Consider the following 56,293-nt stretch of genomic DNA (forward strand, 5'->3'; position numbering starts at 1 on the left):
GCGCCTGGTGCACGTGTTGGACGGTACCGGCGAGCGTGAGCGCCTGGAGATTCTGGACGGCCAGCCTCGCGAATACCTGCGCCATAACGAAGACGTTCAGTGCCTGATCCCCGAGCGCAAGACCGTGCTGATCGAGCGTCGCCGCGGCGACCGCTTCCCCGGCTTGCTGCTGGGTGATCCGGCCAATCTTTCCGAGCACTACAAGATCCGCACCGAACCCGCGCTACATCGTGTGGCAGGCCGCGAATGCCGCTTGATCACGATCGAGCCGCTGGATAAGCTGCGTTACGGTTATCGCCTGTGTGCGGATGTTGAAACCAATCTCTTGCTGAAAGCGCAGACGCTGAACGCCGCGCGTGGCGTGGTTGAACAGGTGTCGTTCACGTCGCTGCGTCTGGGTTCGGAAGTTGATCCGCAATCGTTGACGTCGCGCTGGAGCACGCGCGACTGGAAGGTGCTTGAGCCCTCCATGACGCCGGTCGACTTGATGGCGCAAGGCTGGCGCATTCCCGCGCCCAAGGGCTTCAAGGTGATCATGCAGGTGGCGCGTTCGATGGGGCGCGGCGCAACGGTCAGCCAGATGGTCTTGTCCGACGGGTTGGCGGCAATCTCGGTGTTCATTGAGCCTTACGACAGCCAGCGCGGCCATCATCCGCCGCACGGCGCCGCCCAACGCGGCTCTATTACGGTCTATGGCACGCGCATCGCAGACTTCTGGTTGACGGCCGTGGGCGAAGTGCCCGTGGCGACGCTGGAACAGTTGGCGGAAGCGACAGAATATGTGCCCGCCGCACCTGCGGCAGCAGCGCCACCGGCTGGGGCAGCAGGGTCCAAGTGACCCCAAAGCCCGGCCGGCAAGCAGCAATTTCGGAGTAATTTATGAAAGCAATGACGGTGTCGAACGCTTTTTTCCGGCGCTTTCTGGCGGCTGTGGCGGCTGGGGTTTTCCTGTCCACCGCCTACGTGCCCGCTTCGGTCGCGCAGACGCCGACCGTGGCGTTGCCCGACTTCACGGGCATTGTTGAAAAGGCCGATCCGGCGGTCGTGAACATCCGCACGACGGCCACGGTGCCCGTGCGGGGTCCAGGTCCTGGCGGCAACGGCACCGACCCGTATGAATTGTTCCGCTGGTTCTTCGGCCCCGACATGCAGCCCCCGGGCCAGTCGCCCACCCCGCGCCAGCGCCCGCAGCCGTCGCAGCCGGAAGAGCGCACCGTGCCGCGCGGCGTCGGTTCGGGCTTCTTCGTGTCCGAAGACGGCTACATCCTGACGAACAACCACGTGGTGGTCGACGCCACGGATATTTATGTCACGCTGACCGACGGCCGCGAATTCAAGGCCAAAGTCATCGGCACGGACGAGCGCACGGATGTGGCGCTGATCAAGATTGAAGCCAAGGACATGATCCCGCTGGTCATTGGCGACCCCAAGAAGCTGAAAAAGGGCCAATGGGTGCTGGCCATCGGTTCGCCGTTTGGCCTGGATTCCACGGTAACGTCCGGCATCGTCAGCGCCATCGGCCGCGACACCGGCGAATACCTGCCGTTCATTCAGACGGACGTGGCGGTCAACCCCGGTAACTCCGGCGGCCCGCTGATCAACCTGGATGGCGAAGTCGTGGGCATCAATTCCCAGATCATTTCGCGCAGCGGCGGCTTCATGGGCATTTCGCTGGCTATCCCGATCGACGAAGCCATGCGTGTGGTGGACCAACTGCGCGCCACGGGCAAGGTGACGCGCGGCCGTGTGGGCGTGCAGATCGGTGAAGTGGGCAAGGATGTGGCCGAAGCCATTGGCCTGCCCAAGGCCGAAGGCGCGCTGGTCAGCAGCGTGGAAGCCGACGGCCCCGCCGAGCAAGCGGGCGTGCAGCCGGGCGACGTCATCCTTAAGTTCAACAATGAACCGATCAAGCGCTGGTCTGACCTGCCGCGCATTGTGGGCGAAACCAAGCCGGGCACGAAAGCCGACATGGAAGTGTGGCGCAAGGGCAAGAGCATGACGCTGTCGGTCAAGGTCGGCGAAATCCCGACCGAGAAGACTGCCGCCGCAGGCAAGAAGCCCGCTCCGGCGCCTGAAGTGACCAATGCCTTGGGCCTGGGCGTGATCGACGTGCCGGCCGATGTGCAGAAGAAGCTGCGTATCAAGGGCGGCGTTCAGGTCAAGGTGGCCGAAGGCGCGGCAGGCAAGGCCGGTTTGCAGGAAGGCGACATTGTGTTGGCTCTGAACGACACTGACGTCACCGGCGCCAAACAGTTCGCCGAACTCGTGGGCAAGCTGGATAAGACGCGCGCCGCGGGGTTGCTGGTCCGCCGAGGCGATCAGACGCAGTGGGTCGCCGTACCCGCCTCGAAGTAACAGGGCGATAGGGCCCCCCGAGGGGGCCTTTTTGCCAGGGGCCGGCCCCTTGGCAAAAAAAATTGCCCAAGACCAGCTAAAATGGCTGGTTGCCGCAAGAGGGGGCGCTTGGCGCCCCCTCGTTTTGCCCGGGCTTTGCCCGCCAGCGCCCCTCTCGTCAGCCGTGCGTACTCCGGCGGCGGTGTCTTCCGGCTTAGTGCCGAGTGTTCCGTCCCTTATAATTTCAAGCATGCAGCATATTCGCAACTTCTCCATCATTGCCCACATCGATCATGGCAAATCGACCTTGGCCGATCGCTTGATCCAGCGCTGCGGCGGATTGGCGGATCGCGAAATGTCGGCGCAGGTGCTCGATTCCATGGAAATCGAGCGCGAGCGCGGCATTACCATCAAGGCCCAGACGGCCGCTTTGCACTACAAGGCGCAAGACGGCAAGGTCTACAACCTGAACCTGATCGACACCCCGGGGCACGTTGACTTCTCGTATGAAGTCAGCCGCTCGCTGTCGGCGTGCGAAGGCGCGCTGCTGGTGGTGGACGCGTCCCAAGGCGTGGAAGCGCAAACCGTGGCCAACTGCTACACCGCCATCGAGCTGGGTGTGGAAGTGGTGCCCGTGTTGAACAAGATGGATCTGCCGCAGGCTGATCCCGAAGGCGCGCGCCAAGAAGTGGAAGACGTCATCGGCATTGATGCCTCTGAAGCCGTGCTGGCCAGCGCCAAGACGGGCATGGGCATCGACGAAATCCTGGAAACCATTGTGGCCCGCGTGCCGGCGCCCAAGGGCGACCCCGAAGCGCCGCTGCAAGCGCTGATCATCGACTCGTGGTTCGACAACTACGTGGGCGTGGTGATGCTGGTGCGCATCATCAATGGCGTGCTCAAGCCCAAGGACAAGATCCTGCTGATGGCTTCCGGCGCCACCCACCTGTGCGAGCAGACCGGTGTGTTCACGCCGAAGTCGCAGCAGCGTCCGCATCTGTCGGCGGGCGAGGTCGGCTTCATCATCGCCGGCATCAAGCAGCTGGAAGACGCCAAGGTGGGCGACACGGTCACGCTCGCCAACAAGCCGGCGCCCGCCGCGCTGCCGGGCTTCAAGGAAGTGAAGCCGCAGGTGTTCGCCGGCCTGTACCCGGTGGAAAGCTCCGAATACGACCAGCTGCGTGACTCGCTCGACAAGCTCAAGCTGAACGACGCCGCACTCATGTTCGAACCGGAAGTCTCGCAAGCGCTGGGCTTCGGTTTCCGTTGCGGCTTCCTGGGCCTGTTGCACATGGAAATCGTGCAAGAGCGCCTGGAGCGCGAATTCGATATGGACATCATCACCACCGCGCCGTCGGTGGTGTATGAAGTCGAGCAGCGCGATGGCTCCGTCATCACGGTGGAAAGCCCGTCGCGCATGCCGGAAGTGGGCAAGATTCAGGACATTCGCGAGCCCATCGTGAAGGTCACGCTGTTCATGCCGCAAGACTATGTTGGCCCCGTGATGACGCTGTGCAATAACAAGCGCGGCTCGCAGGTCAACATGAGCTATCACGGCCGCCAGGTTCACCTGGTGTACGAAATCCCGCTGGCGGAAATCGTGCTGGACTTCTTCGACAAGCTGAAGTCGGTGTCGCGCGGCTATGCGTCGATGGACTACGAGTTCCTTGAATACCGCTCGGCTGACGTGGTGCGCGTGGACTTGCTGATCAACAACGACCGCGTTGATGCGCTGGCCGTGATTGTCCACCGCAGCAATGCGCGCCATCGCGCCCGTGATGTCGTGACCCGCATGCGTGGCCTGATCCCGCGCCAGATGTTTGACGTGGTGATCCAGGCGGCCATCGGCGCCGAAATCATTGCGCGTGAAAACGTGAAGGCGCTGCGCAAGAACGTGTTGGCCAAGTGCTATGGCGGCGACATCTCGCGCAAGAAGAAGCTGCTTGAAAAGCAGAAGGCCGGCAAGAAGCGCATGAAACAGGTGGGTAGCGTTGAGATCCCGCAGGAGGCGTTCCTGGCCATCCTGCAAGTGGAAGACAAGTAGAACCAAAAGAAGGCGGTTAGCTGATGAGTTGGAACTTTGCCCTGATCCTGTTTGTTCTGCTGGTCTTGACCGGCATTATCTGGGTGCTTGATCTGGCAGTGCTACGGCGTGGCCGTGAAGCACGGGCGCAAGCGGCAATGGCGCAGTACGACGCGGCCCTGATCGGTGACGCGCACGAAGCCGAGCGGCTGCGCCGCGAAGCCGGTGACGCCGCCCGCCGCGTGCCGTGGTGGATCGAATACGCCGTCAGCTTCTTTCCCGTCATTCTGTTCGTGTTCATGCTGCGTTCGTTCGTGGTGGAGCCGTTCCGGATTCCGTCGGGCTCGATGCTGCCGACCTTGCAGTCTGGCGATCTGATCCTGGTGAACAAGTTCAGCTATGGCTTGCGCCTGCCCGTCATCGACAAGAAGGTCGTCGACATCGGCAAGCCCCAACGCGGCGACGTGTTTGTGTTTCGCTACCCGGTTGATCCGGACGTGGATTACATCAAGCGCGTGGTCGGCCTGCCGGGCGACGAGATCGCTTATCTGGACAAAAAACTGTACGTAAACGGCGAATTGGTGCCGCATGTGCGCGACGGCGACTACTTTGAGCCGGATCGTGTGTCGTATATCGCACAATATAAAGAGAAGTTGGGCGACGTTGAGCACAAAATCCTGCTAGATGAAGGCAAGCCGCAGGATTATTCGCCGATGTGGCAATTTCCTCACCGTGAGAACTGCCAATACAGCCGCAATGGGGTACGCTGCAAAGTACCCGAAGGCAGTTATTTCGCCATGGGCGATAATCGGGATAACAGCGCAGACAGCCGATACTGGGGCTTCGTTCCAGAATCCAATATCGTCGGACGCGCTTTCTTCATCTGGATGAATTTCAGCGATCTCAGCCGCATTGGCCGGTTCAACTGATTATGTCGCTAGCCACGCTAGAAAACCGCCTGGATCACCACTTCGGTGATCCAGCCTTGCTTGAACAGGCACTGACGCATCGCAGTCATGGTGCGCGTCATAACGAGCGTTTGGAATTCCTTGGGGATTCCGTGCTGAACTTCGTTGTGGCCGCCATGCTGTTTGAACGCTATTCCAAAATCGACGAAGGCGACTTGTCGCGGCTGCGGGCCAATCTGGTCAAGCAGGCCTCGCTGGCCGACATCGCCCAACGCCTGGAGCTGTCGCAGTATTTGCGCCTGGGCGAAGGCGAATTGAAAAGCGGCGGGTTCCGCCGCCCATCGATTCTGGCCGATACCGTTGAAGCGCTGTTTGGCGCCGTCTTCCTGGATGCGGGCTTTGATGCCGCGCGTCGCGTGATCGTGCGCCAGTACCAGCCGGTACTGGCCTCGGTCGACCCCAAAACGCTGGGCAAGGACGCCAAGACCTTGCTGCAAGAATTCTTGCAAGGCCGCAAGCTGGCGCTGCCGTTGTACACGGTGGTGGCCACGCATGGCGCGGCTCACAGCCAGCAGTTCGAAGTCGAGTGCGCCATTCCGGCGCTCGAGATCAAGGTTACGGCGCCCGGCGCCAGCCGCCGTGCCGCCGAGCAATCGGCGGCCAAGCTGGCTTTGGAGGCCGCGCTGGCCATCAGCCCGGCCACCAAGGCTGCCCGCAAGTCGGGCAAGGCGCGCAAAACCGCGCAATTGTCGCTGCCTGTGGCAGTGGCTCAAGAGACTAAATGAGCGATACCCCTTTTCGTACCGGCTTTGTTGCCATCGTTGGCCGTCCCAATGTGGGCAAGTCCACGCTGACGAACGCCCTGATCGGTTCCAAGATTTCCATCGTGTCGCGCAAGGCGCAGACGACGCGCCACCGCATTCATGGCGTGCTGACGCGCGAGCACGAGCAGTTCGTTTTCGTTGACACCCCGGGCTTCCAGACGCGCCATGGCGGCGCCATGAACCGCATGATGAACCGCGTGGTGACGCAGGCCTTGGCCGACGTTGACGTGGTGGTGCATGTGGTTGAAGCCGGCAAGTGGTCGGAAGGCGACGCGAAGCTTTTGCCGCTGCTGCCCAACCCCGAGCGCACGATTCTGGTGGTCTCGAAGATCGACCAGATGAAGAACCGCGATGATCTTTTCGCCTTCGTGTCCAAGATCATGGCGCTGCATCCGTTCGGCGCCGTGGTGCCCGTCAGCGCCACGAAGAACCAGCAGCTGGATCAGCTGCTGGAAGAAATCGCCGCCCGCCTGCCGGAAGGCGAGGCGATGTTCGAAGAAGACACCCTGACTGACCGCCCCATGCGCTTCATCGCCGCCGAACTGGTGCGCGAGAAGATCTTCCGCCTGGTGGGCGACGAACTGCCGTATGGCTGCACCGTCGTTATCGAGCAATGGGAAGAAACCGCCAAGGGCGCCAGCATCAACGCTTGCGTGGTGGTCGAGCGCGACAGCCACAAGCCCATTTTGCTGGGCGCGGGCGGCATGCACATGAAGCGTATCGCCACGGAGGCGCGGCAAGACATCGCCAAGCTGCTGGACAAGCCCGTGCACCTGGAGGTCTATATCAAGGTGCGCAAGGGCTGGTCCGACCGCGAGGGTGCGCTCCGCGATCTGGGCTATGAGTAGACGGGCGCCTCGCGTCCAGGACCGCCCGGGCTTTATGTTGCACGCCACTGCGTGGCGTGAAACTTCCCTTATTGTTCAAACGTTCTCCCGCGATCATGGCTGTGTAGCCATGGTCGCCAAGGGCGCCAAGCGCCCGTACTCCGTGCTGCGCCCCGTCTTGTCGGCCTTTCAGCCCTTGCTGCTGTCCTGGACCGGCAATGGCGAGGTCAAGACGCTGACGCGCGCCGAGATCGCCGGCATCCGTCCGCTGACGGGTACTGCCCTGATGTCCGCCTGGTACATGAACGAGCTGCTGCTGCGTTTGCTGCCACGCGAAGATGCCCACCCCTTGCTGTTCGATGCCTACGACATGGCCTTGCAGCAGTTGTCCAACGGCACCCGCGCCGCTGGCGCATTGCGCCGCTTTGAATGGACGCTGCTGCGCGAAACCGGCTATGGCGTGGATGAAGCCGCGCCTGATTTCGAAGACACGACGATCGAGCCCGCATTGCGGCGCGATCTGCGTGAGCGATTGTCCGAGATTCTCGCCGGCCGTCCGCTGTCTACGCGGCGCGTGCTGATGGATCTGCAACGCATCTGAGCGCGCCGCGCCCCGCTTATGACCTTCACGCTAAAACAGGTCGAGACGTTTCGCACCGTCTATGAAACGGAAAGCGTGACGGCGGCCGCGCGCCGGCTGGACGTGTCGCCCGCGACGGTCAGCGCCACGTTGGCGGCGCTGGAAGCCAGTATTGAATTGCGCCTGTTTGAGCGCGTGCGCCAGCGCATGCAGCGCACCCCCGAAGCCACGCTGCTGTACGAGGAAATCCGCCGCCTGAATGTGGGCCTGGAAACCCTGGGCCGCAAAATCCGCGCGATCCGTGGCGCGGCCCAGCCGCGGTTGCGCATCGGCTGCATTCACGCCTATGGCGGGGCCATCGTCAGCGACGCCATCTCGCGTTTCCGGGAGCGCTATCCCGACACGCCGCTATACCTGCAAATTCGCGACTCCAATACCTTGCGCGACATGGTGGTGTCGGGCGAGCTGGACCTGGCCATGGTGGCCGATGAGTCCGAGCTGGAAGGGTTGCGGGGACACCGGCTGGCCAGCTTGCGCGCTGTGGCCGTCTTTCCGGCGGGGCACGCGTTATCGCGCGTGGAGCGTGTCGATTTTGCCCACCTTGCCGAAGAAGACGTGATTGCGTTGAACGCCGAGGATGGCTCGCGCAAACGATTGGATGCGCTGTTGCGCCAAGCCGGCCAGAGCCTGCACGTGGCGATCGAGACTCCGTATTCCAGCACCGTCTGCCAACTGGCGCTGGCCGGGCACGGCGTGGGCATCGCCAACCCGGCGACGGCGGTCGGCATGGAGGCGGCAGGGCTGTGCTACCGCCCGCTGACGGCCTTGGTGCATTTTGAATGCCACATGATTCTGCATGGCAGCCGGCCCTTGTCCGAGGCGGGAAAATTCTGGGCCACATGCCTGCGCGGCGTGCTGGCCCCGCTGGTGGATCGCTTCGGCGTCTAGCGCCGATTCCTGCCCGTGTGCAGGAACCGGCGGCGCATACGGGATCAGCCGCGACGCCCGTCGGACGTCACCATCAATACGACTGAAGACTCGGCATCCAGCATGCCCACACGGCGCAACTGGGCCACGGCCGCCAGCGCGGCGGCGGAAGACAGCTCGGCGCTGATCCCTCTGCGCGCCAGACGCTGTTGCGCCTGGGTGGCTGCTGCGTCAGACACGTCTACCGGCGTTCCCCCCGACCGTTCCAACGCGGCCAGCGATTGCAGCGTGCAGGTGCCGCCTGCAATCGAATACTGCTCGGTCGCACCGTCCCACAGGCCGCGCGCATCGCCCGTAGCAAGGGCCTGCGACAAGCGAGCGTACGGCTCGACGGCGTGCAGGCGGGGCAGGCGCGCGATGCGCCCCGTTTCGTACAAGTGCTGCCACCCCAGAAAGATTCCCCAGAGCAGATCGCCGCGCGCCGTGGGAACGATGATGTCCGTCGGTACGCCGCATTGATCGAAGATTTCCTGGGCGATGGGCTTGTAGCCTTCGACGCCATAGGGATGCGTGCCGACCGGCGGATTCAAATAGTTGGTGCCGGCAAACGCCCCCTGGTTGCGGCACAGGTCTTCCACATAGGGCCAGCGCGCCAGGCTGTCGTCAAAGGCGCTGAGCGTGGCGCCGAAGCGTTCCATGGCCTCCCGTTGCAGGGGCGGGCAGTTGCGGGTGATGGCGATATCGGCGTGCAAACCGGCGGCGGCGCAATACGCGGCAATCGAAACACCAGCGTTTCCGCTGGACGCGGCCGCCACGCGGGCCGCGCCGATCAAGGCCGCACGCGACACCAACTGCGCGGCCATCCGGTCCTTGTGGCTGCCGGTGGGGTTGGCGCCTTCGCACTTGAGCCAAAGCTGGCCAAGGCCTTCGGCTTGTGCAAGGTCCGCGGCGTTCAGGCACGGCGTGGCGCCTTCGCCCAGCGTCACCGGCGCCAGCACCGGCAGGGGCATTGCGTCGTCCGCGTCCGTGGACGTGTAGCGGCATTCCAAGGTGGCGGCGTGGCCTGCCGCCAGACAAGTGGGGCAGCCTTCGGGATAGTCACCGGGGGGCCACAGGCTGGCGCAACGGATACAACGCAGGCCGGACAATCTAGGGTTCATCTGCATGGGTCAGTATTGTGAAGCAAGGGAGTCCAGGGGACGGGCAGGCGCGACTTGAATCAGGCAATCGCCCGGGTCGCTTCGAGCGATGGCGCGCAGGCAGACCACCGTGCCCGTCTGCGGGCTAAGCAAGCTTTGCATGGGCTTATCGGGCCGGGCTGGCTCAATCAAACGGCCAATGCGTTGGCCCGCCGTGATGATCTGCCCCAGCTCGACGCTAGGCACGAAGACCCCGGCGTCGCTCGCGCGCAGCGTGGCGGCAGGCACGTCCAGGTCGTAAATCTGCACGGCGGGATACGTCGGGCGCGGGGCGTTCGGCAACAGGCCCAGTTCGCTCAGGCAGCCCAGCAGGCCATCGCGGCAAGCGTCGGCAAGGCTGCTGCGGGTTTCCCGGCCGCCGCCTATTTCCGCGCTCAGGCGCAACACGCCGTGGCGGCTGGCGGCGGCGGGCATGGAACCGGTTTCATTGCCGCGAAAGAACATGCACTGCGGCAAGCCGAAGGCGCGCGCCAGGGCGGGCAGGCGTTCGTCGAAGGCGTCATTGCCGTATCGCGTGATGACGGACGACGGCAGATAGCGCAACGACGCACCGCCGCTATGCACGTCCACCATGGCCTGGATGTGCGGCAACAGCTTCGCTTCCAACGCGGCCGCCACGCTTTCGGTATAGCCGCGCGCGGGCGCGCCCAGGAAGGCGCGGTTCAAATTGCCGCCGTCATTAGGGGATAGCCGGGTGCCAGCCAGCGAGGCTTCGGCATTGACGGCGGGCAGCAGATAGACCGTGCCGCGTTGCAGAACCGCGGGCAGGTGGTGCCACAAGTCCAGGATGGCCGCCTGGCCTTCCCATTCATCGCCATGCACGCCGGCAATCAAGGCAACCGCCGGGCCGGGGCCCGCCTCAACGCGCAGCATGGGGATGGTGACGCGGCGGTAGGCCGACTCGTTGGTGGCGGCGGCTACGGAAAAATCCTCGCGGCTTACGCGGACCATGCGGCGCCTCCGGCAGGCGCATGCGGCTGGCTCAATCCAGCGTAGCGGCCTTGATGATGCTTTCCCATTTGGGCAGCTCCTTGCGAATCTGGGTTTGTACGTCCTGCGGGGTGCCGCCCAGGGGCTCTTGCGAACGGCTGCGCAGTTCTTTTTCCACGCTCTCTGATCGCAACGCCTGGTTCATGGCGGCATTCAATTTGGCGACGACGGCGGGCGGCGTGCCGGCCGGCGCAATCAGTGCGCTCCAGGCTGATTGCTCGTAGTTGGGATAGCCCTGTTCGGCCACCGTCGGCACATCCGGGTTGGACGCGGCGCGCGACTTGGTCGTTACCGCCAGCGCACGCAGCCGGCCGTCCTTCAGATTGCCGATCAGGGGCGGCAGGTTTTCCATCATGGAATCGACGTGTCCGCCAAGCAGGTCGGACAGTTGCGCCGCTGTCGCCTTGTAGGGAATCTGGCGCACGGCCGCGCCGGTTTGTGCGATGAAAAGCTTCACGCCGACCTCGCTGGTCGTGCCCGGATCAGCCGACGTCATGGTCAGGCGGTCGGGCTGGGCGCGGCTGGCTTCGATGAAGCTTTTCAAGTCGCGGTACGGCGACGCGGCGTTCACGACAATGACGTTCGGCGTTTCTGCCACCAGGCCGATCGGCGTGATATCGCGGTCCAGGTCATAGAGCTGCTGCTTGAACAAGAAGCGATGCAGCACCAGCGTGCCAACGTGGGCGTAGCCGATGGTGTAGCCATCGGCGGCGGCTCGCACGACGGCCTGCGTGCCGATGCGGCCGCCCGCGCCCACGCGATTTTCCACAACGACGGGCTGACCCAGCTGCCGGCTCATTTCCTGGCCGATCAGCCGGGCGGTGATGTCCGCATTACCGCCTGCGGCGGCGGGCACGATCAGCGTGATCGCGCGGATCGGATAGTCGGCTTGCGCGGCCGTTCCGGCAAGGCAAAGCAACACAGCGGCAAGACAGGCAGTGCGTTTCATGACGATTCCCGAGGCGTTGAGAGCTGCGCCATTGTGCGGTCGTCGCCCGGGTATGTCGTTTGCTTGGGTCAGATGGATAGTCAGAAAAATCTAACGGTTTTATTTCTTTTTTGCGTCGGCCTTGGCCCCCAAGCCGTAACCCACCGCTGCGGCGGCCAGGGCAACCGCTGCGCCCAGCAGCGCGATCAGCGCGGCGCCATAGCCCAGCATGTCCACGCCGGCTTTGACCCATCCACTGGCCGCATCCCCGCCCCGGTACACCACGGTGTCGATCACGCTCTTGGTTTTGTATTTATCTTCCGCCGGCACCGCGGTGAACAGCATCTCGCGCCCCGGACGGATCAGGGCGTATTCCCCCGCGCGGCGCAGGATCATCGCGGCAGCCAGGACGCCAAAGACAGGAAAGGCGGCCAGCGCCAGAAATGACACGCCTACGGCGAGCGGCACCGCCGTCAATAGAAAGCGCAGCCCCAGGCGCGCGGCAATCCGGCCAGACAGAAAGAGCTGGGACAGCAGCGCCAGGGTTTGCACGGTGAAGTCCAGCGCGCTGAACACGCGCAGGCGCTCGGCGGTGGTGGGAAACGCGTCAGCAACGAGCCGCGCCTGCTCCATGTACAGAAAGGTATTCAGCGTGGCCAGCAAAATCACCAACAGCGAAATGCCCAGCAGGAAGCGCGATTGGAAGATGCGGGAAATGCCAGCCAGGATGGCGCCCTGGATGGGTTGCTGCATGTCCTCTGGGGCGACCTCCATGCGCGTTTCGGTGCGCCAGCGCAGCAGCCACTGCTTCAGGGGCAACGTGGCCGTCAGCAATAGTGCCGATAACAGCAGCAGGCCAGCCGGGCCTAGCGCGCCCGCCAACAGCGCGCCGAGTAATGGCCCGCACAGTCCACCCGCGCTCGCTCCCGCCGCGATCAGCGCAAACAGGCGCTTGGCCGATTCCATTCGGAACACGTCGGCCATCAGGCTCCACGCGATAGAGACCACGAACAGGTTGAACTCCGACAGCCACACGTAGAACGCACGCGCGGCCCAGACACTGTCGGGCCGGAGATGGAGCAAGGCCGCAAACCCCGCCATGGTCAGCGCGAACAGGCTGTAGACCCAGGTCAACAGCGTGGCGCGCGGCACCCGGGCGGACAGCCAGCCAAACAACGGCACCACCGCCAGCGTCGCCACGAAGGTTGCCGTGAACAGCCATTGCAATTGATTCACGCCGGCTTGGATGCCCATCGTCTCGCGGATGGGGCGCAGCATGAAATAGCCGCAGAACAGAAAGAAGAAGAACGCAAAGCCGCACGCGGCGGGCGCGAGTTCGTCTTCTCGGATGCCCAATGCCCGCGCCGCGCGTTGGCGCAGGGAGTGGAGGGCGTCAGCCATCGCTTAAGCCAGCAGGGCGGCGATGCGTTCGCGCATGGCGGCGTCGGGCTGCCGGCCAAACCCGGCGAGCACGTTGTCGGCCATGTTGGACGGCTTGGACGTGGCGGGGATGACGGCGGTGACGGCGGGGTGTCCGATGATGAATTTCAGGAATAGCTGCGCCCACGAGGTGCAGCCGATTTCCGCGGCCAGGGCAGGCAGGGCGCGGCCCTTTACCTGGCGAAATAGCGCGCCGTCCTGGAATGGCCGGTTGATCAGCACCGCCACGCCGTTGGCCTGGCAAGCGGGCAGCAGGCGCTTTTCGGCGCTGCGCGCACCCACGGACAGATTGATCTGAAGGAAGTCTGGCTTCTCGCTTTCAACCAGTTGGGTCAGTTCGTCATGCGCGTAGTCGGTGTAGTGCGTGATGCCGACGTAGCGGGTGACGCCTTGCTGCTTGAGCTCTCGCAGCAGCGCCAGCTGGTTGCGGGTGTCGATCAGGTTGTGGACCTGGATGAGGTCAAGCTTGTCGCTGCGCAACCGTTTCTGGGATTGGCGCACCTGCTCCATGGCGGACTCGCGCCCCGTCGTGCCGATCTTCGTGGCCAGAAACACTTGTTGGCGCAGGCCGCCGTTGCGCGCCAGTAAGGCGCCGACGACGGCTTCGGCCTGGCCGTAGCTGGGGGCGGTGTCGATCAGGAAGCCGCCTTCTTTCATGAAGGTGTCCAGCACCTGAGCCAGCGGCGCCATTGCGGCGGCGTCGTCGGGCGGTGCGTTGAAGGTGTCGGCCGTGCCTAGCCCGATGACGGGGATTTGCTCGCCGGACGCGGGAATGGCCCGGCTGAGCATGGCCTGTTTGACGCTGAGCGCACGCGCGGCGCCGGCGGGTCCCAGCAGCGCGGCGCAGGTAGCGGTCTGAAGGAATCGGCGGCGGTCGGGCATGGAAAGCGCTCCTGGTGAAAAGCCGAAATAAAAAAAGGCCTACATGCGAATGTAGGCCTTTTGCTGAGTCTTGCGCCCGGCGATTACTCGCGGTTGCCGCCGAAGATGCCCAGCAGCATCAGCAGGTTCGAGAAGACGTTATAGACGTCCAGGTAAATGGCCAGCGTGGCGGACACGTAGTTGGTTTCGCCACCGTTCACGACGCGTTGCAGGTCAACCAGCATGAAGGCCGAGAAGATGACGATGGCCATCACCGAGATGGTCAGCATCAGGGCCGGCAGTTGCAGGAAGATGTTGGCCAGGGCTGCGACCAGAATCACGACGGCGCCAATGAACAGGAATTTCTGCATTCCCGACAAGTCGCGCTTGATGGTGGTGGCCAGCGTGGCCATCGTGCCGAACACGATTGCCGTGCCGCCGAAGGCCGTCATGACCAGCTGCGAGCCGTTGCTAAAGCCCATCACGAAGCCGAGCAAGCGCGACAGCATGATGCCCATGAAGAACGTGAAGGCCAGCAGCAGGACAACGCCCATCGAGTTGTTCTTGTTTTTCTCGATGGCGAACATCATGCCGAATGCGCCGACCAGGAACACGATGGCGGACAGACCCGGGCTTGCGCCCATGACACGGTTGATGCCGGTGTAGAGGCCGACCGCGGCGCCCAGCACCGTGGGGATCAGCGAAAGCGCCAAGAGCCAGTAGGTGTTGCGCAGGACCTGGTTGCGAGCGACCTCGCCCGGCGCGCCGGCGACCGAGCCGGAACGGTTAAAAGGGGACGGACGATATTCGTTCATGGAGAACTCCTGTGTACGGCAAAAATGGTGATTGCCTAGAAGGCTTAGATGCGAAGGATACCTTACAGTTCCCTGAAGAATCCAGTTTTTGGAAGATTTAGACCGGTTGCCGGACGCGCATTTCGCGCTCCGCGCTAGCCCGGTTTTACCTCGCTAAGCACACGGGCCACGATACCCGGTAATTCAGCATCCATGCGCATTTGTATCTGATCGATAGCGTCGGCCAGCGCGCGGCGCATCAGCTGTTCCACTTCGGCTTGCAGGCGGGCAGATAGCACCGACGCGTCAGGCAGGGCGGGGGCGGGCGTTTGCAGCGCGGCGGCATAGGCAGCCGGCGCTTCGTCCACATCCCAATCATGGCCTTGCCCATCGGCGATATCCGTCAGCAGCGGAAAGGCGTCGTCAGCATCCGCGTCATCGGCCAGATCCGTCAGCAAGGGGGCATCGGGTTCCGCCGGACCCAGAGGCGCGTGCAACGTCGGCTCGGCCCGTTGGGTCAACGTAGGGATGCCGGGATCAGTGGGGCGAGAGGGCATGGGAACTCCCGAAGTTCAAATGGCGAGGCGGGCGGGACGATGGCCCGCCGGGTCGGATAGGGCAATCAGGCGCCAGGGGGCTGGCGGCTGAGATCGTGGCTTTGCGGCGTGTGGCCAGCGTTCTGGTAGATGCGCCAGCGCTGGCGGGCCGCCTGCTTGTCGTCCGGGTCATCCGACACGATTTCAAGCAGACGCTCGAAGGTGTCGAAGCCAGGCGGGCAGTCGTTGTCCAGATTCAGCAGCCAGAGTGGGGACGTGTCGCCACTGTCTGCGGGCCGGGCGGCCAGCGCCGCTTGTTGCGGGTCGCCCGCCGTCAGCACCACCGGTGTTTCGGCCGCCAGCGGGTCATTGGCCAGCACGTGCGGCACGAAAGCCGTGTCGTCGAACGCCCACAGCATGCGGTCGAACGCGGCCAAGCGTGAGCCGTCTTTACAGTACACCACCAGCCGCTGCCCAGCCAGGAAGCGCTTGCGCACCACCTGGCAGGCGGTGCGCAAGCGGTCGGGCGCGCCGAAGGCGAAGTCGATCCGCGTCATGCCCGGTTCCGTTGCAAGGGCTTCAAACCTGGTCCAGCAGGTATTGCATCAGCAGGGGCACGGGGCGGCCGGTGGCGCCCTTGTCCTTGCCGCCGCGCCACGCGGTGCCGGCGATGTCCAGGTGGGCCCACGGATAGGCCTTGGTGAAGCGCGACAGGAAGCACGCGGCGGTCACAGCGCCGGCCGGTGGGCCGCCGATGTTGGCCAGGTCGGCGAAGTTGGACTTCAGTTGTTCTTGATAGGCGTCGTCCATCGGCATGCGCCAGGCGGTGTCCAGCGACTGGCGGCCGGCAGAGGCCAGGGCCTCGGCCAGGGCGTCGTCCTTGGAGAAGAGGCCGGTATTGACGTTGCCCAGCGCCACGACGCACGCGCCGGTCAGCGTGGCGATGTCGATGACGGCGGCCGGCTTGAAGCGTTCGGCGTAGGTCAGGGCGTCGCACAGGACCAGGCGGCCTTCGGCGTCGGTGTTCAGGATTTCGATGGTCAGGCCGGCCATGCTGGTGACGACGTCACCCGGCTTGTTGGCCGTGCCGCTCGGCAGGTTTTCGCAAGCGGGGATGATGCCGACGACGTCCAGCGGGAGCTCCAGCTCGGCCAGAGCGCGGAACGAACCCAGCACGCTGGCGGCGCCGCACATGTCGTACTTCATTTCGTCCATGGTGGCGGCGGGTTTGAGCGAGATGCCGCCGGCGTCGAATGTGATGCCCTTGCCTACCAGCACGATCGGGCCTTGCGCCGACTTGGCGGCTTTCTTGGCAGCCGCCTTGGCGCCCGCGTGGCGCAACACGATGAAGCGCAACGGTTCGGCCGAGCCGCGTGCGACGGACAGGAACGAGCCCATGCCCAGCGCTTCGACCTGCTTCTTGTCCAGCACTTCCACCTTCACCGACTTGAATTCGCGGGCCAGGCGCTTGGCCGTGTCGCCCAGGTAGGTCGGGGTGCAGATGTTGCCGGGCAGGTTGCCCAGGGTGCGGGTCAGCTCCATGCCGTTGGCGATGGCGTTGCCTTCACGCAAGCCCTTCTGGGCTTGGGCGGACTCGGCGCGCTCCACAATCTGAACGATCTTCTTCAGCTTGGGGCGGGCGTCGCGGTCGGGTTTGCCGAAGCTGGCGTCGTAGTGATAGGTGGCGTTGCCGGCCGCAATGGCGGCGCTGCGGGCGCGAGCAATGACGGGCACGTCCGCGATCGCGTTGGCGACCAGCGTGGACACGCCTTCGGTCAGTTGGGCGGCAACGCAGACCGAGGCAAATGCCTGCTCGGCCGACGCGTGCGCGCGGGCTGAGTATTCATCTTGCTTGCCCAGGCCAACCAGCACCACGCGCTGCGCGGTGACGCCGGGCAATGCGCGCAACGTCAGGGTGGAGCCGGCGCGTCCGCGGAACTCGGCCTTGGCCACGGCGCGCACGGCGCCGTTGGATGCACGGTCGATGATGTCGGCGGCGGGGCTCAACACGCCATCCGCGAACACCCCGACAGCCAGGGCGGCGGTTTTAACTTGGTGCAGGGAAGCAGTGGTCTGTGTGCTAAATTCCATGAGGGTTTCCCGTGTGCGTCTGTGTATGATGCGGTCGATTATCCCGCATATTCTCCCATGTCTCTATTTAAACGCTCTGTCGTCAGCGAGATCACCAGTCACGCTGGCGTTGTCTTTTCCACGTTGCTCATCGTGTGGCTCAGCGTGCTCCTTGTGCGCCTGCTCGGTGAAGCCGCGGGCGGCAACATCGGAGCCGACGTCGTTCTCGTGCTGGCCGCGTTGTCGACCATCACTGCCTTGCCAACCATCCTGGCCGTCTCGATCTTCATCGCGGTGCTGACGACCGTCACGCGCAATTACCGTGAATCCGAAATGGTGGTGTGGTTCGCCAGCGGCCTGTCGCTGGCGGATTGGCTAAAGCCCGTGCTGCGCGTGGCCATTCCCGTGGCCTTGGCGGTGGCGGGCCTGACGCTGGTCGCCGCGCCCTGGGCGTACCGCCAGATCGGCGAATACCACGAGCGCTTCGAACAACGTTCCGACTTGTCCAAGGTCACGGCCGGGCAGTTCGCGGAATCGTCCGGCGGCAACCGCGTGTTCTTCTCCGAAGACCCCATCACGCCCTCTGATGAACTGGGTAACGTGTTCGCGCGCGAAACCGGCCCTGAATGGTTGAGCGTGTTGACCGCAAGCAGCGCCCACAGCGAAACCTTGCCCAATGGCGACCGTTTCCTGGTGCTGGGCGAGGGCCACCGCTATGACCTGAAGCCCGGCACGCCGGAAATCCGGCTGGTGCACTTCGACAAATACGGGCTGCGCCTGGAAAGCAAGGCCGGGGGCGACCCCATCGGCGAAGCGCGGGCCGCGGCCGAGCGTTCGTCCAAGGCGCGCACCACGATGCAGCTGGTTGCGGACAACACGGACAGCAGCTGGTCGCAAGTGATGTGGCGCATTTCATTGCCGTTGGCCGCGCTGAATCTGGCGCTGCTGGCCATTCCGCTGGGAGCGGTGAACCCGCGCCTGGGCCGGTCGGGCGATTTGCTGATCGCGGGTCTGGTCGGCTTGCTCTATATGAACCTGATCAACCTGTCGCGCGCCTGGATTTCCAACGGCAAGCTCAGTTTCGGCGTGGGCGTATGGGCCATCCACGGCGTGGTGGCGCTGCTGACCGTGTTCCTGCTGATGCGGCGCTTGCGGGTGAAAGCGCCCAAGAACGGCGCCAACAGCCCGGCAGCAACCTAAGGCCGCAACCTAAGGCCGCGACGTCAGGCAAAGCGACGGGGCATTGCGAGGGCTGCGGCCCTCGCGCTTCAAGGCAGGTATTTTCAAGGCAGGTATTTCATCGTGCCGCGCTTGCCGGCCAGCAGGTCGGCGTTCTTCAGCACCGACTTGCGGATGAACTCCCACAAGACCGTCACGCGCTTGAGTTTGCGCAGGTCTTCGTGGCAGTACATCCAAAACGATCGCGTGATCTCCACTTCATTTTCCAGCACGGGTTTCAGCCGCGGGTCTTGCGCGGCGATGAAACACGGCAGGATGGCCAGCGACTGCCCTTGCAGCGCGGCGTGATACTGCGCCACCACGCTGGTGCTACGCAGCACCACCTTGCTGGCCGGCAGCAGATCTTCCAGATAGCGCAGGCGCTCGCTGAACAGCAATTCGTCGACATAGCCGATAAACGTGTGTTCGGCCAGATCCGCACGGGTTGCGATCGGTTTGTGGCGCGCCAGGTAGCCGGGCGTGCCGTACAGGCGCAGGGTGTAATCGCACAGCTTGCTGCACACATACGGTCCGCGCTGCGGGCGTTCGATGGTGATGGCCAGATCCGCTTCACGCTTTGACAGGCTGACAAAACGCGGCACCGGCAGGATGTCCAGCGTGATGTGGGGGTAGCGGCGCTGGAAGTCGGCCGCAAGCGGTGTGAGCACATAGCTGCCGAAGCCTTCGGTGGCGCCAATGCGCAAATGGCCCGACAAGGCCTGGCCGATGCCCGACAGGTTTTCGCGCGCGGTATGCACCGTGCTTTCCATCTGCTCGGCGTGGACGAACAAGCGCTGGCCGTCATCCGTCAGCACAAAACCCGCGCTGCGTGATTTCTCGAACAGCAGGGTGTCGAGCTCGGTTTCCAGCGCCCGGATGCGGCGCGACACGGTGGTGTGCTCCACCCCCAATTTGCGTGCGGCGGCGCTCACCCGCTGGGTGCGGGCCACTTCCAGAAAGTACCGCAGGCTGTCCCAATCCAACACGATTTCATCCTTATGGCGCGCGGCGCCGAGCCCAATACTGCTTGTGCATGAATGCACAAGGAATGTGCATTTCTAGTGTTGCTTGTTGATTTTCACACATCTACACTGGGCCGGCAGGCCTCGGGGCATTGCCCTGGGAGTCGCAGGCCGCAAAGACGGCGCGTAACGCTACACATCAGCGCATAACACTCAGGAGACAAATCCATGAAATTGCACGCACGCGGGCTGGCCGCAGGCTTGTGTCTGGGCGCATTGTTGGTGAGCCAGGCGCAGGCGGCCGACAAGCCGCCAGTGAAGATCGGCATTCTGACGGACATGTCCGGCACCTACGCCGGCATGGGCGGGGCGGGTTCGGTCGCGGCGGCGCAATTGGCCATTGATGACTGCCTGGCCGCCGAGTGCAAGGGCATGAAGATCGAACTGGTCTCCGCCGACAATCAGAACAAGGCGGACGTGGGCGCGGCCAAAGCGCGCGAATGGTTTGACCGTGATGGCGTAACGGCGATTGCCGACCTGACGAACTCGGCCGTGGCGCTTGCCGTGCAAGGCATTGCGCGCGAAAAGAACAAGGTCGTGATGTTCTCCGGCCCGGCCACGACGGCGCTGACCAACAAGGAATGCTCGCCGGTCGGTTTCCATTGGATGTTCGACACCTATTCGCAATCTGCGGGCGGCGCCAAGGCCACCGTGCGTGCGGGTGGTAAGTCCTGGTACTTCATTACGGTGGATTACGCTTTTGGCCATTCGCTGGAAGCGGATACGGTCAAAGCCGTGAAGGCGCTGGGCGGCACCGTCACCGGCAGCGTGCGCCATCCCTTGAACGCGCCTGACTTCGCGTCCTATCTGTTGCAGGCGCAAAGCTCCAAGGCGCAGGTCGTGGCGCTGGCCAACGGCGGGCAAGACACGGTCAACGCCGTCAAGCAGGCGCGCGAATTCGGCATCGTGGCAGGCGGGCAGCGGCTGGTGTCGCTGCTGATCTTCCTGTCGGACCTGCGCGCCCTGGGGCTGGAAAGCGCGCAAGGCTTGTCGTATGTGGACGGCTTTTATTGGGATTACGACGATGCCTCGCGCGCCTGGTCCGCGCGCTTCGAAAAGGCCTTCCGTGGCCTGAAGCCCACGATGACGCAGGCCGGCGTGTATTCCAGCGTGCTGCATTACCTGCGCGCGACGGCCGCCGCCAGCAGCACCGACGGCAAGGTCGTGGCGGACAAGATGCGCGAACTGCCCATCAAGGACCCGATCATGCGCAACGCATCGATCCGCCCCGATGGCCGCGTGATCCACGACATGTACCTGTACGAAGTGAAGAAGCCCGCGGACTCCAAGGGCGGCTGGGACTATTCGAAGCTGGTGGCCACCATTCCGGCGGCCGAAGCCTTCCAGCCCCTGGCCGATTCAAGCTGCCCGCTGGTGAAGAAATAAGCCTGGCGCGCTGGCCGGGCCATTGTCCGGCCGGCGCGTTTGACGATTCATGAACGCGGATTCATCCGCATCGACGACGCAGTGTGAGGAGCATCAAATGAGTGAAGTCCCCCGCGTTCCGCTATTGATCGGCGGCAAGCTTGTGCAGTCCCAAACCACCGAATGGCGAGACGTGATCAACCCCGCCACCCAGGAGGTCGTTGCCAAGGTGCCTTTCGCGACCCGCGAAGAACTGGACCTGGCCGTCTCCAACGCCAAGGAAGCTTTCAAGACCTGGCGCAACAGCGGGCAGGGCACGCGCATGCGCGTCATGCTGAAGTTCCAGGAGCTGCTGCGCGCCAACACCGGCAAGCTGGCCGAGATGATCACGCGCGAACACGGCAAGACGCTGCCGGACGCCGAGGGCGAGATCGGCCGTGGCCTGGAAGTGGTGGAGCACGCGTGCTCGATCGCCAACCTGCAATTGGGCGAGTACGCCGAGAACGCCGCGTCCGGCATCGACGTCTACACCCTGATCCAGCCGCTGGGCGTGTGCGCGGGCATTACCGCGTTCAACTTCCCGGTGATGCTGCCGTGCTTCATGTTCCCCATCGCCGTGGCCTGCGGCAACAGCTTCGTGCTGAAGCCGTCTGAACAGGACCCGACCGCGTCCCTGTTCCTGGCCCAGCTGGCGCTGGAAGCCGGCTTGCCCCCGGGCGTGCTGAACGTGGTGCATGGCGGCCCGGATACGGCCAACGGCCTGTGCGAACACCCGGACATCAAGGCGGTGTCGTTCATCGGTTCGACCCGTGTCGGCACGGAAATCTACAACCGCGCATCGGCGGCGGGCAAGCGTTGCCAGTCGATGATGGGCGCCAAGAACCACTGCGTGATTCTGCCGGACGCCGATCCCGAAGTGGCGCTGAACCAGCTGGTGGGCGCGGCCTTCGGCGCGGCCGGCCAGCGTTGCATGGCCTCGTCCGTGGCCGTGTTGGTGGGCGACGCCCGCAACTGGCTGCCCGACTTTGTCGAGCGTTCGAAGAAGCTGAAGGTCAACTCGGGCACCGATCGTGAAGCCGATCTGGGCCCGCTGGTGTCGCCGAACGCCAAGAAGCGTGTCGAAAGCCTGATTCAAAAGGGCGTGGACGAAGGCGCCAAGCTGCTGCTGGATGGCCGCAACCTGAAGGTGTCGGGCTTTGAACAGGGCAACTTCGTCGGTCCGACGATTTTCGACGGCGTCAACGAAGACATGACCATCTACACCGAAGAAATCTTCGGACCGGTCCTGTGCTGCGTTGGCGTCGAAACGCTGGAAGATGCGGTGGCGTTCATTAACCGCAACCCCAACGGCAACGGCGTGGCGCTGTTCACCCAGGACGGCGGCGCGGCGCGCTACTTCCAGAACAACATCGACGTGGGCCAGGTGGGCATCAACGTGCCGATTCCCGTGCCGGTGGCGTGGTTCAGCTTCACGGGTTCGCGCGGTTCCAAGCTGGGTGACCTGGGTCCCAATGGCAAGCAAGCCGTTCAGTTCTGGACGCAGACCAAGACGGTGACGGCGCGCTGGTCCGCACATGCCAAGACCGTGAACACCACGATCTCGATGCGCTGAAAGGGGGACGCCTTGCTCCTAAGCTTATATTAATAAGTTATATAACAAGGCGTCCTTATTACTTATAATTGGCCCATCTATCAGGGGCCAATTTTATGAACCTCCAGCAATTTCGCTTTGTGCGCGAAACCATCCGGCGCGACTTCAACCTGACCGAAGCCGCCCGGATGCTCTATACCTCGCAGCCCGGAGTGTCCAAGGCCATCATCGAGTTCGAAGATGAGCTCGGCATCAAGATCTTCGAACGCCATGGCAAGCGCATCAAAGGCCTGACCAAACCGGGTCTGGCGGTGTCGCAGGTGATCGACCGCATCATGCGCGAAGTCGACAATCTGAAGAAAGTCAGCGACGAATTCGCCCGCCGTGACGAAGGCGGCCTGGTGATTGCATGCACGCACACGCAGGCGCGCTATCTGCTGCCCCGCGTGATTCCCGCCTTCCGCAAGCAATTCCCCAAGGTGCACTTGTCGTTGGCGGAAGGCAGCCCCGCGCAGTTGGCGGAAATGGTGCTGCACGAGCAGGCTGATCTGGCGCTGGCAACCGAGTCCTTGGCCTTGACGCCCGGCTTGGCCACCTTGCCCGTCTACGCCTGGGAGCACACCGTGGTGGTGCGTCCCGATCATCCTTTGGCCGAGCTGACCTCGAGCGCCGCCAAGCGCCTGTCGCTGGCGCAATTGGCCGAATTCCCCATCGTGACCTACGACCGCGCCTTCACGGGCCGCAGCACCATTGACGAAGTGTTCGCCAACCAGGGCATCCACCCGGACATCGTGCTGGAAGCCATCGATGCCGACGTCATCAAGACCTATGTCGACGTAGGCCTGGGCATTGGCATCATTGCCGGCGTGGCCTATGACCCGCGCCGCGACTCCAATCTGGTCGGGCTGCCCGTGGGCCACTTGTTCGGCACGCACACCACCCGCGTAGGCGTGAAGTCGGGCGTGTTCCTGCGCGACTACGTCTACACCTTCCTGGAAATGCTGGCGCCGTCGTTGACTCGCGCCGTCGTGACCGAGGCGGTGCAGGGCGCGCCGAAGTAAGCCGTGGTGAACGGCTGACCAGCATGGTCAAAAAAACGCGCGGCATCGTACGATGCCGCGCGTTTTTTTGCCTCTGAATAGGGGGCGACCGGCTGGAGAGCCGCGAGTTCCCTGGCTGATAGCAAATCTCACTATCCCTTTTGAGAAGCTCATAAATATAATTAAATAAGAACCGATCTCATTTAAGTTGACTAAAAAATAGGAATCATTATCATTACATCCAGGCTCAACGACCAGTGAGGTTCATCATGACGGCAGGACTCAGTGCAGTAGTAGTTGGCGCAGATCGACTGGGCAATATTCCGGATCTGCTGAAAGGACACAATATTTCGATCACGCACCACATCAGTGGCCGCGATCCTTCGCATCAGAAGAAGACGCTTCAACTGCCTTCCGGCACGCAACTGGTCATCTTGCTGACCGATTTCCTGGGACACAACGTCATGAAAACCTTCCGCAACGCCGCGCAGCGTGGCGGCATCCGGGTCGTGGCTTGTCGCCGTTCGGTATGCAGCATGCAGCAAGCGTTGCAGCAGTGCGGCCTGTGCCCGCGCGCTGGCACCGTTCACTGAATGCCTGTTTTGCCGCTGGAACACAAAAACACTGGGGAGGCCGAAACGGCCTGCGGCTGAAAGGGCGATAGGCCCTGGACCGCGAAGAGCATAAGCAAAACGCCGTCAGACTGATGTCTGACGGCGTTTTGTTTTTGGGGGATAGCGCCTGGCGCATCGCGTGTGCGACGATGCCAGGAACCGAATCAGTTGGCGGCGCGGGCGGAAGCCATCAGGCTGTTGTCCAGGCGGCGGGCGCCGTTGTAGCGCTTGGTCCAGTAGGCCATGGTCATGCTTTCGACACGCACGACGCCACCGGCGCTGGGCGAGTGCACGAAGCGGTCGTCGCCCAGGTAGATGCCCACGTGCGAGTAGCGGCGGCCCATCGTGTTGAAGAAGACGAGGTCGCCGGCCTTGAGTTCGTTCTTGGCGACCGACACGCCTTGCTGGGCGATTTCGGCGGCGTTGCGCGGCAGCTTCAGGCCCAGCGAACGTTCGGCCGAGTAGGCGACGAGGCCGCTGCAATCGAAACCGGTGTCGGGGGTACTGCCGCCGAAGCGGTAGCGGATGCCCAGGTAGTTCAGGGCTTCGCTGACCATGGCGTTGTCGCTGTTGACGCCAGACTGGGCTTGGCGTTGACGGTCGCGCTTGAATTTTTGCACCACCAGCATGCCGATGGGGTCATCAGCGGTGGCTACCCACTCCATTTCGTACGGATCAATCTCGGACGTATGGGCGGTTGACTTCTGGTTAGTGCCAGCACAACCTGCCAGGCCGGCCACACATGCCATCAACGCGAGCGTACGCAGCCCGCGCTTTGCCTGGCCAGTGGATGAATTGAATCGCGCGATGATGGAGTGTCGATGCATTCGCCTGGGGATGACTTGCCAAATGACAGCAAAAACCACGGGATTAGCCGCGGATCGGGCCGAAATGTCAGCAAAATCAACAATTATCTACAACTTCGCGGGGATTCTACCAAACTTTCACTACCGGTTTTGGACAGATCGGTAATGATTCCATGCAGCGTGGACATTTGGCGGAACATTTTGATTTGTGGCAAGCCTCGTGCAAGGTTCGCCTACCAGAATGACCAAAAGATTCGAGAAGAAATCAATCAGCCTTAAGGCGTACGAACAATACCAGGAGACACAAATGCAAAAAACCCGGGATTTCCATTACAGATCATTGCATGACCGCGATGCGTTCTGGCGCGAGGAGGCCGGGCGCGTGCACTGGGAGACGCCGTTTCAGTCTGTCCTGGATTTCTCCAAGCCGCCATTCGCCAAGTGGTTTGTAGGCGGCAAGACCAATCTTTGCTACAACGCGGTGGACCGCTGGCTGCCCACGCAGGCGGACAAGCCCGCCTTGATCTGGGTGTCCACCGAGGTGGATCGCGAACAGATCTACACGCGCCAGGACGTCTACGAAGAGGTCAACGCCGCGGCCGCCATGCTCCAGGAGCTGGGCGTGGAGCGGGGCGACCGCGTGCTGCTTTACATGCCGATGGTGCCGGAAGCGGTGTTCACGATGCTGGCCTGCACCCGGATTGGCGCGGTGCACTCGGTGGTGTTCGGCGGATTTGCCTCGGTCAACCTGGCCCAGCGCATCGACGACGCCGCGCCCAAGGTGGTGGTGTGCACGGATGGCGGGTCGCGCGGGGGCAAGGTGGTGCCGTACAAGCCCCTGCTTGACCGGGCGCTGGGGCTGGCAAAGTCGCCGCCTGCCGCCGTCATCGTGTTTGACCGCGGCCTGGCGCCGTTTGAACCCGTGGCCGGGCGTGACCTGGACTACGCCACGCTGCGCGCGCGCCATCGCGGTGCGCGGGTGCCGGTGCAATGGCTGGAATCGTCCGAGCCCAGCTACATCCTCTATACGTCTGGCACCACCGGCAAGCCCAAGGGCGTGCAGCGCGACACGGGCGGTTATGCCGTGGCGCTGGCGTCGTCCATGGAATACCTGTTCAACGGCCGTGCGGGCGACACTTTCTTCTGCACCAGCGACATCGGCTGGGTGGTTGGCCATTCTTATATTGTGTACGGCCCCTTGATCGGGGGGCAGGCGACCGTGCTGTACGAAGGCACGCCCGTGCGCCCCGATGGGGCCATTCTGTGGAAGCTGGTGGAGCAGTTCGGCGTGAACACGCTGTTTTCGGCGCCCACGGCCGTGCGAGTGCTCAAGCGCCAGGACCCGGCGCTGCTCAAGCGCCACGACGTGTCCAGCCTGCGCGCTGTCTACCTGGCGGGCGAGCCGCTGGATGAGCCGACCGCACAATGGATTTCAGAGGGCTTGGGCAAGCCCATCATCGACAACTACTGGCAGACCGAATCCGGCTGGCCTATTCTGTCGGCCCAGCCTGGCGTGGAAAACGTGCCCACCCGCTTTGGCAGCCCCTCGTTTCCCGTCTACGGGTTCGACGCGCGCATTGTCAGCGAGTCCACCGGCGAAGACCTGGGGCCGGACGAAAAGGGCGTCGTGGCCATCGTGCCGCCCTTGCCGCCGGGCGCCATGTCCACCATCTGGGGCGACGACGAACGGTTTGTGCAGACCTATTTCACGTCCATCCCCGGGCGCCAGGTGTATTCGACCTTTGATTGGGGGCGGGTGGACGCCGACGGCTATTGGTTCATCCTCGGCCGCACCGATGATGTGATCAACGTGGCGGGCCACCGGCTGGGCACCCGCGAGATCGAAGAATCGGTCAACAGCCATAGCGGAATCGCGGAATGCGCGGTGGTGGGCGTGGCCGATGCGTTGAAGGGCCAGGTGGCCATGGCCTTCGCGGTGTTGAAGAATCCTGCCGGGGCCGAGACCGCCGAAGGGGCAAAGCAGCTGGAAGGCGATATCATGCGGCTGGTGGAAGATCAGCTGGGAGCGGTGGCTAGACCCGCCCGGATCCGATTTGTGGGCGCGTTGCCCAAGACCCGATCCGGCAAAGTCTTGCGCCGCGCGATCGTCGCCGTGTGCGAAGGCCGCGATCCCGGAGACCTGACAACCATTGAAGACCCAACCGCCCTGGAACAGATCAAGGAGTCGCTGCAATGAATACCAAACCCGTGCTGAGCGCCGAAGACGTCAAGAAGATCCTCGCCGCGGCCGAAGCACACGCCGTGCAAAACAAGTGGGCCGTGACCATTTCGGTGGTTGATGACGGTGGCCACCTGCTCGGCATGCTGCGTCTGGACGACGCCGCCCCGATCTCGGCGCACATTGCACCCGCCAAGGCCAAGACCGCCGCGCTGGGCCGCCGCGAATCGCGCCTCTACGAAGAAATGATCAACAACGGCCGCGTGTCGTTCCTGTCCGCGCCGCTGATCGAAGGCATGCTGGAAGGCGGCGTGCCGGTTACCGTCAACGGCCATGTCGTGGGCGCAGTCGGCGTGTCGGGCGTGAAGTCGACCGAAGACGTGCTGATCGCTCAAGCTGGCATCGCCGCGCTGGGCCTGTGAGTCAGCCGACCCTGCCGGAGCCGTCGCCTGACGGTTCCGCGCCGAACGCCGGGGACACGGGCGCAAGCCCGTTGAACCCCGGCGTGAAAAAACGCGAAGTCTGGGCCTGGGCCATGTACGACTTCGCGAATTCCGGCTACACCACCGTCATCCTCACGGCGGTGTTCAGCACCTATTTCGTTGGCGTGGTCGGCGGGCGAGCCCCGTGGGCCACGCTGGCCTGGACGGCGGCCTTGTCGCTGTCCTATCTGCTCATCATGTTGACGATGCCCACGCTGGGCGCGCGCGCCGACGCAAACGGCAGCAAGCGCCGCCTGCTTTACACCAGCACCATCGGCTGCGTGGCGGCCACGCTGGTGTTGACGCAGGCCGGGCCTGGCGATGTCTGGCTGGCATTGGCCGCCATCGTCGTCTCGAACTATTGCTACTGCGTGGGGGAATCCGTGGTGGCGGCGTTCCTGCCCGAACTGGCCCGGCCGCAAGCGCTGGGGCGGGTGTCGGGCTGGGGCTGGAGCTTTGGGTATTTCGGCGGCATGCTCACACTTGGCCTGTCGCTGCTGGTGGTGACGCAGGCCGAAGCGCGTGGCATGACGGCGGAACATTTCGTGCCTTGGGTCATCGTTGTGACATGCACGGTGTTCGCGCTGGCCTCGTTGCCGTCTTTCTTCATGCTGAAAGAACGCACGCGACCGCAGGCCGACAAGCCCGAAGCGCTGCACATGCTCAAGCGCCTGGCCTATGCGTGGCGCGAGACCGGGCAGCACTTTCCCGAATTCCGCCGGCTGCTGATGTGCATCGCCTGCTATCAGGCGGGGATTGCGGTGGTGATCACGCTGGCTGCGGTCTACGCATCCGAAGTCATGGGCTTCACCACGCCGCAGATCATGCTGCTGGTGTTCACCGTGAACATCGGCGCCGCGGTGGGCGCGTTTTCGTTCGGCTATGTGCAAGACCGCATCGGCCACAAGCCGGCGCTGGCCATCACCCTGTGTGGCTGGATCGTCATGGTGCTGGTGGCGTACGCGGCCACGACCGCGCCCGTGTTCTGGGTGGCCGCCACCTTGGCCGGGCTGTGCATGGGCACGACCCAAAGCGCGGGCCGCGCCATGACCGGCGCGCTGGCGCCTGCCGGACGCCTGGCCGAGTTCTTCTCGCTGTGGACCTTTGCGGTGCAACTGGCCGCCGTCATCGGGCCGTTGACCTACGGCTTGGTGACGTGGCTGACGCACGGCGATCATCGCCTGGCCATCCTGGTGACGGGCCTGTTCTTCGTGGGCGGACTCATCCTCTTGTCGCGCGTGGACATGAAGCGCGGCCTGGCCCGCCGCGCCGCAGCCTGATTGTCATCTCATCTTCATTTGATCTTCATTTGATCTTCACTCGCGGCCACTGCCGCGGGCCTGATCGGGCTGCTATCCTTATGAACTGCCTTCGAGGCATCGCGTGCCGTACGCGATGCCTCAAGCTGATTGCTTTGCACTGCTATGCAGGTGCGTTGTTTGCTTGTTTGTGCCGCTTGAGTCAACGCCGTTTCGGCGTGTTTGCCTTAAGTCCGCATCGTCAGGTTGCTGCGTTCAGGCGGGTTTGCGGGCTCTGGCCCGCATTTTGCGTAAGGTGCCCGTAAGAGCGTGGCGATACGGTGGTGGGTGAATAAGAAAAATGCAAAACAGCGGCATCAACAACAAAATCACCGATTGGAGACAAGATCATGTCGAATGCTATTGAGTCCGTACTGGTAGAAACCCGCGTCTTCCCGCCGCCCGAGCGTGCGGCGCAGGGCGCGGCGATTCCCAGCATGGACGCCTATAACGCGCTGTGCGCCCAGGTCGAGAACGATTTCGACGGCTTCTGGGCTGGCCAGGCCCGCGACAACCTGACGTGGACCAAGCCGTTCACGCAGGTGCTGGACGAATCCGACGCGCCGTTCTACCGCTGGTTCGGCGATGGCGAACTGAACGTCTCCGCCAACTGCCTGGACGTGCACCTGACCAATGGCAACGCCGACAAGACCGCCATCATCTTCGAAGGCGACGACGGCACGGTGAACAAGGTCAGCTACCGCGAACTGCTGGCGCGCGTGTGCCGCTTCGCCAATGGCTTGAAAGCACTGGGCTACAAGAAGGGCGACCGCGCCATCATCTACATGCCGATGTCGATCGAAGCCGTCGTGGCCATGCAGGCCTGCGCGCGTTTGGGCGTGACGCACTCGGTGGTGTTCGGCGGCTTTTCGGCCAAGAGCCTGCAAGAGCGCATCGTGGACGTGGGCGCGTCGCTGGTCATCACGGCCGACGAACAGGTGCGCGGCGGCAAGACCATTCCGCTGAAACCCGCCGTGGAAGACGCCATCGCCATGGGCGGTTGCGAAGCCGTGAAGAAGGTCATCGTGTACCGCCGCACCGGTGGCAAGGTGGCCTGGAACGAAGGCCGCGACCTCTGGATGCATGACGTCGAGGCCAATCAGCCCGACACCTGCGAGCCCGTGCCGGTCAACGCCGAGCATCCGCTCTTCATTCTTTACACGTCCGGCTCCACGGGCAAACCCAAGGGCGTGCAGCATTCGTCGGCGGGCTATCTGCTGTGGGCGCTGCTGACGGTGAAGTGGACCTTCGACGCCCGCAAGGACGACGTCTACTGGTGCACGGCCGACGTGGGCTGGGTTACCGGCCACACCTACATCACCTACGGCCCGCTGGCCGCCGGCTTGACGCAGGTGGTGTTCGAAGGCGTGCCCACGTATCCCAACGCCGGCCGCTTCTGGGACATGATTGCGCGCCACAAGGTCACCACCTTTTACACCGCGCCGACCGCCATTCGTTCGCTGATCAAGGCGTCCGAAGCGACGCCCGACGCGCATCCCAAGAATTACGACCTGGACAGCCTGCGCATCATCGGCACGGTGGGCGAACCGATCAACCCCGAAGCCTGGATGTGGTATCACAAGAACGTCGGCCGCGAACGCTGCCCGATCGTCGATACGTGGTGGCAGACCGAAACCGGCGGCCACATGATCACGCCGCTGCCGGGCGCCACGCCGACCAAGCCGGGCTCGTGCACGCTGCCGCTGCCGGGTATCGCCGCCGCCATCGTCGATGAGACCGGGGGCGACGTCGAAAAGGGCAATGGCGGGTTCCTGGTCATCAAGCGCCCGTGGCCCGCGATGATCCGCAACATCTGGGGCGACCCGGAGCGCTTCAAAAAGAGCTATTTCCCGTCGGAACTGCGTGGTTACTACCTGGCCGGCGACGGTGCGCAACGCGACGCGGACGGCTATTTCTGGATCATGGGCCGCATCGACGACGTGTTGAATGTGTCGGGCCACCGCCTGGGCACGATGGAAGTGGAATCGGCGCTGGTGGCGCACGAGCTGGTGGCCGAAGCCGCCGTGGTGGGCCGCCCCGACGACACGACGGGCGAAGCCGTCGTGGCGTTCGTGGTGCTCAAGCAGGCCCGCCCGGAAGGCGAAGAGGCGCAAGCCATCGCCAAGCTGCTGCGCGACTGGGTGGCCAAGGAAATCGGCCCCATCGCCAAGCCCAAGGACATCCGCTTTGGCGACAACCTGCCCAAGACGCGTTCGGGCAAGATCATGCGCCGCCTGCTGCGTGTCGTGGCCAAGGGCGAGGAAGTCACGCAAGACGTGTCCACGCTGGAGAATCCCGCCATTCTGGAGCAGTTGGCCAAGCCCTTGTAATCGCATCTGGCCATGAGTGGCCCGTTACGCTCTTTATGACAGGAGCATAATGTCAGACGCCCGCACCGGTTAATCGCTGGTTCGGGCGTCTTTTCTTTTTCCCCTTACAAGACGGAGCCATGGAAGTGAGCCGCAGCAGTTTCGATCGCGCAGGGCTAGCCCTGATGTTCAGCACCATTGTGGTCTGGGCGGGCAGTTGGATCGCGATGAAACTGATCGTGCCTTACATCGGCCCCTTCGACTTCGTGGCGTTGCGCTACGTGGTGGGCAGCCTGGTGCTGTTCGCGATGGCCATCGTCACCCGGCGTCCGCTGGGCATGCCGCCCTGGAAGCTGACCCTGCTGATCGGCCTGACGCAGACCGCGGGCTTTCAGGGTTTCGTGCAGACCGCACTGGTGTCGGGCGGCGTGGGCAAGGTGTCGCTGATGGCCTACACGATGCCGTTCTGGGTGGTGCTGTTTGCATGGTGGCTGCTGGGCGAGCGCCCGTCGATTCGTCACGGCCTGGGCATCGGCCTGGCCGCCATCGGACTGGTCTGCTTTGTGGAACCGTGGAATGGGCTGGGCGATATCCGGCCCGTACTCTTGGGCCTGGGCAGCGGCTTGTGCTGGGGTATCGGCACGGTGTTGTCCAAGCGCATGTTCGAGCGCCACGCGCCGGACGTGATGACGTTTACCGCCTGGCAGATGTTGTTTGGCGGGCTGGTCATGGTGCCTGTGGCCTATCTGGTGCCGCAGATCACGGCGCAGTGGGGCTGGCAGCTGTGGGCGGGCATGACTTATATCGTGCTGATCGCGACAGCGGCGGGCTGGCTGCTGTGGTTGCAGGTGGTGCGCCGTGTGCCCGCGTCGATTGCCGGGCTGTCGAGTCTGGGCGTGCCGGTGGTGGCCATGCTGCTGGCGTGGGTGGTCCTGTCCGAACGCCCCTCGATGGGGGAGCTGGGCGGCATGGTGCTGATCCTGGCTGGCATTTTTGTCGTGAGCCGCGCCGCGCCTGCCGCGCGGACAACCTGATTTCGCGGCGGAACGCCGCCCCTGCATTCCGCAATTGAATCCTCTTTTATTTCCCCAAGGACTTCCCATGATTGATCTGCGTAGCGACACTGTCACCCGGCCATCCGCCGCCATGTTGCAGGCGATGGTTTCCGCCCCGTTGGGTGACGACGTGATGGGCGACGACCCCACCGTGATCCGCTTGCAGTCGGCGGTGGCTGAGCGCGCCGGCAAGGCGGCGGGCCTGTTCTTCCCCTCGGGCACGCAAAGCAATCTGGCGGCGCTGATGGCGCACTGCGACCGGGGCGACGAATACCTGGTGGGCCAGCTGGCGCACACCTACAAGTACGAAGGCGGCGGCGCGGCGGTGCTGGGCAGCATCCAGCCCCAGCCGATCGAGCACGCGGAAGACGGCTCGCTGCCATTGGAAAAGTTGGCCGCGGCCGTCAAGCCCGAAGGTGACCCGCACTTCGCCCGCACACGTCTGCTGGCCTTGGAGAACACCTTTCACGGCAAGCTGATTCCGGCCAGCTACATTCAGGCCGCGACCGACTGGGCGCGTTCGGCGGGGCTGGGCACGCACCTGGACGGCGCGCGCGTGTTCAACGCGGCCGTGGCCAGCGGCAAGCCCCTGGCTGATATGTGCGAGCCGTTCGACTCGGTCTCCATCTGTTTTTCGAAAGGCTTGGGCGCGCCGGTGGGGTCGGTGCTGGTGGGCAGCCAGGGGCTGATTTCACGTGCGCGCCGCTGGCGCAAGATGCTGGGCGGCGGCCTGCGCCAGTCGGGCGTGCTGGCGGCGGCGTGCCTGTATGCGCTGGAGCACAACGTAGACCGGCTGGCTGATGACCACGCCAACGCCCATGCCTTGGCTGAGGGCTTGCGCGGCATTCGTGGCGTCAAGGTGCTGAGCCAGGACACGAATATGCTGTTCGTGCAGTTCGAACCGGCCCGCTGCGATTCGTTGACCGCCGCGCTGGCCAACGAAGACATCCTGCTGCGCGCCGTTTATGACGGCCCGACGCGCCTGGTCACGCACCTGGATGTGTCCGCTGACGATGTGCAGCGGGTCATCCAGGCGGTGGCGAAGCACCTGCGCTGAACGGCGACCGGCCCTTCAGGCGCTGGCGCGCAATACGTCCGCCAGCACGGAGAACAGCTCGTCGATCTGAGCGCGCTCGATGATCAGCGGCGGCGACAGCAGCATGGTGTCGCCCGCTGACCGGATCAGGCAACCGCGTTCCAGGCAGGCGTTGTGCACGGCATAGGCGCGCTGGCCGGGCTGGCCTTCCAACGGCGCAAGCTCAATGGCGGCCAGCAGGCCGATGTTGCGGATGTCGACCACATGCGGCAGCCCCTTCAGGCTGTGCGCCGCGTCTTCCCAGTAGCGCGACAACTCCTGGCTGCGTTGGAACAAGCCTTCGCGGCGGCAGATGTCCAGCGTGGCCAGCCCCGCGGCGCAGGCCACCGGATGGCCCGAATACGTATAGCCATGCGATAGCTCGATGGCGCTTTCCGGCCCTTGCATGAAGGCGTCGTACACGTGCTGGCGCACCAGGGTCGCGCCCATCGGAATGGCGCCGTTGGTCAGGCCTTTGGCGCTGGTGATGATGTCGGGCGTAACGCCGAAGTACGGCGATGCGAAGGCGCCGTCGATGCGGCCGAACGCGCAGATCACTTCATCAAAGATCAGCAAGATGCCGTGTGCGTCGCAGATTTCGCGCAGCCGTTGCAGATAGCCGCGCGGCGGCACGATGACGCCCGTCGAGCCCGCCACCGGTTCAACGATGACAGCGGCAATGGTTGATGCGTCATGCAAGGCGACGATGCGGTCCAGCGTGTCGGCCAGGTGGGCGCCCCAGTCCGGCTGGCCGCGCGTGTAGGCCATCTGCTGGCGGTCATAGGTGTGCGGCAGGTGGTCCACATAGGGCAGCAGATTGCCGAAGGGCTTGCGATGCCCGGCAATACCCGACACCGACAAGCCGCCAAACCCCACGCCGTGATACGAGCGTTCGCGCCCGATCAGCCGCACGCGCTGGCTTTGGCCGCGTGCGCGGTGATAGCCCAGCGCAATCTTCAGGGCGGTGTCCACCGCTTCCGATCCGGAGTTGGAAAAGAACACGTTGGAAAAGCCAGCGGGCGCTTCCTCGCACAGCGCATCGGCCAGTTCGAAGGCCAGCGGGTGGCTCATCTGGAACGAGGGCGCGTAGTCCAATTCATACGCCGTGCGCGAAATGGCCTCCACGATTTCCGGGCGCCGATGGCCTGCGTTCACGCACCACAGGCCCGCGATGCCATCCAGCACGCGGCGGCCGTCAGGGCGGATGTAGTGCATGCCTTCGGCGGCGGCGAACAGTACCGGATTGCGCTTGACCCGCCGGTTGGCGGTGAACGGCATCCAATAGGCGTCGGAATGAGAGGGAAGGGTGGGGGTTGAAGACATGGCGATCCTGCTTTGGGATAAGTTCAGGTTCGACTATTTTGTATTAAAGAATTAATAAATACAATACGCTCAACCCAACCCGCGGTGCAGACAGGCGTGCGCCATCCTGCCCGGCCAGGGGCAGACAGGGCATGTCGCGGGGAAATCAGGAGGCTTGGAGAGATGTCTTCAGGTGACGCCGCATCAGTTGCGCCGCCCATTCCTGGTCGCCGGCTTCCAGCGCTTCGATGATTTGCAGGTGTTCGTTGCTGGAATTCACGAAGCGCGCGTCGCGATAGAACGCCGCGTGTTCTTCCAGACGGCGCAATTGGTTCTGCTGCTGCACCGCTTGCAGGATGTAGCGGTTGCCCGAGAAGCGCGCCAGCAATTCATGGAACGACGCATTCAGGCCGAAGAACTCGGTGGCCGAGATGCCGGCGTCGTCGCGCTGAATCAGGGCTTCGTGCGCGGCGCGCATGCGCGCAAGCGCCGCCTTGTCTATGCGGAACGTGGGTTCCAGCAAGCCCGCGCATTCGATCGTCATGCGGAATCGGTAGCTCTCGCTAAGCGCCTCGGCGCTTTCCAGCGATGGCGCGAACTGCCATCCATGGCCTTTGCGCTTTTCGATCAGCCCATCTGCCGACAGTTGCAGCAAGGTTTTGGCGAGCACGCTGCGCGGCACGTCATAGCGTTGGAGCAGATCGCGTTCGGTAAAGGTTTCGGGCAGCTCGCGCGCGGCGCGGTCATCGATGAGCCGGCGGGTCAGCTCATCTTGCGATGGGCCTGCGCCTTCGATGGCGGGCGCCGAACCCGCCGCGTGTTCCGCCACCGTGTAGCCGCTGTTTGGCCGATGCGTGATCAGGCCCTGGGCTGCCAGCAGCCGCAGCGCGCCGCGCACCGGCGTGCGCGATACCTCATAGGCCGCGGCCAGGGTTTCTTCAGACAGGTGGTCGCCCGGCTGGTGCCGCCGCGCCACGATGTCTTCAGCAATATGGCGCGCCAGGTCGACTTGCAGCGGCGTGGGGCGAGCAGGGGCGGCAGTGGACATGGCGCGTGTGGAAGCGAAAGGGGCAGCAAAGGAAGAATGTTACTTGAGACCGGTACGTGAAACCCGGACGAGATACCGCGCTTTTGCTGGTCAGGCTGGGCAAACCCTAATATTGAACTTTTATCTATATTAGTACAAAATCTGGCCGTCGATTCTGACCGTTTTCCTGCAGGCCGCTTGGCCGGCCCTATTCGGAGTGTTGCGAGCGTGACAATGCCTACCCCGTTTCCCCTGGTCGACGTCCAGGGCAGTCCTTATGAACGTGGCCGCCAGCATGGCGCCGCCGTGCCGGAGCGCGTGGCGCGCAGCGTGGCCTTGTACCGGGGCCAGCTGGAGCGCCGTGGCGTGAGCGCGGCTCGTCTGAAGGAACTGGCCGCCGCGATGTTGCCGGTGGTGGGGGATTACGACGCCGCCTATCTGGAAGAGCTGCGCGGCATTGCCGACGGTTCGGGCCAGACGCTGGAAGACGTGGTGGTGATCAACTGCCGCACGGAAATGATGTTTGGCCACGCCGAGCTGGGCCGCGCCAGAAAGGGGCTGGACGATGGCTGCACCGGCCTTATCGTGCTGCCCGAAGCGGCTGCGGGCGGCAAGCTGATGCACGCGCATAACTGGGATTGGCGCGAGGAATGCGTCGACACCGGCATCGTGCTGCGCATGCGCCGCGAAGACGGCCCCGACCTGCTGATGTTCACCGAAGCGGGCAGCCTGGCGCGCCACGGCTTCAACAGCGCGGGCGTGTCGCTGTCGGGCAATTTCCTGTCCTGCGAGCAGGACTACCAGCGCCCGGCCGACGTGCCGCTGGTGCTGGTGCGCCGCAAGATGCTGGAATCCACCAACCTTTGCAACGCCATGAAAGTGCTGTGGGCGTCGCGCCGCTTCTGCTCCAACAACCTGATGCTGGCGCAGGCCCAAGGCGAGGCCGTGGACCTGGAGTGCGCGCCCGACGAAATCTTCTGGATCACGCCCGAAGACGGCCTGCTGGTGCACGCCAACCATTGGGTGAGCCCGCCCGCGCGCGCCAAGCTGTTCGACAAGGGGCTGGCCGCCAACCCCGATTCCATCTACCGCCAGCGCCGCGTGCAAGCCATGCTGGCCCGCGCCCAAGGCAGCGTTGACTGGGACACCGTCAAACGCATTCTGGCTGACGACTTCGCCGCGCCCGATGGCGTGCTGCGTTCGCCCAAGCCCGCCAGCTTCGACAGCATTTCGGCCACGGTGGCCACCACCCTCATGGAGCCGGAAAGCGGCGTGATGTGGATCGCGCGCAAGCCCTATGAAGGCCGCAACTTCGTTGAGTACCGGCTGTTCTGAGCCGCGCTTTAAGGACATTCCATGACTCTGCAAGCCTTGCGCGTAAAGCGCGTGCTGATGTTATCCGCCGCCCTGGCAGGCGCCTTCACGGGCCTGCCGGGGCTGACCCAAACCCAAGCGCAACCCCCGGCCTCCATTCCCGAGATCCGCTATGCGGAAGGTTCAGGCACGCCGACGTCCGTGCCGGGCGGCCGTTCGCGCAACACGTCCACCGACAACGTGCTGGCGCATGTGGTCGAAGCGCTGGTCGCCTTGCGCGCCGACATGAGTGTGGCGCCGATGCTGGCTGACAGCTGGACGCTATCCGCCGACAAGCGCAGCTACACCTTCACGTTGCGCCCGGGCGTGACGTTTCATGACGGCTCGCCCATGACGTCGGCCGACGTCAAATGGAGCTACGACTACCTGACCGGCGCAAAGTCCGAATACAGCTGCAAGAACCTGTACGACGGCACGAAGGGCGCCAAGGTCGTCGGCGTGGAAACGCCCGACGCCGCCACCGTTGTGTTCAAGCTTGACCAGCCCTATGCGCTGTTCCTGGATCAGATGGCCAGCGTGCAATGCCCGATGCCGGTGCTCAGCCCGAAAAGCGTGGATGCCGATGGCAACTGGGTCAAGCCGATCGGCACCGGCCCCTATGTGCTGGCCGAATGGAAGAAAGAGCAATACGTTCTGTTGACGCCGTACGCGGGCTACACACCGCGCAGCGATGCGGCCAGCGGCATGGCCGGCAAGAAAACGGCATCGGCCAATGTGCGCTTCGTGGTGATTCCCGACGCGGCCGCGCAGAAAGCGGCGCTGATGGCGGGCCAGGTCGATGCCTACAACGCCGACGAAGACAATCTGCCCGCGAAAGATCCGCGCTGGAACATCGTCACCGAGCAAGGGCTGGACACCGTCAACCTGCTGATGCAGACGCGCGCACCGCTGCTGTCGGATGCGAACATGCGCCGCGCCATTGCGCTGGCGCTGGATTTTCCGGCCATCGCGCGTGCGTTGAACAACGGCCAGGCCGCCTACAACCCGTCGCTGGTGCCGGCGGCAAGCGTCTATTACTCGGACGCTGACCGCGCGGGCTACGAAAAGAATCTGAAAGAGGTCAAGCGCCTGCTGGAGGCCGCGGGCTACCGCGGCGAGCCGCTGAAGCTGCAAGCCAACAAGCGCTACCCGTACCTGTACCGCGTGGCGGTCGTCACGCAGCAACTGCTGAACAAGGCCGGCATCAAGACCGAGCTGGACATGCTGGAGTGGGGCACGCAGGTGACGAATTTTCGCGAAGGCAAATTCCAGTTGATGGCGTTCGCCTATTCCGCGCGCACCGAGCCCGCGCTGATGTTCCGCGACGTCATTGGCGACAAGGCGAAGACGCCCATGGCGCAATGGGAAAGCCCTGAAGCCGCCGCCATTCTGGAAGGCATCGAAGCCGAATCTGATCCCGCCGTGCGCAAGCAGGCGTTCGACAAGCTGCACACGCTGATGCTGCGCGATACGCCGCTCCTGATGTACTACAACAAGCCGGGCTATGTGGTGGTGTCGAGCCAGTTGCATGGCTTTACCGGCTGGCCGCTGCGCAAGCCGCGATTCTTCAACGTCACCAAGAACTGAGGCGCCGTGCTGGGCTATCTAATGAAGCGCATCGCGGCGGCGGTGCCAACGGTCATCGTGGTGACGGTGCTGGTGTTTGCGATGATCCGCGCCATTCCCGGAGACCCGGCGTCGCTGATGCTGGGCGATATCGACAACCCCGCGCTGCTGGCCGAAATGCGCCACGCGCTGGGGCTGGACCAGCCGGTGGGCAAGCAGTTCCTGATCTGGGTCGCCAACGCCTTCCAGGGGGATCTGGGCATGTCGATCGCCCGGCGCGAACCCGTCATGCATCTGGTGCTGACGCATTTTGCGGTGACGGCGCAGGTGGTGTTGACGGCCACGGTGCTGGCCTGCCTGGTCGCCATTCCCGCTGGCATGATCGCGGCGTGGCGACAGAACCGGCGCGCCGATACGGCCATCGTGTCCACGTCGATTCTGTTCGTGTCCATGCCCAGCTTTTGGGTCGGCATCCTGTTGATCTGGCTGTTTGGCGTGAAGCTGAATTGGCTGCCGGTGTATGGCTTTGAATCCCTGGCGCAAGGCGGCTTGGGGGCGCTGAAGTATCTGGTGCTGCCCGTCTGCGCGATTGTGTTGACGGAAATTGCGGCCATCACGCGGATGATGCGCGCCAGCACCATCGAGACGCTGCGGCTGGAATACGTGGCGCATGCGCGCGCCAAGGGGCTGCCTGAGAAGCGCGTGATGCTGCGCCATGTGCTGCCGAATTCGTTCGGCCCCACGCTGACGGTCATCGGCCTGATGCTGGGCCATCTGCTGTCGGGCGCGGCGGTCATCGAAACCGTCTTCACCTTGCCCGGCATCGGCCGGCTGCTGGTGGAAAGCATCTACGCGCGGGACTATCCCGTGGTGCAGGGCTGCCTGCTGTTTATTGCGTTGTTGTACGTGGCGGTGAATCTGGTGGTGGATCTGCTGTATCCGCTGTTCGACCCGCGCGTGAAGCTTCAATAGGAACCGTCATGACGGGTATCAAAACGGGTTTCAAACACACCAACGCCGTCCTGGGCGGCGTGTTGGTCGGAGGCGTCGTGTTGCTGGCGCTGGTCGGGCTGGTGTATACGCCGCACGATCCGCTGGAAGGCGATCTGCTGGCGCGCTTTTCGCCGCCATCGGCAGAGTACTGGCTGGGCACTGACGAGTTCGGCCGCGATGTGCTGTCGCGGCTGATGGCGGGCGCGGGCGTGAGCGTGGCGGTCAGCGTGTTTTCGGTGCTGCTGGCGCTGTTGCTGGGCACGACGATTGGCGTTGCGGCGGGCTACGCGGGCGGCTGGGTGGATCGCGGCATCAGCGTGCTGGTCGAGTCGATGATGGCGTTTCCCGGCCTGCTGTTGGCGCTGGGCATCATGACGGTGCTGGGGCCGTCAAAGTGGGGCGTCGTCCTGGCGCTGGGCCTGGCGTATTCGCCGTCGGTGTCGCGCATTGCGCGCGGCGCGGCGTTGTCATTGCGGCAGCGCGACTTCGTCATCGCGTCGCGCGCCACGGGGCATAGCGGCTTGTGGACGGTGTTTCGCCATGTGCTGCCCAACTGCGTGGCGCCCTTGCTGATTTTTGCGACGTCGATTTTCGGTTCTGCCCTGTTGGCGGAAAGCGCGCTGTCCTTTCTGGGCCTGGGCGTGCCGCCACCGCTGGCAACCTGGGGCGGCATGCTGTCCGAAAGCCGCAACGCCATGGACCAGGCGATCTGGCTGGCGCTGTTTCCGGGCGCGATGATTTCGCTGAGCCTGCTGGGCATCAACTTGCTGGGCGATGCCGTGCGCGACAGGCTGGACCCCCGCATGCGGGGGGTGATGGCATGAACGCTCCTCGCTTGAACCCTGGCGCGGCCACCGAGCCCCTGTTGGCTGTCCGCGATCTTGAAATCCGCTTTCCTGGCAAACGCGACGCCGCGCCCGTCGTCAACCGCGTGTCGTTCGATCTGCACGCAGGGGAATCGTTGTCCATCGTGGGTGAATCCGGCAGCGGCAAGACGCTGATCGGCAAGGCGCTGTTGGGCTTGTTGCCGGATGCCGCGCGCATCACCAACGGCCGGGCATTGTTCGACGGCAAGAACGTGCTGCCGCAAAGCGCGCGCGATTGGCAGGCCACGCGCGGCACCGGTATCGGCATGGTGTTCCAGGAGCCGATGGTGTCCTTGAACCCGGCGTTTCGCGTGGGCGAGCAATTGATCGAAGCGCTGATCTTGCGCCGGGGCATGACGCGCCGGGCGGCTTGGGATGCGGCCATCCAGATGCTTGAACGCGTGCGGGTGCGCGATGCGCGCGATTGCATGAAGCGGTATCCCCACGAGTTCTCGGGCGGCATGCGGCAGCGCATTCTGCTGGCCGGCATGATGCTGCTGAAACCCCGCTTGCTGATTGCCGACGAACCCACCACGGCGTTGGACTGCGTCGTGCAAAAGGAGGTGCTGGACCTGATGGTCGAGCTGACGCGCGAACAAGGCACGGCGCTGATCTTCATCAGCCACAACCTGGCGCTGGTGGCCGCTTATACGCAGCGCGTGCTGGTGATGTGCCGGGGCCGCGCGGTGGAAATGGGCGAGGTGTCGCAAGTGCTGTCGCGTCCGGCGGACCCGTACACCTTGAGTCTGCTGGATGCGCTGCCCAAGCGCGGCCCGGCGCGCGCACCCGTGACGGCTGCACCGATTCTGCAAGTGGAGCGCTTGGCGATCGACTACGCCGTGCGCGGCGGATGGCGCCGCAAGCGCACCGTGCGCGCCGTGCATCAAGCGAGCTTCCACGTGGCGCCGGGCGAAACGCTGGCCATTGTTGGCGAATCAGGCAGCGGCAAGACCACCGTCATGATGTCGATTCTGGGCCTGGTGCCGCAGGCGCAGGGGCGTATTGCGCTGGATGGCCAAGCGTTGCCGCCGGGCGGCGAAGGCGGCATCTGGCGCACGGCGCGCCGCCGCATCCAGATGGTGTTCCAGGACCCGTACTCGTCGCTCGATCCGCGCATGACCATCGGCGCGCTCGTGGGCGAGGGGCTGCGGCTGGAAGCGGGCATCACGCCGGATGCCCGGCAACAGCGCGTGGATCAGGCGTTGCGCGATGTGGGCTTGGGCGACGGCTATGCCGAGCGCTATGCGCATGAATTGTCGGGCGGGCAACGCCAGCGCGTTGCGATTGCGCGGGCGCTGGTGATGCGGCCCGAAGTGATCATCGCGGATGAACCCGTGTCGGCGCTGGATGTGACTGTGCAGAAGCAGGTGCTGGAAACGCTGATGTCCTTGCAGCGTTCGTATGGCTTTGCCTGCCTGCTGATCTCGCACGATCTGGGCGTGGTTGAGCAGATCGCCGACCGCGTGGTCGTCATGCTGCGCGGACATATCGTCGAGGAAGGATCGCGCGACGAAGTGTTCGACCATCCGACGCATCCGTACACGCGCCGGCTGTTGCAGGCCGTGCCCGAATTGCGCGGCAATGCGGCGGAAGGATTCCGTGTGGAGGTGCGCGACCTGCCTGCTGGCGCGCGCCGCGCCGATGCGGATTACTTTGATCCGTCCCACAACGCGGACGTGGCGGCGCCCGCCATGACGGCGGTGGCGGCATCCGGCGCCACGCATCGCGTGGCGCTGGCCGCCAGCGTGGCGTTGGCCGAAACGGTAGCCGCCTGACGCGTCAGCCGTGCCGGCTGCGGCTATCGGCGGGCGCCTCGTCGCGCGCGTTCATGCCGTAGTCGCGCAGCACGTGCGCCACGCGCAGCCGATAGTTCTGGAATACGCCGCCGCGTCCCGCTTCCTGGGCGCGGCGGTGCGACTCCAGCGAGCGCCAGCGCTTGACGGCGTCTTCATCGCGCCAGAACGACAGAGACAACAGCTTGCCCGGCGTACTCAGGCTTTGAAAACGTTCCACCGAGATGAAGCCGTCGATGGTCTTGAGCTCGTCGATCAAGCTGGCGGCTATGTGCAGATAGGGATCGGGGTTGCCGTTGGCGGGTTCAACTTCGAATATCACGGCGATCATGGCTACGGTTCCTTGAGCAAATCAGATCGGCACAGTATTCGCCACCTTGGCGAGCAACGATTCGATGGGCGCCGAACTGTGCCGGCGTCCGCCCGCGTCACCCCCAGTCAGCCCCGGTCCGCCCCAGTCCGCCCCGGTCCGCCCCGGTCCGCCTTGGTCCGCCCCGGTCAGCCCCGGTCAGCCCGCGTCAGCCAGCAGCGCCGCGTACCCCTTGCGGGAATCCGGCCATTGCAGCGTGAAGCCGCTGGCGCGCAGCCGCGCGTTGCTGAGCTTCTTGCTGCCCACATTGGCGGGGGCGGGGGCAACACGCGGCGCGGGTGCGCCGATCATTGTTGCAAGCTCGGCGTAGAGCGTGTGCAGCGGCAGCGGCGTGTCGTCGCAGCCGATGTAAACCGGATCAACCTTGGGCAACAGCGCCAGATGTACGACGGCGGCGGCCGCGTCGTCGATGTGGATGCGGTTGGCCCAATGCTCAGGCTGCGTTGGCGCGCCTGCCGCGCCGCTGCGCAGCCGCTCGATCAATTGCAGCCGGCCCGGTCCGTACAGCCCCGCCAGCCGCAACGCGGTGGACGACAGGCCGCGCGCGGCCAGCGCGGCTTCCGCTTCCAGCAGCACTTGGCCGTTGAAGCCTTGCGGTGCGGGCGGCGTGTCTTCGTTGACCCAGCCGCCTTGGTGTTCGCCGTACACCGCGCTGGATGACACGAACACCACGCGTTTGAGTTCGGACGTATCCAATGCGTTCAGCACGTTCTGCAAGCCGTCGATGAACACGCCGCGATACAACGCCTCGTCGCGCCCGCCCGGCGCAGGCAGGTGGATCAGCCGCGTCACGCCTTGCGGCAACGGGGGCAGCGTATCCGCGCGGGTGATGTCGCCTTGCAGCCATTGGATGCCGCTGTCGTCGGCGGGCGGGTGACGGCGCAGCGCGTGCACGTGGTCGCCGCGCGCCAGAAAACGCCGGGCCACGCGCTGGCCAAGGTCGCCGCAGCCAATGAGCAATATGCGTTCAGTCATGATGTGCCGCCTGAAAAAAAAGGCACCCCAAGAGGTGCCTTGTGGCAGGGGAGTTGCCCCTGGCCTGGATTACATGCCGCTGTACACCGGCCCTTCGCCGCCTTGCGGCGCCACCCAGACGATATTCTGGGTGGGGTCCTTGATGTCGCAGGTTTTGCAGTGCACGCAGTTCTGCGCGTTGATCTGCAAGCGGTCGGCGCCGTGGTCGTCCTTGATGAACTCGTACACGCCAGCGGGGCAGTAACGCGCTTCCGGGCCCCCGTACTTGGCCAGGTTGACGTGCACCGGTACGGACGGGTCTTTCAAGGTCAGGTGGATGGGCTCGTTTTCTTCGTGGTTGGTGTTCGAGATGAACACCGAGCTGAGCTTGTCGAAGGTGAGCTTGCCGTCGGGCTTCGGGTAATCAATGCGGGCGCACTGCGATGCCGGTTGCAGACAGGCGTGGTCGGGCTTGCTGTGGCGCAGGGTCCAGGGCATCTTGCCCTTGAACAGCAGTTGCTCGACGCCGGTCATCACGGTGGCGATCGTGCGGCCCTTCTTGAACCACTGCTTGAAGTTGCGCGCCTTGTTCAATTCGGCGTGCAGCCACGAGGCTTCGAAGGCCTTCGGGTAGGCGGTGAGCTCATCCTGGCGGCGGTCGGCGACGAGCGCGTCGAACGCGGCTTCGGCGGCCAGCTTGCCGGACTTGATGGCGGCGTGGCTGCCCTTGATGCGGGACGCGTTCAGGAAGCCGGCTTCGCAGCCCACCAGCGCGCCGCCCGGGAACGTCAGCTTGGGCAGAGACAGCAGGCCGCCTGCCGTGATGGCGCGCGCGCCGTAGGCGATGCGCTTGCCGCCTTCAAACGTGCCGCGGATGGCGGGGTGCGTCTTGTAGCGTTGGAATTCGTCGAACGGCGACAACCAGGGGTTGGCGTAGTCCAGGCCGACGATCATGCCGACGGCCACGATGTTGTTGTCCAGGTGGTACAGGAACGAACCGCCGTAGGTGTCGGAGTCCAGCGGCCAGCCGGCCGTGTGGATGACAAGCCCCGGCTTGGATTGCGCCGGGTCCACTTCCCACATTTCCTTGATGCCGATGCCGTAGGCTTGCGGGTCGCGGCCGTCGTCGAGTTTGAAGCGTTCGATCAGCTGGCGGCCCAGTTGGCCGCGCGCGCCTTCGCCGAAGACGGTGTAGCGCGCATGCAGTTCCATGCCAGGCTGGTAGTGGTCGGTGTGCGAGCCGTCGCGGGCCACGCCCATGTCGCCGGTGGCCACGCCGCGGACAGCGCCGTTTTCGTCGTACAGCACCTCAACCGCGGCAAAGCCCGGGAAGATGTCCACGCCCAGCGCTTCGGCCTGCTCGCCCATCCACTTGACGACGTCGCCCAGGCGGACGATGTAGTTGCCTTCGTTGTGGAAACAGGGCGGCAGCAGCCAGTTCGGCGTGGTGCGTGCGCCGTTCTGCGACAGGAACAGGAACTTGTCCTGCGTGACGGGCACATTCAGCGGCGCGCCTTTTTCCTTCCAGTCGGGGATGAGCTCGGTCAGCGCCAGCGGGTCCATGACGGCGCCAGACAGGATGTGCGCACCCAGTTCCGCACCTTTCTCAAGGACGCAGACGCCGATTTCCTGATTCTTTTCAGCGGCCAGCTGCTTTAGACGGATTGCGGTGGCCAGGCCGGCGGGTCCACCGCCAACCACGACCACGTCATATTCCATCGACTCGCGTTCAGACATTTGCAAAGCTCCCCGTATGTATTCCATATTTGGCTGGAAGTATTATCGGCGATTGTATTGCAGGCGGAGGCCATGCACGCCTTCGTATTTCTTTTAGCCTTCAGGAGTAATTGGTGAACCCGGACAATCTGTCTGCGCGGATTCTGGCGGTGGGCGATACCCATCAGGTGGAATTGCCTTTGCGTTGGGGCGACTCTGACGCCTTAAATCATCTGAACAACACGCTGTATTTCCGCCTCATGGAAGAGGCCCGCATGCAGATCCTGTACGACGCGGGCTTTGAATTGCCCGCTGACAACGGCGCCATCCTGGCCCATGCCTCGTGCGATTTCCTGCGTCCGCTGACCTATCCCGCCACCGTGCGCGTCACGCACACCGTGACGCGTATTGGCCGTTCCAGCGCGGAATTTGAGCTGCTGCTGGAAAAAGTGGGCGACGACGCCGGCCCCTATGCGCGCGGCCGTAATGTGCTGGTCTGGATGGATTACGTGGCCAATACGTCCGCCCCGTGGCCGCCCGAGGTGCTGGCGCAAATGGCCACGCAGTTCCAGGCGGCGGCTTGATCGCCAGCAGGTGACGGCGGGGCGGGGCCTTGCAGGCTCCTCCATAAAAGCCCGCGACGCTTCGGCCGTCATGCCGCTAAAATCAAGCGCAAAATCACAAAAGAAATAAAGGGGCGCGCCACCCTCGGCGCCGTCTCCCAGAGACATCGGGCCGTTTTTCGATGCCGTCTGGGGCCGACGCCGGCAGCCGCGCTCCAAGGAAAAACAGGGCTCTCCCCGACTTTCTTGATCCCCAGGCGGGACGGCCGCGCAAGCGGCGGGGCGGGCTCTCTTCGGTCAGACCTTAACTAGGAGTTGGAGCGATGGACAAGGTTTTTGCAAGCGCCCAGGAGGCGCTGGCAGGCATCGTCAAGGACGGTCAGATGATCGCCGTGGGCGGTTTCGGCCTGTGCGGTATTCCCGAAGCCCTGATCGCCGCGCTGCGCGATTCAGGCGTGAAGGACCTGACCTGCATCAGCAATAACGCAGGCGTTGACGGCTTTGGCCTGGGCCAGTTGCTGAACACCCGCCAGGTCCGCAAGATGATCGCGTCCTACGTGGGCGAGAACAAGGAATTCGAACGCCAGTTCCTGTCGGGCGAGCTCGAGCTTGAGTTCACCCCGCAAGGCACGCTGGCCGAGAAGCTGCGCGCAGGCGGCGCGGGCATCCCCGCGTTCTTCACGCGTACCGGTGTCGGCACCATCGTGGCCGACGGCAAGGAAATCCGCGAGTTCGACGGCCAGCAATACGTGATGGAGCGTTCGCTGGTGCCGGACGTGTCGCTCGTCAAGGCGCACATCGCCGACCGCAGCGGCAACCTGGTGTTCCGCAAGACGGCTCGTAACTTCAACCCGAACGTGGCCATGGCTGGCAAGTTCACGGTGGTGGAAGTTGAAGAGATCGTTGACACCGGCAGCCTGGACCCCGACCAGATTCATCTGCCCGGCATCTATGTGCAACGGATCGTGCTGAACACGACGCCGGAAAAGCGCATCGAACAACGCACCACTCGCCCGGCCTAAGGAGAAAACGACATGGCATGGTCCCGCGATGAAATGGCGGCGCGCGCCGCGCGCGAGCTGCAAGACGGTTTTTATGTGAACCTGGGTATCGGCCTGCCGACCCTGGTGGCCAACCACGTGCCCAAGGGCGTCGAAGTATGGCTGCAATCCGAAAACGGCCTGCTGGGCATTGGCCCGTTTCCCACCGATGATGAAGTCGACGCTGACCTCATCAACGCCGGCAAGCAAACGGTGACGACGCTGCCGGGCTCGTCGATCTTCTCGTCCGCCGACTCGTTCGCGATGATCCGCGGCGGCAAGATCAACCTCGCCATCCTGGGCGCGATGCAGGTGTCCGAAAAGGGCGATCTGGCCAACTGGATGATCCCGGGCAAGATGGTCAAGGGCATGGGCGGCGCAATGGACCTGGTGGCCGGCGTAGGCCGCGTCGTCGTCCTGATGGAGCACGTGGCCAAGAAGAAGGACGGCACGGAAGACATCAAGCTGCTGCCCGAATGCAATCTGCCGCTGACGGGCGTGGGCGTGGTCGACCTGATCATCACCGACCTGGGCGTGATGGAAGTCACCGAAAACGGCCTGAAGCTGCTGGAAACGGCGCCGGGCGTGACGGTGGACGAGATCCAGTCCAAGACGGCTGCGAAGCTGGACGTGTCGGCGGTCAAGTAAACCGCGGGCCCGTCAGGCAACTGCCGACGCTCCAATGAAAACGCCCCGCAAGGGGCGTTTTCATTTTCAGCGGCTTTTCCGCTAGGCCGCCACGTTCAGCCGCATCCCCACATGCGGGATGCCGTCTTCGATGTACTCCTCGGTGACCTGCTCAAAGCCATGGCCGCCGTAGTAGTTGCGCAGGCGCGCCTGCGCGCCCAGGTACATGGCGCGGCCGGGCCAGCGCTGGCGCACTTCCGCCATGGCGTGGCGGATCAGCTCGTGGCCCAAGCCCTGGCCGCGCGTCCACGGCGCGGTGATCACGCGGCCGATTTCAATCTGCCCGTCTTTCAGCGACGGGTCCAGGATGCGGCAATACGCGGCCAACTGGCCGTCTTGCCACGCCATCAGGTGGGACGTCTGGCCCGTCAGATCCTTGCCATCCATGTCCTGGAAGATGCAGTTCTGCTCAATGACAAACACTTCCGAGCGCAGCCGGAGGATGGCGTAGAGCTCGGGTACGGTGAGTTCCTGGTGGGGCTTAAAGATCCAATCGGGCATTGCGTCAATCCAAAGCGGCAAAGGGGGAAAGTGGAGCGCGGATAGCGTACCTCAAACCGGCCCCGTTTCTTTGGGCGCACTGTTACATATATTCACGGGTATACCCTTAGTATGAAAAGGAATTTTCTTATTTAAAATTTGTGTGTAAACAGATTTACACAAACATCCGCTACGACCCACCCCCGGAATCGATGAACAAGGCCGCACTTACGATCGCTGATCGGATCGCCCGGGCTCAGCCCGCGCTGAGCCGGACGCAGCACAAGATGGCCGAGTACGTGTTGGCGCACCAGTTCCGCGTTGCCACGATGACCATCGACGAATTCGCGGCGGCGGTGGGCGTATCGGTGGCCACGGCGAACCGCTTTGCGCGCGCCCTGGACTTGCCCGGCTACCCGCAATTCCGCGCCGAACTGGCGCGCGGATTCGAAGCCGCGCTGGAACCCGTTGAAAAGCTGCGCACGGAGCTGGCGCATTCGGCCAGCGCCGTGCAGATCTTCGCCGCCACGCTGGAAGAAGACATCCGCAACGCGCAGCGCAATCTGCAAGCGCTGGATTCCGCGGCCTGTGAGCAGGCGGTGGAGGCCATTCTGGCCGCCGATCGCGTGTTCATCATCGGCTTTGGCGCCAGCGGCTTTCTGGCTGGCCTGCTGCAACGCGGCCTGTGCATGCATCTGCATTCCGTTGAATCGCTGGCCGGTCCCGGCGGCGTGTCGCATGCGGCACGCCAGATGTCGCGCATGACGTCCAAGGACCTGGTGATCGCCATCGGCTTTCCGCGGTATCTGGCTGACACCGTGACGCTGGCTGCCGCCGCCAAGCAGGCGGGCGTGCCGGTGCTGGTGCTGACCGACAAACCCACATCCCCGCTGGCGCCCACGGCATCTGTCGTGCTGTACGCGTTTTCCGCGCGCCAGCTGATCCCCAATTCCGAAACCGCCGCGCTGGGCTTGATCGAAGCCTTGTCCGCCGCGGTGGCTTATCGAGCCAAGAATTCCGTCGCGGCCGCTGCTGGGGTGACCCAGTCCGTGATGCCGTGGCTCATCCATGGAGTAGGTAAACGATGATTCAACCCGTGATTGCCATTCACGGTGGCGCCGGCGCGATGTCCCGCGCGGCCATGTCGCCCGAGAAAGAACAGGAATACCTGGCCGCCCTGGAGTCCATCCTGACCGCCGGCCAAGCCGTGCTGGCCAAGGGCGGCAGCGCGCTGGACGCCGTCACCGAAGCCGTCCGCCTGCTGGAAGACTGCCCGCTGTTCAACGCCGGCCACGGCGCCGTGTTCACCAGCGCCGGCACCCACGAGCTGGACGCCTCCATCATGGACGGCGCGACGCTGCGTTCGGGCGCGATCGCCAACGTGAACTGCGTGCGCAACCCGATTTTCGCGGCGCGCCGCGTCATGGAAAACAGCAAGCACGTGTTCTTCGTGGGCGAGGGCGCTGAAGCCTTCGCCAAGGAAGAGGGCCTGGACATCGTCGACCCGTCGTATTTCTCGACCGAAGCCCGCCGCGAACAGCTGCTGCGCGTGCAGCGCGAAACGCCGGAAGCGGCCGTGCTGGACCATGACGGCCAAGCCATGGTCGCCCGCGGCCAGCCCGCACCGGCCGACCCGCTGGACGCTGACAAGAAGTTCGGCACGGTGGGCGCAGTGGCCGTGGACGCCCAGGGCAACCTGGCTGCCGCGACCTCGACCGGCGGCATCACCAACAAGCAGGTCGGCCGCGTCGGCGACGCGCCGATGATCGGCGCTGGCACCTATGCCAGCAACAAGACCTGCGCCGTGTCCACGACGGGCACGGGCGAAATGTTCATCCGTATGGTTGCGGCGTATGACGTCGCGGCGCAGATGGAATATTGCGGCGCGTCGCTGGACGCGGCGGCCAATCGTGTCGTGATGGAAAAGCTGCCCACCATTGGCGGCAAGGGCGGTCTTATCGCCGTTGACGCCCAGGGCAATGTGGCTTTGCCGTTCAACACGGAAGGCATGTATCGGGGTTACGCCCGCGTAGGCGAGAAGCCCGTCACCGCGATTTATCGTTAAGCGGCGGCAGGTTCGTTTTTTCAGTATTTGGGGAATGAAAAGAGATGGTTGATCGCGCAAACAGCCTGGCGCTGCCGGAAAACCGCGTGGTCCAGGTCGACGACCTGACGGTGCGCTTCGTAGGGTCGGAGCGTACGGTCGAAGCCGTGCGCAACCTGTCGTTCCATGTGGACCGGGGTGAAACCCTGGCCATCGTGGGCGAATCGGGTTCGGGCAAGTCGGTGACGTCCCTGGCTCTCATGCGTCTGGTGGAACATGGCGGCGGCCGCATCGCCCAGGGCAGCATGGCCCTGCGCCGGCGCAACGGCTCCGTGATCGACCTGGTCGGTTCCAGCCAGCGCGTCATGCGCAATGTGCGCGGCGCCGACATGGCCATGATTTTCCAGGAGCCGATGACCTCGTTGAACCCGGTGTTCACGGCCGGCGACCAGATCGCCGAATCGATCCGTCAGCACCAGGGTAAAGATGCCGCCGCCGCGCGCGCTGAAGCGCTGCGCATGCTGGAACAAGTGCGCATCCCGGAAGCCAAGTCGGTGCTGGACCGCTACCCGCATCAACTGTCGGGCGGCATGCGCCAGCGCGTGATGATCGCGATGGCGCTGGCCTGCAAGCCGGCGCTGCTGATCGCTGACGAACCCACCACCGCGCTGGACGTCACCATTCAGGCGCAGATTCTGCAACTGATCCGTCAGCTGCAGGAAGAAATGCACATGGGCGTGGTGTTCATCACCCACGACATGGGCGTGGTGGCCGAAGTGGCCGACCGCGTGCTGGTCATGTACCGCGGCGACAAGGTCGAGGAAGGCCCGTCTGAACAAGTGTTCTCGGCGCCGAAGCACAGCTACACCAAGGCGCTGCTGTCGGCCGTGCCGAAGCTGGGCGCCATGGAAGGCACCGATCTGCCCGCGCGCTTCCCGCTGCTGCAAGTGGAAGGCCAGGTTCAGCCTGTAGCGGAGCCTGGCATCACCAGCACGCAGGAAGTGCCGGCCGCCAAGCGCGAGCCGATTCTGAGCGTGCGTAATCTGGTGACCCGCTTTGATCTGCGCGGCGGCATCCTGAGCCGCGTGCAGCGCCGCGTGCACGCCGTGGAGCAGGTCAGCTTTGATCTGTACCCGGGCGAAACGCTGTCGCTGGTGGGCGAATCGGGTTGCGGCAAGTCCACGACCGGCCGTTCGCTGCTGCGCTTGGTGAACAGCCAGGGCGGCGAGATCAAGTTCGGCGGCCGCGACATCGTGCGCCTGAAGAACAACGAGCTGCAATCCCTGCGCCGCGATATTCAATTCGTGTTCCAGGACCCGTTCGCATCGCTGGACCCGCGCGTCACCGTTGGCTTCTCCATCATGGAGCCGCTGCTGGTGCACGGCGTGGCCAAGGGCCGCGATGCCGAACGCCGCGTGGCCGAACTGCTGGAACGCGTGGGCCTGCCGCCTGAAATGGCGCAGCGCTACCCGCATGAATTCTCGGGCGGCCAGCGCCAGCGCATCTGCATCGCGCGCGCGCTTGCCCTGAACCCGAAGGTCGTGATTGCGGACGAATCCGTGTCGGCGCTGGACGTGTCGATTCAGGCGCAGATCGTGAACCTGCTGATCGATCTGCAACGCGACATGGGCATTTCGTTCCTGTTCATTTCGCACGACATGGCCGTGGTTGAACGCGTCAGCCACCGCGTGGCCGTGATGTACCTGGGCCAGATTGTTGAGATCGGCCCGCGCCGCGCCATTTTTGAGAACCCGCAGCACCCGTACACCAAGAAGCTGATGTCGGCCGTGCCGATCGCCGATCCGGCACGCCGCCATCTGAAGCGCACCTTGTTGTCCGATGAAATCCCCAGCCCGATCCGCAAGCTCGGCGACGAGCCGGTGGTGCAGCCGCTGGTGCAGGTTGGAACCGATCACTTCGTCGCCCGTCATCCGGTCGGCGGCGCGTATTGAGTCCGTTGTCGTACTTGTTTTTCTTCCACCAAACCCCCTAATTCCATTCCGGAACCAGGAGTTGCAATGATGAAAGTTCTGCGCCCCACCAAGCTGATGGCCGCCGCTGCGGTGGCCTTCGGCGTGCTCACTTCGCCGCTGGCGCATGCTGCCAAGGACGTGACGTTTGCCGTCTCCATCGCACTGGAAACGCTCGATCCGTACAACACCAACAGCACGCTGAACCAAGCCGCGGGCAAGGCCTACTACGAAGGCCTGTTCGAATTCGACAAAGACCTGAAGGTTCAGAAGGTGCTGGCCACCGACTACACCGTCAGCGAAGACGGCCTGGTCTACACGTTCAAGCTGCGTCCCGGCGTGAAGTTCCACGACGGCACCGACTTCAACGCTGAAGCGGTCAAGATCAACTTCGATCGTCCGGCCAACCCGGACAACCGCCTGTCGCGCTACATCCAGTTCAGCGTCATCGACAAGACCGAAGTGGTCGACCCGATGACCATCAAGATCACGTTGAAGAAGCCGTTCTCGGCCTTCATCAACGCGCTGGCACACCCGGCCGCCATGATGATCTCGCCGGCCGCCCTGGCCAAGTACGGCAAGGAAATCGGTTTCCACCCGGTGGGTACGGGCCCGTTCGAATTCGTCGAATGGAAGCCGGCTGAATACCTGAAGGTCAAGAAGTTCGACGGCTACTGGAAGAAGGGCTACCCGAAGGTCGACACGCTGACCTTCCGTACCGTGACCGACAACAACACGCGCGCCGCCGTGGTGCAAACGGGCGAAGCGCAGTTCGCTTTCCCGGTGCCGTTCGAACAAGCCGCCGTGCTGTCCAAGAACGACAAGCTGGACGTGGTCGATCACAAGAACTCGATCATGGCCCGCTACCTGTCGATGAACACGCAGCAAAAGCCGTTCGACAACCCGAAGGTGCGTGAAGCCATCAACTACGCCATCAACAAGGAAGCCCTGGCCAAGGTCGCTTTCTCGGGCTACGCCACCGTCGTTGACGGCGTCGTGCCGACCGGCGTGGACTTCGCACACAAGACCGGCCCGTGGCCGTACGACATCAAGAAGGCCAAGGCCCTGTTGGCTGAAGCCGGCTACCCCAACGGCTTCGAAAGCCAGCTGTGGTCCGCCTATAACGACGGCACCTCGGTGAAGGTGGTTCAGTTCCTGCAACAGCAGCTGTCGCAAGTCGGCATCAAGGTGCAAGTGGAAGTGCTGGAATCGGGCCAACGCGTGCAGCGCGTTCAACAGGTGCAAAAGCCTGAAGACGCCAAGGTCCGCATGTACTACGCCGGCTGGTCGTCCTCGACCGGTGAAGCCGACTGGGGCCTGCGTCCGTTGCTGACCACCGCCGCTTTCCCGCCGGTGCTGAACAACGTGTCGTACTACTCGAACAAGTCGGTGGACGACGGCATCCAGGAAGCCCTGGCCACGACCGATCGCGCCAAGAAGACTGAAATCTACAAGAACGTTCAGGAAACCATCTGGAAGGACGCCCCGTGGGCCTTCCTGGTGACCCAGAACAACCTGTACGTGAAGTCGAAGAACCTGTCGGGCGTGTATGTGGAACCGGACACCTCGTTCTGGTTCGGCGACATCGACCTGAAGCAGTAAACCTAGCAGTCACTCTCGGGGCCTTCGGGCCCTTGTAAGGCCACATACGGCGGGGGCGCGGTGTCCCCGCCGATGTTGCAGGAATTTCAATGCTGACCTACATCGTCAAACGTCTTCTGGGCATGATCCCCACGCTGCTGCTGGTAGCCGTGGTCGTGTTCCTGTTTGTGCACATGCTTCCGGGCGACCCGGCGCGACTGGCCGCGGGCCAGGAAGCCGACCAGCAAACCGTTGAGCTCGTGCGCAAGGAACTTGGGCTGGATCTGCCCCTGCCGCAGCAGTTCGTGCGCTACTTCAGCCACATGCTGCAAGGCGACCTGGGTACGTCCTTGCGTACCAAGCGCCCCGTCTCGACCGAGATTTCCGACCGCTTCATGCCCACGCTGTGGCTGACGCTCGCCAGTATGGTGTGGTCAGTGACGTTCGGCATGATCATCGGGATCGTGTCGGCGGTCTGGCGCAATCGCTGGCCCGACCGGCTTGGCATGACCCTGGCGGTGTCAGGCATTTCTTTCCCCGCGTTCGCGCTGGGCATGATGCTGATGCAGGTGTTCTCCGTGAACCTGGGCTGGCTGCCGACCGTGGGCGCCTCGACCTGGCAACACTACATTCTGCCGTCCATTACCTTGGGCGCCGCAGTGGCCGCCGTGATGGCGCGCTTTACCCGGGCGTCGTTCGTGGAAGTCATTCAGGAAGACTTCGTGCGCACGGCTCGCGCCAAGGGCCTGACCGAGCGCCGCGTCGTCATCAAGCACGCGCTGCGCAACGCGCTGATTCCCGTCGTGACCATGATGGGTTTGCAGTTCGGCTTCCTGCTGGGCGGCTCGATCGTGGTCGAGACCGTGTTCAACTGGCCCGGCCTTGGCCGCCTGCTGGTGGACGCCGTGACCCAGCGCGACTATCCGGTGATTCAGGGCCTGGTGCTGCTGTTCTCGCTGGAATTCATCCTGATCAACCTGATTGTCGACGTGCTCTATGGCGTCATCAATCCCAGCATCCGTTATAAGTGAGGCGGCCATGAGCAATACGACACCCGCCACGACCATCGCCGCCGTTCCGAAGAACGATGTGCGCACGCCCGCCACCGAGTTCTGGCGCAAATTCAAGAAGCAGAAGCTGGCCGTGGGCGCTGGCCTCTTCGTCCTGCTGCTGGTCGTGGTCGCGGTCTTCGCGCCCTGGATCGTGCCGTTCGACGCCGAGAACTTCTTCGACTACGACGCGCTGAATGCCGGCCCGTCGCTGACCCACTGGCTGGGCGTGGACTCACTCGGCCGCGACATCTTCAGCCGCATCGTGATGGGCGCGCGGATCTCGCTGGCCGCGGGCTTTCTGTCGGTGGCCATGGGCGCCATCGTCGGCACCTTCATGGGCTTGATGGCCGGTTACTACGAAGGCTGGTGGGAACGCATCACGATGCGCGTCTCGGACGTGCTGCTGGCCTTCCCGGGCATGCTGCTGGCCATTGGCGTCGTTGCCATCCTGGGTTCCAGCATGATCAACGTGATCGTGGCCGTGGCCGTTTTCAGCGTGCCGGCGTTCGCCCGCCTGGTTCGCGGCAACACGCTGTCGATCAAGCAGATGACGTATGTCGAAGCGGTCAAGAGCGTGGGCGCGTCCGACTGGACCATCATCATGCGCCACATCCTGCCCGGCACGATCTCGCCGATCGTGGTGTACGGCACGATGCGTATCGGCACGTCGATCATCACCGCCGCCAGCCTGTCGTTCCTGGGCATGGGCGCATCGCCTCCCACGCCGGAGTGGGGCGCCATGCTGAACGAAGCACGCGCCGACATGGTCATCGCCCCGCACGTGGCGATCTTCCCGGCGCTGGCGATCTTCCTGACGGTGTTGGCATTCAACCTGTTGGGCGACGGCTTGCGCGACGCGCTCGATCCCAAGATCGACCGCAAGTAAATGAGCGCCCCGCCGCGCCGGGCCGCCCCTTTCGGGGGGCAGCCATTCCGAAAGGAAAGCGGCGCCAGGGGGCAGACTCTTCTCGCCGCCGTCCTCGTTCGATTCATGCCTCCCACGGGGCGCGTGAATTGCACGAAGGGCGGCGGCGTTTTGCATTAAGGAGCGTGGCGACACGTGGCAACCATGGACAAACAAGCGCTGGACCTTCCCCGAATCGGCGTGCTGCCGTCGGGGCCGCTGGATTCGATTTGCGACGTGGGCGATGTCACCGTCGGCCACTGCACGCTGGCCGACGGCGCGCGGCAGACGGGCGTCACCGTTGTGCGTCCGCATGCCGGTGACCCTTTTCTGGACAAGGTGCCTGCCGCTGCGACCGTGTTGAACGGCTTCGGCAAAAGCACGGGCCTGATCCAGGTACAGGAACTGGGCGTGCTGGAAACGCCCATCGCACTGACCAACACGTTCGGCGTAGGCACCGTGGCCAACGCGCAAATCCGCCACGCGGTTGCGGCCAACCCCGGCATTGGCCGCGGCATGGCGACGGTGAATCCGCTGGTGTTCGAATGCAATGACGGCTATCTGAATGACATCCAGGCGCTGGCCGTGCAGGAATCGCACTACGCCGACGCCTATGCCAACGCGGCCAAACCCTTCGCGCAGGGCGCGGTGGGGGCGGGGCGCGGCATGTCGTGCTTTTCATTCAAGGGCGGTATCGGTTCGGCGTCGCGCGTGGCGTCCGTCCAGCCCGGCTTTGA

51 protein-coding genes (2 of these 51 running past the window's edge) are annotated in these 56,293 nt (G+C 64.1%); 34 read left to right on the forward strand and 17 right to left on the reverse strand.

Features of this window, described 5'->3' with window-relative positions:
- The 8 genes from ACFZAI_RS09910 to ACFZAI_RS09945 all read left to right on the forward strand — a co-directional run.
- A protein-coding gene (locus ACFZAI_RS09910; RefSeq protein ID WP_391566739.1) for a MucB/RseB C-terminal domain-containing protein crosses the window boundary here: on the forward strand, positions 1-838 show its 3' portion. 242 nt of this gene lie to the left of the window's left edge; 838 of the gene's 1,080 nt are visible here — the last part of the coding sequence; the start codon falls outside the window, past its left edge; its stop codon occupies positions 836-838.
- A 41-nt stretch (positions 839-879) separates the two neighbouring features.
- Positions 880-2,355, forward strand: a complete 1,476-nt coding sequence (locus tag ACFZAI_RS09915; RefSeq protein WP_391566740.1) for a DegQ family serine endoprotease — start codon at positions 880-882, stop codon at positions 2,353-2,355.
- A gap of 229 nt (positions 2,356-2,584) precedes the next feature.
- Entirely contained in the window at positions 2,585-4,378 is a 1,794-nt protein-coding gene (gene lepA, locus ACFZAI_RS09920) for a translation elongation factor 4 (RefSeq protein ID WP_391566741.1), read from the forward strand.
- Between the two features lie 23 nt (positions 4,379-4,401).
- Entirely contained in the window at positions 4,402-5,286 is an 885-nt protein-coding gene (lepB, locus tag ACFZAI_RS09925; RefSeq protein WP_391566742.1) for a signal peptidase I, read from the forward strand.
- A gap of 2 nt (positions 5,287-5,288) precedes the next feature.
- Positions 5,289-6,050 (forward strand): ribonuclease III, encoded by a 762-nt coding sequence (gene rnc, locus ACFZAI_RS09930; protein WP_006218051.1) that lies wholly within the window; start codon positions 5,289-5,291, stop codon positions 6,048-6,050.
- Complete coding sequence (gene era / locus ACFZAI_RS09935; protein WP_391566743.1) at positions 6,047-6,937, forward strand: GTPase Era; 891 nt, start codon at positions 6,047-6,049, stop codon at positions 6,935-6,937. The genes rnc and era overlap by 4 nt, the downstream gene beginning before the upstream one ends.
- Positions 6,930-7,517, forward strand: a complete 588-nt coding sequence (gene recO / locus ACFZAI_RS09940) for a DNA repair protein RecO (protein ID WP_391566744.1) — start codon at positions 6,930-6,932, stop codon at positions 7,515-7,517. The genes era and recO overlap by 8 nt, the downstream gene beginning before the upstream one ends.
- A gap of 18 nt (positions 7,518-7,535) precedes the next feature.
- Entirely contained in the window at positions 7,536-8,444 is a 909-nt protein-coding gene (locus ACFZAI_RS09945) for a LysR family transcriptional regulator (protein WP_391566745.1), read from the forward strand.
- A gap of 44 nt (positions 8,445-8,488) precedes the next feature.
- Here ACFZAI_RS09945 and ACFZAI_RS09950 read toward each other — a convergent pair whose 3' ends face one another.
- The 9 genes from ACFZAI_RS09950 to ACFZAI_RS09990 all read right to left on the reverse strand — a co-directional run bounded on the left by ACFZAI_RS09950 (position 8,489) and on the right by ACFZAI_RS09990 (position 17,262).
- Positions 8,489-9,589: a pyridoxal-phosphate dependent enzyme gene (locus ACFZAI_RS09950; RefSeq protein ID WP_391566746.1), complete on the reverse strand. Its 1,101-nt coding sequence runs from the start codon at positions 9,587-9,589 to the stop codon at positions 8,489-8,491.
- A gap of 3 nt (positions 9,590-9,592) precedes the next feature.
- The gene (locus tag ACFZAI_RS09955; protein ID WP_391566747.1) at positions 9,593-10,573 is read right to left on the reverse strand and encodes a succinylglutamate desuccinylase/aspartoacylase family protein; all 981 of its coding nucleotides are present in this window, start codon (positions 10,571-10,573) and stop codon (positions 9,593-9,595) included.
- A gap of 31 nt (positions 10,574-10,604) precedes the next feature.
- The gene (locus ACFZAI_RS09960) at positions 10,605-11,561 is read right to left on the reverse strand and encodes a Bug family tripartite tricarboxylate transporter substrate binding protein (RefSeq protein ID WP_391566748.1); all 957 of its coding nucleotides are present in this window, start codon (positions 11,559-11,561) and stop codon (positions 10,605-10,607) included.
- A gap of 99 nt (positions 11,562-11,660) precedes the next feature.
- Positions 11,661-12,941 (reverse strand): NTP/NDP exchange transporter, encoded by a 1,281-nt coding sequence (locus ACFZAI_RS09965; protein ID WP_391566749.1) that lies wholly within the window; start codon positions 12,939-12,941, stop codon positions 11,661-11,663.
- Positions 12,942-12,944: 3 nt separating this feature from the next.
- Complete coding sequence (locus tag ACFZAI_RS09970) at positions 12,945-13,862, reverse strand: aldo/keto reductase (protein WP_391566750.1); 918 nt, start codon at positions 13,860-13,862, stop codon at positions 12,945-12,947.
- 83 nt (positions 13,863-13,945) lie between these two features.
- Positions 13,946-14,656: a Bax inhibitor-1/YccA family protein gene (locus tag ACFZAI_RS09975; protein ID WP_054423999.1), complete on the reverse strand. Its 711-nt coding sequence runs from the start codon at positions 14,654-14,656 to the stop codon at positions 13,946-13,948.
- 134 nt (positions 14,657-14,790) lie between these two features.
- Positions 14,791-15,192, reverse strand: coding sequence for a hypothetical protein (locus ACFZAI_RS09980; RefSeq protein ID WP_391566751.1), 402 nt, complete (start codon positions 15,190-15,192; stop codon positions 14,791-14,793).
- Between the two features lie 65 nt (positions 15,193-15,257).
- The gene (locus ACFZAI_RS09985) at positions 15,258-15,728 is read right to left on the reverse strand and encodes a DNA polymerase III subunit chi (RefSeq protein WP_391566752.1); all 471 of its coding nucleotides are present in this window, start codon (positions 15,726-15,728) and stop codon (positions 15,258-15,260) included.
- 22 nt (positions 15,729-15,750) lie between these two features.
- Positions 15,751-17,262, reverse strand: coding sequence for a leucyl aminopeptidase (locus ACFZAI_RS09990; protein ID WP_391566753.1), 1,512 nt, complete (start codon positions 17,260-17,262; stop codon positions 15,751-15,753).
- Between the two features lie 57 nt (positions 17,263-17,319).
- On the opposite strand from ACFZAI_RS09990, the gene lptF reads away from it, so the two are divergent.
- Positions 17,320-18,441 (forward strand): LPS export ABC transporter permease LptF, encoded by a 1,122-nt coding sequence (lptF, locus tag ACFZAI_RS09995; protein ID WP_391566754.1) that lies wholly within the window; start codon positions 17,320-17,322, stop codon positions 18,439-18,441.
- 83 nt (positions 18,442-18,524) lie between these two features.
- Here lptF and ACFZAI_RS10000 read toward each other — a convergent pair whose 3' ends face one another.
- Positions 18,525-19,445, reverse strand: a complete 921-nt coding sequence (locus tag ACFZAI_RS10000) for a LysR family transcriptional regulator (RefSeq protein WP_054424692.1) — start codon at positions 19,443-19,445, stop codon at positions 18,525-18,527.
- 204 nt (positions 19,446-19,649) lie between these two features.
- On the opposite strand from ACFZAI_RS10000, the gene ACFZAI_RS10005 reads away from it, so the two are divergent.
- From ACFZAI_RS10005 to ACFZAI_RS10020, 4 genes are all read left to right on the forward strand, one after another.
- The gene (locus ACFZAI_RS10005; protein ID WP_391566755.1) at positions 19,650-20,867 is read left to right on the forward strand and encodes an ABC transporter substrate-binding protein; all 1,218 of its coding nucleotides are present in this window, start codon (positions 19,650-19,652) and stop codon (positions 20,865-20,867) included.
- A gap of 97 nt (positions 20,868-20,964) precedes the next feature.
- Positions 20,965-22,458 carry a CoA-acylating methylmalonate-semialdehyde dehydrogenase gene (locus tag ACFZAI_RS10010; RefSeq protein WP_054423987.1) on the forward strand — a complete coding sequence of 498 codons (1,494 nt, stop codon included), beginning with the start codon at positions 20,965-20,967 and terminating at the stop codon, positions 22,456-22,458.
- Between the two features lie 95 nt (positions 22,459-22,553).
- Positions 22,554-23,498 carry a CysB family HTH-type transcriptional regulator gene (locus ACFZAI_RS10015; protein WP_054423985.1) on the forward strand — a complete coding sequence of 315 codons (945 nt, stop codon included), beginning with the start codon at positions 22,554-22,556 and terminating at the stop codon, positions 23,496-23,498.
- 248 nt (positions 23,499-23,746) lie between these two features.
- A complete protein-coding gene (locus ACFZAI_RS10020; protein WP_035212827.1) occupies positions 23,747-24,070 on the forward strand; it encodes a DUF2325 domain-containing protein in 324 nt (107 codons plus the stop codon).
- 185 nt (positions 24,071-24,255) lie between these two features.
- Here the strand turns inward: ACFZAI_RS10020 and ACFZAI_RS10025 are convergent, their stop codons facing one another.
- On the reverse strand, positions 24,256-24,918 hold the full coding sequence (locus ACFZAI_RS10025; protein WP_391566757.1) for a C40 family peptidase: 663 nt from the start codon (positions 24,916-24,918) through the stop codon (positions 24,256-24,258).
- 220 nt (positions 24,919-25,138) lie between these two features.
- On the opposite strand from ACFZAI_RS10025, the gene ACFZAI_RS10030 reads away from it, so the two are divergent.
- The 6 genes from ACFZAI_RS10030 to ltaE all read left to right on the forward strand — a co-directional run bounded on the left by ACFZAI_RS10030 (position 25,139) and on the right by ltaE (position 33,277).
- Positions 25,139-27,094, forward strand: coding sequence for a propionate--CoA ligase (locus tag ACFZAI_RS10030; RefSeq protein WP_391566759.1), 1,956 nt, complete (start codon positions 25,139-25,141; stop codon positions 27,092-27,094).
- Positions 27,091-27,498, forward strand: a complete 408-nt coding sequence (locus tag ACFZAI_RS10035; RefSeq protein WP_391566760.1) for a heme-binding protein — start codon at positions 27,091-27,093, stop codon at positions 27,496-27,498. The genes ACFZAI_RS10030 and ACFZAI_RS10035 overlap by 4 nt, the downstream gene beginning before the upstream one ends.
- Entirely contained in the window at positions 27,495-28,838 is a 1,344-nt protein-coding gene (locus ACFZAI_RS10040; protein WP_391566761.1) for an MFS transporter, read from the forward strand. The genes ACFZAI_RS10035 and ACFZAI_RS10040 overlap by 4 nt, the downstream gene beginning before the upstream one ends.
- A 368-nt stretch (positions 28,839-29,206) precedes the next feature.
- Positions 29,207-31,186 (forward strand): acetate--CoA ligase, encoded by a 1,980-nt coding sequence (acs, locus tag ACFZAI_RS10045; RefSeq protein ID WP_391566762.1) that lies wholly within the window; start codon positions 29,207-29,209, stop codon positions 31,184-31,186.
- Positions 31,187-31,311: 125 nt separating this feature from the next.
- The gene (locus ACFZAI_RS10050) at positions 31,312-32,199 is read left to right on the forward strand and encodes a DMT family transporter (protein ID WP_391566763.1); all 888 of its coding nucleotides are present in this window, start codon (positions 31,312-31,314) and stop codon (positions 32,197-32,199) included.
- Between the two features lie 67 nt (positions 32,200-32,266).
- Entirely contained in the window at positions 32,267-33,277 is a 1,011-nt protein-coding gene (ltaE, locus tag ACFZAI_RS10055; RefSeq protein ID WP_391566764.1) for a low-specificity L-threonine aldolase, read from the forward strand.
- A 15-nt stretch (positions 33,278-33,292) separates the two neighbouring features.
- Here the strand turns inward: ltaE and ACFZAI_RS10060 are convergent, their stop codons facing one another.
- Complete coding sequence (locus tag ACFZAI_RS10060; RefSeq protein ID WP_391566765.1) at positions 33,293-34,618, reverse strand: aspartate aminotransferase family protein; 1,326 nt, start codon at positions 34,616-34,618, stop codon at positions 33,293-33,295.
- Positions 34,619-34,763: 145 nt separating this feature from the next.
- On the reverse strand, positions 34,764-35,645 hold the full coding sequence (locus ACFZAI_RS10065) for a GntR family transcriptional regulator (RefSeq protein ID WP_391566766.1): 882 nt from the start codon (positions 35,643-35,645) through the stop codon (positions 34,764-34,766).
- Between the two features lie 213 nt (positions 35,646-35,858).
- Between ACFZAI_RS10065 and ACFZAI_RS10070 the strand changes: the two genes are divergently transcribed.
- Genes ACFZAI_RS10070 through ACFZAI_RS10090 form a run of 5 tightly spaced genes read left to right on the forward strand, consistent with a single transcriptional unit; the run spans position 35,859 to position 42,177 of the window.
- Positions 35,859-36,959, forward strand: coding sequence for a C45 family autoproteolytic acyltransferase/hydolase (locus ACFZAI_RS10070; protein WP_391567100.1), 1,101 nt, complete (start codon positions 35,859-35,861; stop codon positions 36,957-36,959).
- Between the two features lie 21 nt (positions 36,960-36,980).
- Positions 36,981-38,564, forward strand: coding sequence for an ABC transporter substrate-binding protein (locus ACFZAI_RS10075; RefSeq protein ID WP_391566767.1), 1,584 nt, complete (start codon positions 36,981-36,983; stop codon positions 38,562-38,564).
- Positions 38,565-38,570: 6 nt separating this feature from the next.
- Entirely contained in the window at positions 38,571-39,515 is a 945-nt protein-coding gene (locus ACFZAI_RS10080; RefSeq protein WP_391566768.1) for an ABC transporter permease, read from the forward strand.
- Between the two features lie 8 nt (positions 39,516-39,523).
- The gene (locus ACFZAI_RS10085) at positions 39,524-40,360 is read left to right on the forward strand and encodes an ABC transporter permease (protein WP_391566769.1); all 837 of its coding nucleotides are present in this window, start codon (positions 39,524-39,526) and stop codon (positions 40,358-40,360) included.
- Positions 40,357-42,177 (forward strand): dipeptide ABC transporter ATP-binding protein, encoded by a 1,821-nt coding sequence (locus ACFZAI_RS10090; RefSeq protein ID WP_391566770.1) that lies wholly within the window; start codon positions 40,357-40,359, stop codon positions 42,175-42,177. The genes ACFZAI_RS10085 and ACFZAI_RS10090 overlap by 4 nt, the downstream gene beginning before the upstream one ends.
- A 4-nt stretch (positions 42,178-42,181) precedes the next feature.
- On the opposite strand, the gene ACFZAI_RS10095 is transcribed toward ACFZAI_RS10090, so the two are convergent.
- The 3 genes from ACFZAI_RS10095 to ACFZAI_RS10105 all read right to left on the reverse strand — a co-directional run bounded on the left by ACFZAI_RS10095 (position 42,182) and on the right by ACFZAI_RS10105 (position 45,256).
- On the reverse strand, positions 42,182-42,526 hold the full coding sequence (locus ACFZAI_RS10095) for an antibiotic biosynthesis monooxygenase family protein (protein ID WP_391566771.1): 345 nt from the start codon (positions 42,524-42,526) through the stop codon (positions 42,182-42,184).
- Positions 42,527-42,703: 177 nt separating this feature from the next.
- Entirely contained in the window at positions 42,704-43,540 is an 837-nt protein-coding gene (locus ACFZAI_RS10100; RefSeq protein WP_391566772.1) for an NAD-dependent epimerase/dehydratase family protein, read from the reverse strand.
- 69 nt (positions 43,541-43,609) lie between these two features.
- A complete protein-coding gene (locus tag ACFZAI_RS10105; RefSeq protein WP_391566773.1) occupies positions 43,610-45,256 on the reverse strand; it encodes an electron transfer flavoprotein-ubiquinone oxidoreductase in 1,647 nt (548 codons plus the stop codon).
- A 113-nt stretch (positions 45,257-45,369) separates the two neighbouring features.
- Between ACFZAI_RS10105 and ACFZAI_RS10110 the strand changes: the two genes are divergently transcribed.
- The 3 genes from ACFZAI_RS10110 (at position 45,370) to ACFZAI_RS10120 (ending at position 47,486) form a co-directional block, all read left to right on the forward strand.
- On the forward strand, positions 45,370-45,819 hold the full coding sequence (locus ACFZAI_RS10110) for an acyl-CoA thioesterase (RefSeq protein ID WP_391566774.1): 450 nt from the start codon (positions 45,370-45,372) through the stop codon (positions 45,817-45,819).
- A 302-nt stretch (positions 45,820-46,121) separates the two neighbouring features.
- Positions 46,122-46,820 carry a CoA transferase subunit A gene (locus tag ACFZAI_RS10115; protein ID WP_054423951.1) on the forward strand — a complete coding sequence of 233 codons (699 nt, stop codon included), beginning with the start codon at positions 46,122-46,124 and terminating at the stop codon, positions 46,818-46,820.
- Between the two features lie 12 nt (positions 46,821-46,832).
- Positions 46,833-47,486, forward strand: coding sequence for a CoA transferase subunit B (locus tag ACFZAI_RS10120; RefSeq protein ID WP_054423948.1), 654 nt, complete (start codon positions 46,833-46,835; stop codon positions 47,484-47,486).
- Between the two features lie 81 nt (positions 47,487-47,567).
- On the opposite strand, the gene ACFZAI_RS10125 is transcribed toward ACFZAI_RS10120, so the two are convergent.
- Positions 47,568-48,026, reverse strand: a complete 459-nt coding sequence (locus tag ACFZAI_RS10125; RefSeq protein ID WP_391566775.1) for a GNAT family N-acetyltransferase — start codon at positions 48,024-48,026, stop codon at positions 47,568-47,570.
- 191 nt (positions 48,027-48,217) lie between these two features.
- Between ACFZAI_RS10125 and ACFZAI_RS10130 the strand changes: the two genes are divergently transcribed.
- The 7 genes from ACFZAI_RS10130 to ACFZAI_RS10160 all read left to right on the forward strand — a co-directional run.
- Positions 48,218-49,093, forward strand: a complete 876-nt coding sequence (locus ACFZAI_RS10130) for a MurR/RpiR family transcriptional regulator (RefSeq protein ID WP_391566776.1) — start codon at positions 48,218-48,220, stop codon at positions 49,091-49,093.
- Positions 49,090-50,070 carry an isoaspartyl peptidase/L-asparaginase family protein gene (locus ACFZAI_RS10135; protein WP_391566777.1) on the forward strand — a complete coding sequence of 327 codons (981 nt, stop codon included), beginning with the start codon at positions 49,090-49,092 and terminating at the stop codon, positions 50,068-50,070. The genes ACFZAI_RS10130 and ACFZAI_RS10135 overlap by 4 nt, the downstream gene beginning before the upstream one ends.
- A 44-nt stretch (positions 50,071-50,114) precedes the next feature.
- The gene (locus ACFZAI_RS10140) at positions 50,115-52,001 is read left to right on the forward strand and encodes a dipeptide ABC transporter ATP-binding protein (protein ID WP_391566778.1); all 1,887 of its coding nucleotides are present in this window, start codon (positions 50,115-50,117) and stop codon (positions 51,999-52,001) included.
- A gap of 66 nt (positions 52,002-52,067) precedes the next feature.
- Positions 52,068-53,621 carry a glutathione ABC transporter substrate-binding protein GsiB gene (gene gsiB, locus ACFZAI_RS10145; RefSeq protein WP_391566779.1) on the forward strand — a complete coding sequence of 518 codons (1,554 nt, stop codon included), beginning with the start codon at positions 52,068-52,070 and terminating at the stop codon, positions 53,619-53,621.
- A gap of 89 nt (positions 53,622-53,710) precedes the next feature.
- Positions 53,711-54,631, forward strand: coding sequence for a glutathione ABC transporter permease GsiC (gene gsiC, locus ACFZAI_RS10150; protein ID WP_046802640.1), 921 nt, complete (start codon positions 53,711-53,713; stop codon positions 54,629-54,631).
- A gap of 7 nt (positions 54,632-54,638) precedes the next feature.
- Complete coding sequence (gsiD, locus tag ACFZAI_RS10155) at positions 54,639-55,538, forward strand: glutathione ABC transporter permease GsiD (RefSeq protein WP_054423934.1); 900 nt, start codon at positions 54,639-54,641, stop codon at positions 55,536-55,538.
- A gap of 183 nt (positions 55,539-55,721) precedes the next feature.
- Positions 55,722-56,293 carry the 5' portion of a P1 family peptidase gene (locus tag ACFZAI_RS10160; protein WP_391567101.1) on the forward strand. 523 nt of this gene lie beyond the right edge of the window, so 572 of the gene's 1,095 nt are visible here — the first part of the coding sequence; its start codon is at positions 55,722-55,724; its stop codon lies beyond the right edge, outside the window.

It is taken from the genome of Achromobacter sp. NPDC008082 (assembly GCF_042957345.1).
GTDB lineage: Bacteria > Pseudomonadota > Gammaproteobacteria > Burkholderiales > Burkholderiaceae_B > Achromobacter > Achromobacter kerstersii_A.

Excerpts from the sequence above, each read along its gene's own strand:
- ACFZAI_RS09975 (WP_054423999.1), bottom strand. The coding sequence starts at position 14,656 with ATGAACGAATATCGTCCGTCCCCTTTTAACCGTTCCGGCTCGGTCGCC.
- lepB (WP_391566742.1), top strand. The coding sequence starts at position 4,402 with ATGAGTTGGAACTTTGCCCTGATCCTGTTTGTTCTGCTGGTCTTGACC.
- ACFZAI_RS10075 (WP_391566767.1), top strand. The coding sequence starts at position 36,981 with ATGACTCTGCAAGCCTTGCGCGTAAAGCGCGTGCTGATGTTATCCGCC.
- ACFZAI_RS10105 (WP_391566773.1), bottom strand. The coding sequence starts at position 45,256 with ATGTCTGAACGCGAGTCGATGGAATATGACGTGGTCGTGGTTGGCGGT.
- ACFZAI_RS10065 (WP_391566766.1), bottom strand. The coding sequence starts at position 35,645 with ATGTCCACTGCCGCCCCTGCTCGCCCCACGCCGCTGCAAGTCGACCTG.
- ACFZAI_RS10120 (WP_054423948.1), top strand. The coding sequence starts at position 46,833 with ATGGCATGGTCCCGCGATGAAATGGCGGCGCGCGCCGCGCGCGAGCTG.
- ACFZAI_RS09945 (WP_391566745.1), top strand. The coding sequence starts at position 7,536 with ATGACCTTCACGCTAAAACAGGTCGAGACGTTTCGCACCGTCTATGAA.
- ACFZAI_RS09960 (WP_391566748.1), bottom strand. The coding sequence starts at position 11,561 with ATGAAACGCACTGCCTGTCTTGCCGCTGTGTTGCTTTGCCTTGCCGGA.
- ACFZAI_RS10095 (WP_391566771.1), bottom strand. The coding sequence starts at position 42,526 with ATGATCGCCGTGATATTCGAAGTTGAACCCGCCAACGGCAACCCCGAT.
- ACFZAI_RS10020 (WP_035212827.1), top strand. The coding sequence starts at position 23,747 with ATGACGGCAGGACTCAGTGCAGTAGTAGTTGGCGCAGATCGACTGGGC.
- ACFZAI_RS10140 (WP_391566778.1), top strand. The coding sequence starts at position 50,115 with ATGGTTGATCGCGCAAACAGCCTGGCGCTGCCGGAAAACCGCGTGGTC.
- ACFZAI_RS09980 (WP_391566751.1), bottom strand. The coding sequence starts at position 15,192 with ATGCCCTCTCGCCCCACTGATCCCGGCATCCCTACGTTGACCCAACGG.
- ACFZAI_RS09970 (WP_391566750.1), bottom strand. The coding sequence starts at position 13,862 with ATGCCCGACCGCCGCCGATTCCTTCAGACCGCTACCTGCGCCGCGCTG.
- ACFZAI_RS10030 (WP_391566759.1), top strand. The coding sequence starts at position 25,139 with ATGACCAAAAGATTCGAGAAGAAATCAATCAGCCTTAAGGCGTACGAA.
- ACFZAI_RS10035 (WP_391566760.1), top strand. The coding sequence starts at position 27,091 with ATGAATACCAAACCCGTGCTGAGCGCCGAAGACGTCAAGAAGATCCTC.
- ACFZAI_RS10090 (WP_391566770.1), top strand. The coding sequence starts at position 40,357 with ATGAACGCTCCTCGCTTGAACCCTGGCGCGGCCACCGAGCCCCTGTTG.
- gsiC (WP_046802640.1), top strand. The coding sequence starts at position 53,711 with ATGCTGACCTACATCGTCAAACGTCTTCTGGGCATGATCCCCACGCTG.
- gsiD (WP_054423934.1), top strand. The coding sequence starts at position 54,639 with ATGAGCAATACGACACCCGCCACGACCATCGCCGCCGTTCCGAAGAAC.
- era (WP_391566743.1), top strand. The coding sequence starts at position 6,047 with ATGAGCGATACCCCTTTTCGTACCGGCTTTGTTGCCATCGTTGGCCGT.
- ACFZAI_RS10085 (WP_391566769.1), top strand. The coding sequence starts at position 39,524 with ATGACGGGTATCAAAACGGGTTTCAAACACACCAACGCCGTCCTGGGC.
- rnc (WP_006218051.1), top strand. The coding sequence starts at position 5,289 with ATGTCGCTAGCCACGCTAGAAAACCGCCTGGATCACCACTTCGGTGAT.
- acs (WP_391566762.1), top strand. The coding sequence starts at position 29,207 with ATGTCGAATGCTATTGAGTCCGTACTGGTAGAAACCCGCGTCTTCCCG.
- ACFZAI_RS10115 (WP_054423951.1), top strand. The coding sequence starts at position 46,122 with ATGGACAAGGTTTTTGCAAGCGCCCAGGAGGCGCTGGCAGGCATCGTC.
- ACFZAI_RS09950 (WP_391566746.1), bottom strand. The coding sequence starts at position 9,589 with ATGCAGATGAACCCTAGATTGTCCGGCCTGCGTTGTATCCGTTGCGCC.
- ACFZAI_RS10060 (WP_391566765.1), bottom strand. The coding sequence starts at position 34,618 with ATGTCTTCAACCCCCACCCTTCCCTCTCATTCCGACGCCTATTGGATG.
- ACFZAI_RS10015 (WP_054423985.1), top strand. The coding sequence starts at position 22,554 with ATGAACCTCCAGCAATTTCGCTTTGTGCGCGAAACCATCCGGCGCGAC.
- ACFZAI_RS10005 (WP_391566755.1), top strand. The coding sequence starts at position 19,650 with ATGAAATTGCACGCACGCGGGCTGGCCGCAGGCTTGTGTCTGGGCGCA.
- lepA (WP_391566741.1), top strand. The coding sequence starts at position 2,585 with ATGCAGCATATTCGCAACTTCTCCATCATTGCCCACATCGATCATGGC.
- ACFZAI_RS10070 (WP_391567100.1), top strand. The coding sequence starts at position 35,859 with ATGCCTACCCCGTTTCCCCTGGTCGACGTCCAGGGCAGTCCTTATGAA.
- ACFZAI_RS09985 (WP_391566752.1), bottom strand. The coding sequence starts at position 15,728 with ATGACGCGGATCGACTTCGCCTTCGGCGCGCCCGACCGCTTGCGCACC.
- ACFZAI_RS10025 (WP_391566757.1), bottom strand. The coding sequence starts at position 24,918 with ATGCATCGACACTCCATCATCGCGCGATTCAATTCATCCACTGGCCAG.
- lptF (WP_391566754.1), top strand. The coding sequence starts at position 17,320 with ATGTCTCTATTTAAACGCTCTGTCGTCAGCGAGATCACCAGTCACGCT.
- ACFZAI_RS10010 (WP_054423987.1), top strand. The coding sequence starts at position 20,965 with ATGAGTGAAGTCCCCCGCGTTCCGCTATTGATCGGCGGCAAGCTTGTG.
- ACFZAI_RS10100 (WP_391566772.1), bottom strand. The coding sequence starts at position 43,540 with ATGACTGAACGCATATTGCTCATTGGCTGCGGCGACCTTGGCCAGCGC.
- ACFZAI_RS09965 (WP_391566749.1), bottom strand. The coding sequence starts at position 12,941 with ATGGCTGACGCCCTCCACTCCCTGCGCCAACGCGCGGCGCGGGCATTG.
- recO (WP_391566744.1), top strand. The coding sequence starts at position 6,930 with ATGAGTAGACGGGCGCCTCGCGTCCAGGACCGCCCGGGCTTTATGTTG.
- ltaE (WP_391566764.1), top strand. The coding sequence starts at position 32,267 with ATGATTGATCTGCGTAGCGACACTGTCACCCGGCCATCCGCCGCCATG.
- ACFZAI_RS10135 (WP_391566777.1), top strand. The coding sequence starts at position 49,090 with ATGATTCAACCCGTGATTGCCATTCACGGTGGCGCCGGCGCGATGTCC.
- ACFZAI_RS10125 (WP_391566775.1), bottom strand. The coding sequence starts at position 48,026 with ATGCCCGATTGGATCTTTAAGCCCCACCAGGAACTCACCGTACCCGAG.
- ACFZAI_RS09990 (WP_391566753.1), bottom strand. The coding sequence starts at position 17,262 with ATGGAATTTAGCACACAGACCACTGCTTCCCTGCACCAAGTTAAAACC.
- ACFZAI_RS10130 (WP_391566776.1), top strand. The coding sequence starts at position 48,218 with ATGAACAAGGCCGCACTTACGATCGCTGATCGGATCGCCCGGGCTCAG.
- ACFZAI_RS09915 (WP_391566740.1), top strand. The coding sequence starts at position 880 with ATGAAAGCAATGACGGTGTCGAACGCTTTTTTCCGGCGCTTTCTGGCG.
- ACFZAI_RS09955 (WP_391566747.1), bottom strand. The coding sequence starts at position 10,573 with ATGGTCCGCGTAAGCCGCGAGGATTTTTCCGTAGCCGCCGCCACCAAC.
- gsiB (WP_391566779.1), top strand. The coding sequence starts at position 52,068 with ATGATGAAAGTTCTGCGCCCCACCAAGCTGATGGCCGCCGCTGCGGTG.